49 protein-coding genes and 1 pseudogene are annotated in these 56,840 nt (G+C 69.7%); 26 read left to right on the forward strand and 24 right to left on the reverse strand.

The genetic code is table 11. The annotated features are described in order from the left end of the window. Positions 1-34 precede the first annotated feature (34 nt). The gene (locus ACIBZJ_RS30615) at positions 35-1,792 is read left to right on the forward strand and encodes a PAS domain-containing protein (RefSeq protein WP_395935708.1); all 1,758 of its coding nucleotides are present in this window, start codon (positions 35-37) and stop codon (positions 1,790-1,792) included. Here the strand turns inward: ACIBZJ_RS30615 and ACIBZJ_RS30620 are convergent. Together ACIBZJ_RS30620 and ACIBZJ_RS30625 are read right to left on the reverse strand one after the other, a co-directional pair. Continuing rightward, positions 1,789-2,751: an acetylxylan esterase gene (locus tag ACIBZJ_RS30620; RefSeq protein ID WP_395935710.1), complete on the reverse strand. Its 963-nt coding sequence runs from the start codon at positions 2,749-2,751 to the stop codon at positions 1,789-1,791. The two genes, ACIBZJ_RS30615 and ACIBZJ_RS30620, sit on opposite strands and share 4 nt — an antisense overlap. Beyond that, on the reverse strand, positions 2,745-3,464 hold the full coding sequence (locus tag ACIBZJ_RS30625) for a TetR/AcrR family transcriptional regulator (protein WP_395935712.1): 720 nt from the start codon (positions 3,462-3,464) through the stop codon (positions 2,745-2,747). The genes ACIBZJ_RS30620 and ACIBZJ_RS30625 overlap by 7 nt, the downstream gene beginning before the upstream one ends. 76 nt (positions 3,465-3,540) lie before the next feature. Between ACIBZJ_RS30625 and ACIBZJ_RS30630 the strand changes: the two genes are divergently transcribed. Then, a complete protein-coding gene (locus ACIBZJ_RS30630) occupies positions 3,541-5,130 on the forward strand; it encodes an APC family permease (protein ID WP_395935714.1) in 1,590 nt (529 codons plus the stop codon). Here the strand turns inward: ACIBZJ_RS30630 and ACIBZJ_RS30635 are convergent. From ACIBZJ_RS30635 to ACIBZJ_RS30660, 6 genes are all read right to left on the reverse strand, one after another. After that, complete coding sequence (locus ACIBZJ_RS30635; RefSeq protein ID WP_395935716.1) at positions 5,070-5,945, reverse strand: hypothetical protein; 876 nt, start codon at positions 5,943-5,945, stop codon at positions 5,070-5,072. The two genes, ACIBZJ_RS30630 and ACIBZJ_RS30635, sit on opposite strands and share 61 nt — an antisense overlap. Continuing rightward, positions 5,942-6,457: a sigma-70 family RNA polymerase sigma factor gene (locus tag ACIBZJ_RS30640; RefSeq protein ID WP_395936268.1), complete on the reverse strand. Its 516-nt coding sequence runs from the start codon at positions 6,455-6,457 to the stop codon at positions 5,942-5,944. The genes ACIBZJ_RS30635 and ACIBZJ_RS30640 overlap by 4 nt, the downstream gene beginning before the upstream one ends. Before the next feature lie 269 nt (positions 6,458-6,726). Next, positions 6,727-8,460 (reverse strand): BTAD domain-containing putative transcriptional regulator, encoded by a 1,734-nt coding sequence (locus ACIBZJ_RS30645; RefSeq protein WP_395935718.1) that lies wholly within the window; start codon positions 8,458-8,460, stop codon positions 6,727-6,729. A 90-nt stretch (positions 8,461-8,550) separates the two neighbouring features. Beyond that, positions 8,551-9,021 (reverse strand): SAM-dependent methyltransferase, encoded by a 471-nt coding sequence (locus ACIBZJ_RS30650; protein ID WP_395935720.1) that lies wholly within the window; start codon positions 9,019-9,021, stop codon positions 8,551-8,553. Positions 9,022-9,113: 92 nt separating this feature from the next. Continuing rightward, positions 9,114-9,743: a 2'-5' RNA ligase family protein gene (locus tag ACIBZJ_RS30655; protein WP_395935722.1), complete on the reverse strand. Its 630-nt coding sequence runs from the start codon at positions 9,741-9,743 to the stop codon at positions 9,114-9,116. A gap of 35 nt (positions 9,744-9,778) precedes the next feature. Next, entirely contained in the window at positions 9,779-11,074 is a 1,296-nt protein-coding gene (locus tag ACIBZJ_RS30660) for a helix-turn-helix domain-containing protein (RefSeq protein WP_395935724.1), read from the reverse strand. A gap of 254 nt (positions 11,075-11,328) precedes the next feature. Between ACIBZJ_RS30660 and ACIBZJ_RS30665 the strand changes: the two genes are divergently transcribed. From ACIBZJ_RS30665 to ACIBZJ_RS30680, 4 genes are all read left to right on the forward strand, one after another. Further along, the gene (locus tag ACIBZJ_RS30665) at positions 11,329-12,180 is read left to right on the forward strand and encodes an SAM-dependent methyltransferase (protein ID WP_395935726.1); all 852 of its coding nucleotides are present in this window, start codon (positions 11,329-11,331) and stop codon (positions 12,178-12,180) included. 288 nt (positions 12,181-12,468) lie between these two features. Then, positions 12,469-12,912, forward strand: a complete 444-nt coding sequence (locus ACIBZJ_RS30670) for a hypothetical protein (RefSeq protein WP_395935728.1) — start codon at positions 12,469-12,471, stop codon at positions 12,910-12,912. Between the two features lie 875 nt (positions 12,913-13,787). Further along, entirely contained in the window at positions 13,788-14,030 is a 243-nt protein-coding gene (locus ACIBZJ_RS30675) for a hypothetical protein (RefSeq protein WP_395935730.1), read from the forward strand. A gap of 58 nt (positions 14,031-14,088) precedes the next feature. Next, positions 14,089-14,622 carry a hypothetical protein gene (locus ACIBZJ_RS30680; protein WP_395935732.1) on the forward strand — a complete coding sequence of 178 codons (534 nt, stop codon included), beginning with the start codon at positions 14,089-14,091 and terminating at the stop codon, positions 14,620-14,622. 195 nt (positions 14,623-14,817) lie between these two features. Here ACIBZJ_RS30680 and ACIBZJ_RS30685 read toward each other — a convergent pair whose 3' ends face one another. Beyond that, the gene (locus ACIBZJ_RS30685; protein ID WP_395935734.1) at positions 14,818-15,633 is read right to left on the reverse strand and encodes a GntR family transcriptional regulator; all 816 of its coding nucleotides are present in this window, start codon (positions 15,631-15,633) and stop codon (positions 14,818-14,820) included. A 204-nt stretch (positions 15,634-15,837) separates the two neighbouring features. On the opposite strand from ACIBZJ_RS30685, the gene ACIBZJ_RS30690 reads away from it, so the two are divergent. Next, positions 15,838-15,993 (forward strand): hypothetical protein, encoded by a 156-nt coding sequence (locus tag ACIBZJ_RS30690; RefSeq protein WP_395935736.1) that lies wholly within the window; start codon positions 15,838-15,840, stop codon positions 15,991-15,993. Between the two features lie 734 nt (positions 15,994-16,727). Further along, positions 16,728-18,659: an FtsK/SpoIIIE domain-containing protein gene (locus ACIBZJ_RS30695; RefSeq protein WP_395935738.1), complete on the forward strand. Its 1,932-nt coding sequence runs from the start codon at positions 16,728-16,730 to the stop codon at positions 18,657-18,659. A gap of 452 nt (positions 18,660-19,111) precedes the next feature. Here ACIBZJ_RS30695 and ACIBZJ_RS30700 read toward each other — a convergent pair whose 3' ends face one another. Further along, entirely contained in the window at positions 19,112-20,596 is a 1,485-nt protein-coding gene (locus ACIBZJ_RS30700) for a recombinase family protein (protein ID WP_395935740.1), read from the reverse strand. Positions 20,597-20,622: 26 nt separating this feature from the next. Next, positions 20,623-20,937 (reverse strand): annotated as a pseudogene (locus tag ACIBZJ_RS30705) (SAM-dependent methyltransferase); the annotation flags it as partial. Between the two features lie 335 nt (positions 20,938-21,272). On the opposite strand from ACIBZJ_RS30705, the gene ACIBZJ_RS30710 reads away from it, so the two are divergent. After that, positions 21,273-22,436: a chitinase gene (locus ACIBZJ_RS30710; protein ID WP_395935742.1), complete on the forward strand. Its 1,164-nt coding sequence runs from the start codon at positions 21,273-21,275 to the stop codon at positions 22,434-22,436. Positions 22,437-22,466: 30 nt separating this feature from the next. On the opposite strand, the gene ACIBZJ_RS30715 is transcribed toward ACIBZJ_RS30710, so the two are convergent. Then, positions 22,467-22,910 carry a hypothetical protein gene (locus ACIBZJ_RS30715; RefSeq protein WP_395935744.1) on the reverse strand — a complete coding sequence of 148 codons (444 nt, stop codon included), beginning with the start codon at positions 22,908-22,910 and terminating at the stop codon, positions 22,467-22,469. Between the two features lie 357 nt (positions 22,911-23,267). Here ACIBZJ_RS30715 and ACIBZJ_RS30720 point away from each other — a divergent pair, with 357 nt between their 5' ends. After that, positions 23,268-23,714: a lamin tail domain-containing protein gene (locus tag ACIBZJ_RS30720; RefSeq protein WP_395935746.1), complete on the forward strand. Its 447-nt coding sequence runs from the start codon at positions 23,268-23,270 to the stop codon at positions 23,712-23,714. Between the two features lie 56 nt (positions 23,715-23,770). On the opposite strand, the gene ACIBZJ_RS30725 is transcribed toward ACIBZJ_RS30720, so the two are convergent. Both ACIBZJ_RS30725 and ACIBZJ_RS30730 read right to left on the reverse strand, forming a co-directional pair. Further along, positions 23,771-24,211, reverse strand: coding sequence for a hypothetical protein (locus ACIBZJ_RS30725; RefSeq protein ID WP_395935748.1), 441 nt, complete (start codon positions 24,209-24,211; stop codon positions 23,771-23,773). 3 nt (positions 24,212-24,214) lie between these two features. After that, the gene (locus tag ACIBZJ_RS30730) at positions 24,215-25,162 is read right to left on the reverse strand and encodes a LysR family transcriptional regulator (protein WP_395935750.1); all 948 of its coding nucleotides are present in this window, start codon (positions 25,160-25,162) and stop codon (positions 24,215-24,217) included. Positions 25,163-25,233: 71 nt separating this feature from the next. Between ACIBZJ_RS30730 and ACIBZJ_RS30735 the strand changes: the two genes are divergently transcribed. Continuing rightward, positions 25,234-26,298, forward strand: coding sequence for a TDT family transporter (locus ACIBZJ_RS30735; RefSeq protein ID WP_395935752.1), 1,065 nt, complete (start codon positions 25,234-25,236; stop codon positions 26,296-26,298). Here the strand turns inward: ACIBZJ_RS30735 and ACIBZJ_RS30740 are convergent. After that, positions 26,212-26,640 (reverse strand): YccF domain-containing protein, encoded by a 429-nt coding sequence (locus ACIBZJ_RS30740; protein WP_395935754.1) that lies wholly within the window; start codon positions 26,638-26,640, stop codon positions 26,212-26,214. The two genes, ACIBZJ_RS30735 and ACIBZJ_RS30740, sit on opposite strands and share 87 nt — an antisense overlap. Positions 26,641-26,753: 113 nt before the next feature. On the opposite strand from ACIBZJ_RS30740, the gene ACIBZJ_RS30745 reads away from it, so the two are divergent. The 8 genes from ACIBZJ_RS30745 (at position 26,754) to ACIBZJ_RS30780 (ending at position 36,293) form a co-directional block, all read left to right on the forward strand. Next, positions 26,754-27,527, forward strand: a complete 774-nt coding sequence (locus ACIBZJ_RS30745) for a glycosyltransferase family 2 protein (protein ID WP_395935756.1) — start codon at positions 26,754-26,756, stop codon at positions 27,525-27,527. Further along, positions 27,527-28,459, forward strand: coding sequence for a glycosyltransferase family 2 protein (locus ACIBZJ_RS30750; protein WP_395935758.1), 933 nt, complete (start codon positions 27,527-27,529; stop codon positions 28,457-28,459). Before ACIBZJ_RS30745 ends, ACIBZJ_RS30750 begins: the two co-directional genes overlap by 1 nt. After that, the gene (locus ACIBZJ_RS30755; RefSeq protein ID WP_395935760.1) at positions 28,456-29,187 is read left to right on the forward strand and encodes a polysaccharide deacetylase family protein; all 732 of its coding nucleotides are present in this window, start codon (positions 28,456-28,458) and stop codon (positions 29,185-29,187) included. Before ACIBZJ_RS30750 ends, ACIBZJ_RS30755 begins: the two co-directional genes overlap by 4 nt. Positions 29,188-29,197: 10 nt before the next feature. Beyond that, on the forward strand, positions 29,198-30,529 hold the full coding sequence (locus ACIBZJ_RS30760) for a glycosyltransferase family 2 protein (RefSeq protein ID WP_395935762.1): 1,332 nt from the start codon (positions 29,198-29,200) through the stop codon (positions 30,527-30,529). Between the two features lie 164 nt (positions 30,530-30,693). Beyond that, complete coding sequence (locus ACIBZJ_RS30765) at positions 30,694-31,878, forward strand: hypothetical protein (protein WP_395935764.1); 1,185 nt, start codon at positions 30,694-30,696, stop codon at positions 31,876-31,878. Between the two features lie 34 nt (positions 31,879-31,912). Next, the gene (locus ACIBZJ_RS30770) at positions 31,913-33,004 is read left to right on the forward strand and encodes a hypothetical protein (RefSeq protein ID WP_395935766.1); all 1,092 of its coding nucleotides are present in this window, start codon (positions 31,913-31,915) and stop codon (positions 33,002-33,004) included. Between the two features lie 106 nt (positions 33,005-33,110). Continuing rightward, positions 33,111-34,127, forward strand: coding sequence for a UDP-N-acetylmuramate dehydrogenase (locus ACIBZJ_RS30775; RefSeq protein ID WP_395936270.1), 1,017 nt, complete (start codon positions 33,111-33,113; stop codon positions 34,125-34,127). Positions 34,128-34,139: 12 nt separating this feature from the next. After that, positions 34,140-36,293 carry a hypothetical protein gene (locus ACIBZJ_RS30780; RefSeq protein WP_395935768.1) on the forward strand — a complete coding sequence of 718 codons (2,154 nt, stop codon included), beginning with the start codon at positions 34,140-34,142 and terminating at the stop codon, positions 36,291-36,293. Between the two features lie 38 nt (positions 36,294-36,331). Here ACIBZJ_RS30780 and ACIBZJ_RS30785 read toward each other — a convergent pair whose 3' ends face one another. After that, positions 36,332-37,360, reverse strand: coding sequence for an alpha/beta hydrolase-fold protein (locus ACIBZJ_RS30785; protein WP_395935770.1), 1,029 nt, complete (start codon positions 37,358-37,360; stop codon positions 36,332-36,334). 112 nt (positions 37,361-37,472) lie between these two features. Here ACIBZJ_RS30785 and ACIBZJ_RS30790 point away from each other — a divergent pair, with 112 nt between their 5' ends. Further along, a complete protein-coding gene (locus ACIBZJ_RS30790; protein WP_395935772.1) occupies positions 37,473-38,111 on the forward strand; it encodes a DedA family protein in 639 nt (212 codons plus the stop codon). On the opposite strand, the gene ACIBZJ_RS30795 is transcribed toward ACIBZJ_RS30790, so the two are convergent. From ACIBZJ_RS30795 to ACIBZJ_RS30815, 5 genes are all read right to left on the reverse strand, one after another. Continuing rightward, on the reverse strand, positions 38,089-39,921 hold the full coding sequence (locus ACIBZJ_RS30795; RefSeq protein ID WP_395935774.1) for a S8 family peptidase: 1,833 nt from the start codon (positions 39,919-39,921) through the stop codon (positions 38,089-38,091). The genes ACIBZJ_RS30790 and ACIBZJ_RS30795 overlap by 23 nt on opposite strands. Before the next feature lie 52 nt (positions 39,922-39,973). Further along, a complete protein-coding gene (locus ACIBZJ_RS30800) occupies positions 39,974-44,767 on the reverse strand; it encodes a DNA repair ATPase (protein WP_395935776.1) in 4,794 nt (1,597 codons plus the stop codon). Further along, a complete protein-coding gene (locus tag ACIBZJ_RS30805) occupies positions 44,764-46,884 on the reverse strand; it encodes a flotillin family protein (RefSeq protein ID WP_395935778.1) in 2,121 nt (706 codons plus the stop codon). The genes ACIBZJ_RS30800 and ACIBZJ_RS30805 overlap by 4 nt, the downstream gene beginning before the upstream one ends. A gap of 54 nt (positions 46,885-46,938) precedes the next feature. Next, entirely contained in the window at positions 46,939-47,559 is a 621-nt protein-coding gene (locus ACIBZJ_RS30810) for a hypothetical protein (RefSeq protein WP_395935780.1), read from the reverse strand. Positions 47,560-47,755: 196 nt separating this feature from the next. After that, entirely contained in the window at positions 47,756-48,328 is a 573-nt protein-coding gene (locus ACIBZJ_RS30815) for an NYN domain-containing protein (RefSeq protein ID WP_395935782.1), read from the reverse strand. Positions 48,329-48,438: 110 nt separating this feature from the next. Here ACIBZJ_RS30815 and ACIBZJ_RS30820 point away from each other — a divergent pair, with 110 nt between their 5' ends. Both ACIBZJ_RS30820 and ACIBZJ_RS30825 read left to right on the forward strand, forming a co-directional pair. Beyond that, entirely contained in the window at positions 48,439-49,509 is a 1,071-nt protein-coding gene (locus ACIBZJ_RS30820) for a hypothetical protein (RefSeq protein WP_395935784.1), read from the forward strand. A 24-nt stretch (positions 49,510-49,533) separates the two neighbouring features. Next, positions 49,534-50,091, forward strand: a complete 558-nt coding sequence (locus ACIBZJ_RS30825) for a hypothetical protein (RefSeq protein ID WP_395935786.1) — start codon at positions 49,534-49,536, stop codon at positions 50,089-50,091. Between the two features lie 27 nt (positions 50,092-50,118). Here the strand turns inward: ACIBZJ_RS30825 and ACIBZJ_RS30830 are convergent, their stop codons facing one another. Then, entirely contained in the window at positions 50,119-50,877 is a 759-nt protein-coding gene (locus ACIBZJ_RS30830) for a cache domain-containing protein (protein ID WP_395935788.1), read from the reverse strand. Between the two features lie 25 nt (positions 50,878-50,902). Further along, a complete protein-coding gene (locus tag ACIBZJ_RS30835) occupies positions 50,903-51,658 on the reverse strand; it encodes a FadR/GntR family transcriptional regulator (RefSeq protein ID WP_395935790.1) in 756 nt (251 codons plus the stop codon). A gap of 128 nt (positions 51,659-51,786) precedes the next feature. Here ACIBZJ_RS30835 and ACIBZJ_RS30840 point away from each other — a divergent pair, with 128 nt between their 5' ends. From ACIBZJ_RS30840 to ACIBZJ_RS30855, 4 genes are all read left to right on the forward strand, one after another. Beyond that, positions 51,787-52,821 carry an ABC transporter ATP-binding protein gene (locus tag ACIBZJ_RS30840; protein ID WP_395935792.1) on the forward strand — a complete coding sequence of 345 codons (1,035 nt, stop codon included), beginning with the start codon at positions 51,787-51,789 and terminating at the stop codon, positions 52,819-52,821. 13 nt (positions 52,822-52,834) lie between these two features. Further along, a complete protein-coding gene (locus ACIBZJ_RS30845; protein ID WP_395935794.1) occupies positions 52,835-54,037 on the forward strand; it encodes an ABC transporter substrate-binding protein in 1,203 nt (400 codons plus the stop codon). 208 nt (positions 54,038-54,245) lie between these two features. Next, a complete protein-coding gene (locus ACIBZJ_RS30850) occupies positions 54,246-55,106 on the forward strand; it encodes an ABC transporter permease (protein ID WP_395935796.1) in 861 nt (286 codons plus the stop codon). Continuing rightward, positions 55,103-55,909, forward strand: coding sequence for an ABC transporter permease (locus ACIBZJ_RS30855; RefSeq protein WP_395935798.1), 807 nt, complete (start codon positions 55,103-55,105; stop codon positions 55,907-55,909). The genes ACIBZJ_RS30850 and ACIBZJ_RS30855 overlap by 4 nt, the downstream gene beginning before the upstream one ends. Here ACIBZJ_RS30855 and ACIBZJ_RS30860 read toward each other — a convergent pair. After that, entirely contained in the window at positions 55,906-56,742 is an 837-nt protein-coding gene (locus ACIBZJ_RS30860) for a hypothetical protein (protein WP_395935800.1), read from the reverse strand. The two genes, ACIBZJ_RS30855 and ACIBZJ_RS30860, sit on opposite strands and share 4 nt — an antisense overlap. Between the last annotated feature and the right edge of the window lie 98 nt (positions 56,743-56,840).

Here is a 56,840-nt window from a genome sequence, read left to right on the forward strand (position 1 = left end):
GCCGCTGAGGCGGCCGCTCGAACGGCATCTCTGAATGAGCGAAGACGGCGACCTCTACGACGCACGGCGGATCGCCGCCGTCGGCCGCGCGACCGCAGTCCTCAATGGCGTCCCCCTTTCGATGGACGCGATCGCCGGCGCGGCCGCGGGCATCGCGAACGCGCCGATCGGCGTGGTGTCCCTGGTGGATGGTGAGTGGGACCGGCTGGTCGGTCTGCACGGCATCGGCGGCGTCTTCGCGCTCACCCGCCGGATCGCGGTCGCCGATTCGCTGTGCCGCTCGGTCGTCTCGTCCGGACGTCCGGTGTGGATCTCGGATGCGGCCGACGACCAGCGTGCCGCCGGTGCGGCCGTGGTGTCCTATCTGGGCATCGGTGCGTTCGCCGGTGTCCCGCTGCTCGGCGCCGACGGCGCCGTCGTCGGAAGCGTGTGCGCGCTCGACACGGTCCCGCGGGAGTGGACCGCGGCCCAGCGCGCCGCGCTGGAAGGCGTCGCGGCCACGACCGGCCTCCTGCCCGGGGTGGCCGGGGTCGCGTCCGAGCTCACCGTCAACCTGCTCGACCTCGTTCCCTTGCTGGACGCACTGGCCGAAGCGTTCGTCGTGGTCGACGGAGACGGTGCGATCCTGGCGTGGAACGCGGCCGCCACCGCGACGTTCGGCTGGACGCGGCAGCAGACGCTGGGCTATTCGCTGCACTCCCTGCTCTTCCCCGACCGTGACGCGGTCACGATCCGGGCCGTACTGGCGACGCTGGCCACGCTGCCGCCGGCGGAGCGTGGGAAGGCCAGGCGACATACGGTCTGGGCGACGACGCGGGACGGACTGCGGCTCCCGGTGGACGCGTCGATCCGCGCGGTTCCGAGCGCGGAGGGCTCCCGGCTCTGCGTGTCCATGCTGGATGCCTCCGGCCGGTTCGACGCCGAGGCGGACGCCGACCGCCGCGACGGGCTGCTCCAGGCCGTGCTGAACAGTCTGGACACGGCGGTCTACGCCTGTGACCAGACCGGCCGCCCGCTGTTCGGCAACCCGGCGCTGCTCCGCCTGCTGGGAACCCGGGACCGGCCGTTCGCCGAGACGATCACGCTGCTCCGCGCCCACGTGCGGACCTGGAGCGGCGACGAGATGGCGCCGGCCGAACGCCCGAGCGCGCGGGCGCTGGCCGGCGAGACCGTCCGGGACGCCGGACTCGCGCTGGTGCTCCCGGGCCGCCCGACCCGGTATTTCCGGGCGAACGCGGAACGGATCATGTCCGGCGACGAGGCCACCGGGGTGGTGGTCGCCCTGCGGGACGTCACCGGGACCAAGCAGGAGCAGCATCTCCGCCGCGACGAGCTCGCGGTCGCGCGACTGTTGCTGCACGACGGGTACTCGGAGACGACCGCGCAGCGAATCGTCGACACGCTGGCCGCCGCCCCGCTGCGGTCCCGCGTCCGGCTCTGGGTCGTCGAGCCCCCGGCGGACGGCGAGAGGTGGTCGACCCACCTGCGGCTGGTGGCCGACTCCGCGTCCGCGGCGGCCCCGGCGGAGCGGCTGCCCTACGGCGAGGGGCTGGCCGGCGCGGCCTGGGCGTCCGGCGATCCGGTCACCACCGACCCGGTCCAGGTGGGTGGAGGCACTCCGGTCACCGGGCTCGCGACCGTGCTGCGGGGCGCGAACACCGGGCTCGGCGTGCTGGAGCTCGTGCCGGACGAGGAGCCGGCCGACGTCGACGCGCTCGCGGCCCACCTCGAGCGCATCGCCGTCGACGTCGGCTTCTACCTGTACCGCTCGACGATCCCGGCCCGCACCTAGGCGAGGCGGTCGCGGAGGAACGCCAGCGCGCGGGCGTCGTCGAACGGGCCGCCGCCCTCGTGGGCGTTGTAGTCCCAGGTCACGACCTCGTGCGGACCGGCGTACGCGTTGGCCGCCCCGTACACCGACGACGGCGGGCAGACCGGGTCCATCAGCGCGACCGAGATCAGCGCCGGTGCGGTGGCGCCGGCGGCGTGGTTGACCCCGTCGAAGTACGAGAGCGTGTGGTGCACCCGGTCCCGGCTGTCGCGGTGGATGGCCAGGTAGTCGGCGATCTCCCGGTACGGGTACGCGTCGGTGATCCGGGTCGACCGCGGGAAGTCGCACAGGAACGGGACGTACGCGACGACCGCGGCGAGGTCGTCGCGCAGACCGGCGACGGCCAGCGCGAGCCCGCCGCCCTGGCTTCCGCCGAGAACCGCGATCCGGGCCGGGTCGACCTGGGGCAGGGCCCTGGCGGCGTCGACCGCACGGACGGCGTCCGTGGTCAGGCGTCGGTAGTAGTACGTCGAGGGGTCTTCGATGCCGCGGGTCATCATGCCGGGGATCTGCGGTCCGGCCGGGCCGGAGTCGGCGGTGCCGCCGAGGCTCCACTTGGAGCCCTGGCCGCGGGTGTCCATCGCGAGGTGCGCGAAGCCGGCCGAGGCCCAGAGCAGGTTCTCGAGCTCGTGGCCCCGGCCGCCGCCGTAGCCGATGTACTGCACGACGGTGGGCAGCGGGCCGGTGGCTCCGGCCGGGACGCGGAGCCAGGCGCGGATCTCCTCGCCGCCGAAGCCGCGGAACGTGACGTCGTGGGTGGTGAGCGTGGTCAGGCCGGTCGGCACCTCGGCCGCGCGCACGTCGATGTCGTGGCGGGCCGCATCGGCGAGCGTCCCGTCCCAGAACGCGGCGAAGTCGTCGGGCCGGACCTGCTCGCTGCGGTAGGCGAGCAGTTGGTCGAGCGGTAGATCGGTCAGCACACGTTCTCCCGGGGATATCTGGTGTCGATGCCGTCGAGCATGATGTCGATCATCAGGGAGAACAGCTCCGTCGACGTCTTCGGGGCGGTCTGGTCGGCGAGCGCGGCGACCGTCGGGTAGTCGTCCCTGGGCTGGTTCCGGTACACCTCCGGACGCAGTGGTTCCGGGCGGTCGGACTCGCCGGTCGACGGCTGGGCAGCGAACACCGCCTGCCCGAGAACCGTGCTGACCAGGACGGTGTAGATCGGCTGCGTGTCGGCGGGGGAGAACCCGAAGTCGAGGATGCGGCGGAGGCTGGCCTCGCGTCCGCGGAGTGCGTTCGGGCCCAGCAACGGCGTCCGCAGGACGACCGGCAGCAGGTGCGGATGCCGCAGCAATGCGTCACGCAGATTGTGCGCCACCGTGCTGAAGTCCTCCCGCCAGGTGGGTTTGAGCTCGGCGAACTCGACGTCACCGAGCACCTGGTCGACGACCTCGACCAGCAGTTCCTCCCGGTTGGCGACGTGCCGGTAGAGCGAAGCGGCTCCGGTGCCGAGCCCGTCGGCGAGCCGCCGCATCGTGAGCGTGCTCAGCCCCTCGTCGTCGACGATGGCCAGCGCGGTCTTCGTGATCTGGTCCATCGTCAGGCCGCCGGGCCGGTTCCGCCGCCGGCTCGCCGCGGCCCGACGGTTTTGCCACCACCGTGCGCTGCCCGGCCGGGATGTCGTCTCCACGGCCCCATCTTGACGCATCGGGGACCCGGCCCTTACGTTACGCGAACGTTGTTCGCATAAGACGTCGAGGTTAAGCATGGCCAGACACCTGTCCGAGACCGACGCCGGCCCGCTGGCCGGATGGCAACTGGCGATCGTGGCGACGATGAGCCACGCACCGCTGATCGTGGCCTGGGTGGCGATCCCGGGTGCGTTCCAGTTCGGACATCTGGTGGCGATGCCGCTGGTGTACGTGCTCGGCGGCCTGACGCTGCTGTGCGCGGCGCTGACGTTCACCAGCATGGCCCGCCGCGTCCGGCACCCGGGTGGGCTGTACGCCTTGGTCTCCCACGGGCTCGGGCCCGCGGCCGGGCTGGGCGTCGCGGCCGTGGTGCTGATCTCGTACCTGGGCTCGCTCGTCTCGTTGTACGCGGTCTTCGCGCTGACGTTCTCCGCGCTGATGTCCGACGCGCTGGGGATGCACGTGCCGGTGGAGGCGGCGGCGATCGTCGGCGCGGCCGTCATCTCGCTGCTCGGTCTGGTGCCGTTGCGCCGGGTGATCTGGCTGCTGGGCGGCCTGCTCACCGCGCAACTCGTGGTCTTGATCTGGTTCGACGTCCGGGCGCTGCAGCTCCCGATGGAACACGAGGACTTCATCGCGCCGCTGCACCCCGGGTGGCTGTTCAGCGGGTCGTTCGGCATCGCGCTGTGCTTCGCGGTGACCGCGTTCATCGGGCTCGACACCAGCTTGAACTTCGTCCGGGACGTGCGTCACCCCCGGCGGGCGGTGCCGTTCGCGGCCTACCTGGCCGGGGCGCTGATGACGCTGGCGTCCGCGTTCAGCGCGTGGGCGGTCGGTGCGGCGACCAGCGGTCAGGCCCGGGCCGCGGTGGCCCCGGACGACGTCGCCGCGAGCGCCGGCACGACCGGTCAGTCGCTGTTCACGCTGATCGGCCGGATCGTCGGGCCGGAGGGCGCTCCCGGCGTCGGGCGGCTGATCATGTGGACGCTGCTGCTGGCGACCGTCGGCACCGCCGTCGTGCTGCACAAGGCGGTCAACCGGCAGCTAGCCGGTCTGGCCGGCGACGGCGTCCTGCCGCCGTCGTTCGGGCTCGGCGCGGGCGGGCCGGTGCGGCTGATCGTTCCGGGGGTGGCCGCGCTCGGCACGCTGGCCGTCGTCGCCACCGGTGACCGCATCTACGCGCTCTGGCTCGGCCTGGCCAGCGGGCTCGGCATCACCGGGGCGCTCACGCTGACGTCGATCGGCGCGGTGTTCTGGTTCCTGCGCACCGGTGAGAACGAGTCCGGCGTCGGTGGGTGGGAGATCCGCGTGGTCGCGGGTGCTCTCGCCACGGTCGTGACCGGGTTCGTGTTCGGGTTCGGCCTGCTGAACCTGACGTCGGTGTTCCCGCCCGCCGGTGGGCGTCCGTCGTGGCTGCTGGGCGCGTTGATCGGGCTGGCGTTCGTGTTCGGGGTGGTGGCGGCACTGATCCTGCGGGCCGTGCGTCCCGGCGTGTACGCGTCGATCGGCCGGGCCGCCGGTGCTTCTGCGGACCCCGGGCCCGGGGTTGTACCCGGCGGGCCCGGGGCGCGGATGAGCGTGGCGGCTCAGGATCGAACGGGAAATCAGGCGAACGTGCCGTGGACCGAGACGTCGTCCTTCCCGGCCGACGCGGTGGCCGAGTAAGCGTCGTCGTCGGCGTCGCGGGTGCCGGAGTGGGCGTACTGGCCGGCGAAGACGTAGCTGCCGGGCGCGAGCGTGGCCCCGTCGTCCAGCGTGAAACGGTAGTAGAGCCAGCCGGACTGCTCGCGGACGCTCTTGGTGACCTTGTCGTTCGGGACGCTGGTCCAGAGGCCGGCCGTCTTCACGCCTTTCGTCACCGCGACCTTGATCGTGACGTCGAGAGAGCTGATCGTCTGTTGGTTCTTGACCGTGACGTTGCTCTGTCCCCAGTTGTCGTTCGAGTTCGGGTCGATCGAGCCGTCCGACCAGAGGTAGTCGCGGACCGGGCTGCTGCCGCCGGGCACGGTCTGCACCGGTGACGGCGCGTCGCTGGTCCGCTGCGACTTGGACGCGCGAGGGCTCGCGGATTTCGGGGGCGGGCTGGACTGCGGGGACGAGCCGGTCGCGGCCGGTGCGGACGGTGTCTGCGCCGACGGTGACGTCGTCAGCGGCGCCACCGGCCCGGGCGGGGCCTCGGCGACCTGGCGCTCGGCCGTGCCTCCGACCAGGTCGACCGCGAACCAGGTGCCGCCCATGCTGAGCGCGACGACGCCCACCAGGGCGGCCGCCGCCCAGGCGGCACGCGGGCCGGAGCGGGCGGGGCCCAGACCGGCCGCGCGGGCGAACGGCCGTCCGCCCGAACGGACCGGTGCCGACGCCCGGCGGCGCGCCAGCCGTTCGAGCATCGCGGCGCGGTCGGGCTCGTGGGCGTCGGCGGCGGCCCGGAGCCGCAGGCGCAGCTCGTCGTACGTGTAGTCGGAGTCGTAGTCGGGCATCATCGGCCGGCCTCCGGAAGCTCGGGGTATCGCCTCGGGCCGCTCGGGGCGAGCACGGGGCGGAGGTCGGGCTCGGCTGCGTGGGCCTCGGAGTCGGTGATCAGCGCGGCCAGTTGCGCGGCGCCGCGGGAGGTCTGGCTCTTCACGGTGCCGACCGAGATCCCGAGGACGTCGGCGACTTCGCGCTCGGACAGATCGAACGCGTATCTCAGGACGACGCACGCCCGGCGCCGGTACGGCAGCCGCCGGAGCGCGGCCCGGACGTCCAGCGCGAACGGGACGTCGGCCTCGGTGATCTGACTCTCCCGGCGGAACAGGCTCGTCAAGCGCGCACCGCGTTGCTCGAGGCCGTTCTTGCGGTTCCAGTTCCGGGCCACGTTGACCAGGACGCCGCGGGCGTAGGCGAGCGGGTCGTCGGCCGCGTTGACCCGGTCCCAGTAGCGCCAGATCTCGGCGAGAGCGTCGGCGGCGAGGTCGTCCGCGATGCTCTGATCGCCGGTGATCAGCGACGCCATTCGGGCCAGCTCCACGTGATGGGTCTCGAAAAATAGGTGGAAGGCATGCTCGCGGGGCCGAAGAACGGGCACGCCTTCCACCTCCTCTCGACGCTGCCGGGTGCGTAGTCAGCGTCAAGCTTTTTAGGGGTTGCTTGCGAAGCAATTCCGAATATTAGCCAGCTAAAAGTGCACGTCAACCGGCAAGTACGCGGATGGCGGGAAATTGAAAAAAGGTTGCTGGCCATTCTTTAAATGCGGCTAAAGTTCGCGCGGGTCCGCTTAGGACGTCAGGAGGCCCGGATGACGACCAGGCGGCTGAGCGCCTCGGTGTTGGCGCGCAGGTCGGGATGGCGGCTGACCAGGTCGTACACCGAGGCGTAGGGACCGCTCAGCTCCCGATCGCGGATGATCCGGTTGATCTGCTCGTACGTGATCCGGGGGACGCGGGCGAGCACGTACTCGGGCGCCGCGTTCACGTCGATCAGGCCGCCGTCGGCGAACCAGCGGGGCAGATCGGGGCGTCCGATCCGCAGTTCCAACGCCATTCGCGGGTGATGGGTGAGGATCTGGAGTGCGCGTTCGCGGTCGAGGTGGCCGGTGATCTCGGCGGCTTCTCCGAGGGATTGGCCGATCTCGCGCGGGGGCTCGGTGAGCGCGAGGGCAGCGGTGTGGGCGGCGCCGAAGAACGGCGGGAACACGAGTCCGGGGAGCGCGAGCGTGTCCCAGATCGTCCACGGGAGTTCGGGGTCGTCGTCGGCGACGATCTCCTTGAGGTCGACGAGGACGAAGAGCGTCAGCACGAGGTAGACCAGCGCGGCGACGAGGTTCAGCGTGCTGCGGCGCCGGATCGCGAGGTAGGCGATCACGGCCCAGGTGGCGAGGCCGAACGTGCAGAGCGGGATCGCGGCGAGCAGGGCCGCGATCAGCCAGGTCTGCGCGGTGCGGTGCGGGCGCGGGGCCGGCGTGTGCGCCGGGGGCACCCCGAGAAACAGCGAGGGCCCGCCCAGCGGAGGCATCCCGAGCGGCCCCGCTGCCCCGAGCGGCCCCGCTGCCCCGAGCGGCCCCGCTGCCCCGAGCGGCCCCGCTGCCCCGAGCGGCCCCGCTGCCCCGAGCGGCCCCGCCTCCCCGAGCGGCGGGGCGGGTCCCGGCGGGCTCGGCGGGGCCTCGGTGACGAGCGGCGGTACCAGGGCGGGGCGGGGCCGGGAGGCCGCCGGCGCCTCCGGCGGGCCGGTCAACGGCGGGTCGAGCGCGGGGTCGGACGTGAGGATCTGCTGGTGCAGAGCTCGGAGCCGAGGTCCGGGGTCGACGCCGTACTCGTCGCGCAAGTGCTCCTGGGCGGAGCGGTACGCCGCGAGCGCCTCGACCTGCCGCCCCGATCGGTACAGCGCCAGGATCAGCGCGGCCGACAGCCCCTCCCGCCCCGGGAACTCACCGACGAGTGTCGGCAACTCCAGTGCCAGCGCGGCATGCCGCCCCCGCTCGAGCTCGATCTCGGCCAGCGTCTCCCACGCCGCCGCGAACGCGTCCGCCAACCGTTGACGGGCGGCGTCGAACCAGCGGCCGGAGAAGCCGGCCAGCGGCTCACCCCGCCAGAGGACGACCGCCTGGCGCAGCTGGGCCGCGGCTTCGTCGAGCGACCCGCCCCGGCGCGAGTCGTCCGCGCTCCGGACCAGCCGCTCGAACGTCCGCATGTCGAGCTCGGCGACGTCGAGCCGGTACCCCGCGTCGTCGAGGGCGAGCACCCGGGACGGCGACCGCGGCGACCGGTCGGGCTCCAGCACCCGCCGCAGCCCGGCCACGTACTTCTGGACGACGTTCGCGCCGTTCTCCGGCGGCTCGTCTTCCCACACCGCGTCCACGATCTGACGCGCCGGTACGGCCCGGTTCGCGTTGAGCAGCAACACGGCCAGCACGGCGCGCTGCTTGCCCGGCCCCAGGTCGACCTCGTCGGCACCCCGCCAGGTCCGGAGCGGACCGAGGAGGGCGGAACGAAGCGCCGGACCGGCGTCCCCGTCGTCCACCGGCCGTACCTCCTCCAACCGCATCGCGCTCGCGACCTTAGCAACTCTGTGAAAGCTCCCAGGTCGTACAGCGCCACAGTGGACGAAGGCTTATTCGAACCCCATCGCTCCGTACGACGACACCTGTGCCGGTTCCGGCCGCTCGGTCTCCTCGGGCCGCCACTCGCTGACCGGCACCACGCCCGGCTCGACCAGCGTCATCCCGTCGTAGAACCGCTCCACGTCGGCGGTGGTGCGCCACTCCATCTCGTGGCCGAGCATGGCCCTGGCGTCGGCGGCGTCCTGCGGCGGGGCGAAGTCGAGCGTGGCGTTGGTCACGGTCAGGTGGCTGCCGGCCGGAAGCGCGTCGACCAGCCTGGCGACGTTCTCGTACGGGTGGTCCGCGTCCTTCATGAAGTGCAGGATCGCGATCAGCATCAGCCCGACCGGTTGCGACAGGTCCAGCACCCGCTGCAGGTCGGGGTCGCGGAGGATCGCTTCCGGCTCGTGGAAGTCGGCGTCCAGGTACGCGGTGGCGCCCTCCGGGCTGCTGGAGAGCAGGGCGCGCGCGTGCACGAGCACGATCGGGTCAGTGCAACCCGGGTTGTGCACACGCCACCAGTGGCTGCAACCGGGGACGCACCCGGGCGATCCTCAGTCCGCAGCGACGGAGTTCAGCTCAACGGTACGTCCGCGTAGACGTCCCACTCGTACATCTTATTGTCACGATTCAAGACGATGAGTTGGCAAGATCGAATTGAAGTGTCGGCACTTGCAGGAGGAAAAGAGTCCAATGCGTCCAAAATTGGCTTGGCCGAGCCCGCCGCATTCGTGTATGCCAGGCTTACGTGAGGCGTAAAAGGAGACTCGGCCTCGGGGACATTGTGCTCGCCCCATACTGCCGCGATTGACCGCCGAATCGCGAGGCGCAGGCGACGCACTTCGTCCGCCGGACTAACGCTCATCATCACAGCCTCAGGGTCCACATGGGCCGGGCCGATATGAAGTGCCAGCGGACCAATCTCTTTACAATAGGAGCGGGCTGCCTGCACGATCCGGTCTACGTCGTCCTTCTCGACCTCGTCGATGAAGCCGATACCTTGCATTGTGAGATGCAACCACTCTGCCGGAACGGGATCGACGCCGTCTAGGCGACTAATCAAAGGCTCATACCGGGCGGCAAGGTCTACGACATCAGACTGGTCAGCAAAGGTGATGTGCCAGGTATAGAACCGGCGTCCGATTTGCCAACCTGGACGCCAGTACCAGTGATCGCGAACCTCGTGGGCACTGTCGGGATGCATCTACGCTCCTTGTTTCTTTGCTACAACCGCAGATTCTAGTATTCGCCTATAGTCGACACTAGTTCCCCGGCGGCCTTACTCCTAATCAGCTCGGGTCGCGTAGACAGTTCAGCGCGTACCTGCCGCAGCCGAGAAGCAACGGTTTCGAGGCGTTTTCCGCCTGGCAAGGAAAGCACGGGTGTGAGCACTTCTACCGCCCCGTCGACCTCACCAGATTGAATATGCGCTCGCGCGGCCCAGATCCTGACCTGAGCGACGGTTCCATAACCGAGTCGTCCGGTTACGACACTCGACGACTCCAGTACTTCTGATGCCATCTCCACTGCCTCTGCACTCCGCCCTATTCGCAGCAGAACCGCTCCTGCGTAGTTCTGAAAACGGGTAGAGTCGCAGCTCAGAAGGCCCCCAACACTATCGGTCGTCTTAACATCCTCATGCGCAGCGGTAGCGCTCCCGAGGGCATGAGCGGCGTATTCGTGTGCGCCTGCCTCGGCCCAAGCGTCCGCTTCTTGGCAGGCTAGGAGAACCGGCGCGGTGCCTAGGTTGTGAGCGTACTTGCGCCCGCGCTTGGCTAGAGCTGCCGCTTCCACATAGTCGCCAGCCCAGAACGAGGTCTTGCTTTGCACAGAAAGGGACCATGCCCTTAGCTCGTCGCTATCTGCCATATTCGCGCACAGCCAAGCGGTTTTGCCATGAGTTTCGGCAGTTCTAGGGTAACCGAGGTCTCCTGATATCCACGCCAGAAGGATATTGACTCGGCCCGCAGCTAGATACAACTCGCGCGTCTGAGCGGGCCATTGGTGACCCTGTAGTAGCTCGAAAATCCGTCCTGCCAGATTGGTGGCACGCTGCACAACCTCGACTGGCGATTCGGACAGATAATCAGTTGCGAGGTAACTGACCGTCTGATGTATTTCTTCTATTCCTTCTGGTCCGACATTGCTCGACTCCGCCCACGCGCCAAAGGTCGCAGCACGGTCGGCGGTGGCGTCAAATATCTCGCGCTCGCTGACGAGGAAAGCCGTCCTTGATGTTCGTCGTACCGGCGCAAGCCCCATCAAGATTCGGCCTTCGTCGGGCATTCCGAGGCCCACTGCCAACCGCTCTAGCAGATCGATTGATATGACTGCACGCTTGCCGTTCACTAGATTGCTGACGCTGCCTTGTTCTAGACCTGTTCGGGCCCCGATGCGCGTTTGGCTAAGCCCGGAATAGTTCATAAAAAGTTTGACCAGTCGACCCACATCGCGGGCGGACAACGAGTCCTGAACCTCGCGTCGCACCCAAAAGCTATCAGGCACGGATATTACGGCGTCCGTCGGCGCGATCATTGGGGACGGTCTCCCTTGTCATCGGTCGAGCGAAGCAAGGCTGCAAACACGAGCATACGCAAAAGTGCCAACCCGCGCGGGCCAGCGCAACAGCCGGCTGCGGCGCTTTCGTACGCGCTGGTGGAGCGACCTATGCAACCGAACTATAGAGCCGGTGCATGGTCACAACCCCCCTCGTTCAGCCACCCTTCGTTCATGGCACGGACGACCAGGCGCAGCGAGTCCGCGCGGATGCGAGGGGAGGCGAGGCAGACGTGGAGAACGAGGCAGGCCAAGAGTTGGATCGTGCCGCAGAACTGACCAACACGTGCAGCGCCGCTCTCATGCCGCCCGATCAGGCGAACGCTGCGCGTATTTACGACTGGCTACTCGGCGGATCCAGCAACTTCGCGGCTGATCGGATGGCCGGGCAACAGCTACTACGAGCGATACCCCACGCAACCAAGAATGCTATCGCGAATCGGCTTTTCCTCAACCGCGTGGTGCGGTATCTAGCCTCGCGTGAAATCCGGCAGTTTATTGATTTGGGCTCGGGTTTACCGACCGTCGGAAATGTTCATCAAATCGCGGAATCGATATCCCCGTCATCGGTCGTCGTGTATGTAGATAACGATCCGGTCGTCGTTGAGCATAGCCGGTCGCTGCTTTGCGGCAATCGCAACGTTTCCATTGTGCAAGCCGATCTTCGAAAACCGGATCAGGTACTGCAAGCGACGGAACTTCGGCGAGTGATTGACTTTGACAGGCCGGTAGCGATTCTTGCTGCTTCAGTTCTACATTTCATTGATCACACAGATCTTTTGTTGTCCGTCATGTCTCAGTACGTTTCGAGTCTTGTACCCGGAAGCTGTGTAGCTATTTCTCATCTGACGGGCGAATTTGCGTCTGCGGATGAAAATTTCCTGGCACAGTCGATCTACGCGCGCACGGCAACAACTGTGACGCCCAGAAGTCGCACGGAGATATCGGCACTATTCGGCGGACTGCAATTGTTGCCTCCTGGGGTGGTGCGCGTCTCGGAGTGGAATCCGGACCTGTTCGATCCTAGTGAGGACTACGCCCGGGATATTTACGGCGGCGTAGCAATGGTAGTCGACGAATTGTAGATAGCCGATATTCCAATCGTTGATCTGAAGGGTCGCAGCGGACATGAATACGTCTTCGCATGTAGAGATTCCATCGCCAACAGAAATTCGTACCGTTGAACTCGCCTTGGCCCAGGACATTCTTCAAATTCATGTCCAGCGCACGCGGCAGTTGGAGGCCACCACAGAGCATCAGATGCTCACGAGTGTTCGTGAGTGCCGTTATTGCACCGTGAGATGGCCGTGCAAGACGGCGAAATGGGCTCAGTGGAAGCGAAGTGCCGGTGTATCGGATGAGGAGGGCGTGTGATGGGACTACCGAAGGCTGGTTCGCATATTCCGCGCACCCCGGTTCTCGGTTATGTCCGGGCAGGCGATCCGGATGTGGTCGAATTGCTGTGGACCGCGTTGGATGATTACGGTCGGCGCGCTGGTTTAGTGGTCGTTGACGTTCTTGTCGAATCGCCGGATGTGAGGGATATGGCGGCTCCTGCATTCGCGCGGTGCATCGAATCAGTCCGCGATAGAGGAGTGCGGGGTGTCTTGTTTCCGACGTGGGCGCATCTTGCCCCGGATGAGGATCTCGGCAGCGAATTGCTGACGGTGGCACGGGATGCGAATGCATTGCTGTATGTGGCGGACCAGTCGAGTATTCCGTCGTGGGCTTTCGGGGCGGCATCACAGGCGCATCAGGTTGCCGCCGATCAACGCGCCGCTCAGTCGGAACGGTTTCGATTGAATGGTGTCCGATGAGCGCGGGGGTCACCGATATTGCGACGGAGACGGAGACGGAGACCGCATTGGCGGTTCTGGACGTGCCGGGCCGTTCGGTTTCGGCGCGGTTAGAGTCTGCACAATTCTTGATCGATGAGCATTTCGGCCGGATCCCGGATATGAAGTGTGTTTCCTGCGGGCAAACTAGTCCGTGCAGACCGCGAAAGCGTGGGTTAGCGGTATTCGATCACCACGGCCGGTTGCCGAGGAATCGGCCCGCTGCCGCCCGCAGTGGCGGTCCTGAGACGGCCGGGATGGGCGGTAGCTCGCGCGGCGTGATACGGGGGGCCGGGAATCACCCCGCTCCCGGCCCCTTCGGGGAACGCGCGCCGTTAGAGCCTGCCCATTCCGGTCACGACGATTCGGCCGATAAAGGGGGTTGAGGGGGTGCAGCACGGATGAGGCGTTCGTCTGGCCGGTCTTGATGCCCGTCGATCCCGAGGAGGTCGTGTCCCCGGAGCCACTAGCGGAGGAGCGGCGCGCGGCGTGGCGCTCGGTGGCGGGGGTGCATCGTCCGGCGGAGTGGGACGAGGAAAAGTGCGAGTGGTGCGGGAAGCCGTTCCCGTGTCCGGACTCGCCGGACTCCCTCCGCGCCTCCGCGACGGAGGGCTGAAAGAAAGAGGCAGGCCGGACCACCCAGACTTTGGAAGGGACCGGGTGGTCCGGCGGGGTGTGAACCCCGGTGTCAGATGATACCGGGGTGCGTAGGGGCTGCTTTGGCCTTTGTGGTCAGAGGTGCGCTTTCCCCGGGAACAAGTCGGTGTTCCTGAGCGGGAGAGTGAAACGTGGTAGACGCTGAGACAGCATGTGACGAGGGACCACCCGAAGAGCCGTGCGCGGTGCTGGAGGAGGGGGTGCCGTATGTGCAGGGCTGGATGGAAGCGGCCGGGGCCGTGGCCGCGTTGCGGGACGAGCTGACGGCGTGTGGCTTGGATGAGAGGTTCGGTGGCCTGCGGGCGGAGGTGACCGTGGCCGGGGTCGGTGTGGTGGAGTTAGGCCGGATCACTCCGGCGACCGCACGCGCACTCGCCCGGCTGCTGGCCGTCGCCCGGCAGGCCGAGTCACGAGGCACCGGAGGCGGCCGTGCCGCCGCCTAACCGCGCCCCGGCGCCCGGTCCGCGCTCTGCGCGTGACCGGCGCCGACGGCGGTTGACGGTGCTGCTGATCGCGGTCGTTATCCCGGTCTACAGCGCGCCGTATCTGTACTTCGGTCTCGGGGCCCGGCGGTGGCTTGGGCAGGTCGGCCGTGACCCGTCAACGGTGACGTTCGACTGGGGCTCCAAGCTCGCGTCGACCGCGATCGGCTCACCGGACCAGGGGCTAGCGGATGCCCGGGCGGAGGAGTGCGCCGACTCGCAGCCCTCCGCCCGCACCCTGTACGACCAGATGCACAGGGCCGCCGAGGACTCGGACGCGCAAGGCGGCTGGCACCTGAGCGTCATCCCTGGGGATGCCACGGTGCACCGTTCCGGGCCGGTCACCGCGACGGCCGATGTCCCGGCCACGGTCCGCGCGACGGTCTACAACGTCACGGTCACCGACCGGGCAACCGGTGCGGTGGTCGGTCATGCGGGGCAGGTCGGGGAGAAACACCAATGGACTATCCATCTACGCCGGACGTGGTCGTATCCGGTGTGGCAGGTGTGCGGCATCACCGTGGATAAACCGCTGTTGAACGCGGACCACTAGCGCAACAGGATTCCTCTCGCCTGAGCCAGGCCAGGCGGGCGAGAGGACAGGCGGGGTCTTCCCTTCGCGGGGGAGGCCCCGCCGCCGCATCTCCGGCCCGCTGAGAGTCCCCAGGAATGGCGAACGGACGCACACCCGGCGGGAAGGGGATCGGCCGGGGGTGCGTCCGTTCGGTGGGGCCGGGCGACGTCGAGGCTAGCGGCGTTTGCGGCGGGTGGGCACGGTTACGGGGTAGGCGAACTCGGTCTGATCGGCCGATGCGCGGGTCTCGTCCAGGACGGCCGGTCGGCCGTCCACACTGACCACCCGGGTCACGATGAGAAGCGGCGTGCCGGGCTTGGCGCGCAGCGATTCGGTCTCGTCGCCGTAGGGCATCCGGGCGCGCACGTGGTCGCGGAACGCGATTGTGTGGCCCTGCTCGGCTAGCCACGCGTAGACCTCCTCGGGGGCCGGGAGGTGCGCGCTGGACGCCCACGGGGTCTCTAGTTCGGCGGCGACCGGGAAGGGCATGGCGATCCACACTGACCGGCGGACGCCGTTGCGTCCCCGGGCGTCGGCCCCGGTTTCCTCAAGGGCCTCCCGGGTGAGCATCGGCGTACCGACGTAGGTTCCGGTGAGTAGCTCAGCGTGCGCCGTGGTGGCGTCCGTGCGCAGATACACGGGCTCGCCGAGCGTGGCCCACGTGTCGGCACCGGGAGCGGTGTAGCTGGCGGACAGGGTGCGCTCCTCGGTGTGCTCGGGACGGGCGTGCGGGTCGCGCACGATCGCGCCGAACGGGCGCCGCACACTCACCAGACCCTCGCCCGTGAGCGTCGCGACGGCTTGGCGGATCACCGGCCGGGACACCCCGAACTCCCCGGCCAGAATCTCCTCCGACGGGAGCGGCTGACCAGCCGGGAACTGCCCCGTCACGATGCCTTCCCGCAGGTAGTCCGCGACCTGTTTCCAGCGGGGAACCGGTGCCGTGATCGTCGGACGCGCGGGGGCGGCTGTTTCCTCGGGTTGTGGCATGGGTCACATCTCCTGCGGTCGGTATGCCCTCTGGGCTGCCCTCGTGTGTGGTTCCGACCCGGTTTCCGGACGACGGATCACTAGTCCGCCCCTAGTCCCTGCAGGTCTCTCGGAACCAATTCGCTAGCCGCAACGTAGTACCTTTGCTGTAGGACGTCAACGTACAACGTTGACGTGGAACGTACCGAACAGAGAGGAGACCAAATGACCCGACGACCGATCGTCCGTCCCGAGATCCGAGACCCCGAATTCCCGTACCTGGAACCGCTGTGCCCGTGCGGCGCAGCGGCCGACCGGGTCGGGATGTGCCGCAAGTGCCGGGCGCGCATCCGGTGGCAGCGCCGCACCGGCCACCGATGAGCCACCCACCGACCCACCAACCGATGAGCCACGCGGGCGGGCCGGACGTCCCGGGACGTCTCGCCGGTCGGCAAGACGTCCCGCCGATGTCCGCCCGCGTGGTGATCCCGTCCCTGCCGGGAGGCGGACCCTCAATCCCGTTCCACTCACCTGCTCACGAGAGGGCACGCGCATGACCCGCATGACCGCACCAACCCACACGACCCGAACGACTCGCGCGACCGGCGCTCGCCGGAGCGACCCCCCGAGGATTGGAGGCCCCCGCTGACCTACGACCAGAACACTCCCGCCCCGGCCCCCGATGGAGGCACCCGACGACACACTCACTGCTTCCCCCACATCCCTGACCCCCCTACCCCAGCCGGAACCCCTGCCCCAGCCGGTACCGCCCCGGAAACGGGACGGAACGAGCCCGAGACCGACGCGAAGGCCCGGGAGCGTCTGGACTACGCCGTGGTCCGCATCGAGGAGGAGACCGCGCGTCTAGAGGCTCGCCTGGCCGAGCTGGCGCGTGAGTACGCGAACCTGGTGGCCGCCGCGCGCGCGGCTCTGCTGGCCCAGAACGAGGGCGAGGCAGACCCGCTCTGGTATGTCCGGGACCAGCTTCCCCCGGCCCCGGTCGGACACCCCCTCCACCCCGCACCGGACCCAGACCCGTACCCGGGTACGGACCCAGACCCAGACCCCCGCTCGGCCCCGGATTCCGTAGCGGACTGGGACGGGGGTGAGTACCGATGACCGGCCGCCATCGTGACTACCGCGACCGGCCCGGGTACGGGTACGGACTCGGTCTCGGGTTCGGATTCCCGCCCATCTCCCTAGTCGCTCTCCTCCTCGGATTCCTGCTGTACGCGCTGGTCAAGCTGACCGGGTGGGCGCGCCGTCTGGTGTGGCGCTACCGGTCGGAACTGGCCCCGATCGGCGTAGCCGGCCTTTTTGCCGGCTGCGGCTGGTACCTGCACTACACCCATCCCGGCTGGGCCGTGTGGATCGCGGGCGTGACCTGGACCGTCGCTCTGGTTCTGTCGCTGCTGCCCTCCCGGTGGATGCCGGTACGGCGGTGGCTACCGCGCCGGATCGAGCGCCTCTACACGGCGCTGTGCGTGGCACTGGGCGGGTCGTGGCTCTCAGCCGCGCTCATGGCCGGACCCGGCGCCGGACCCCTGCCCGGCCTCGGGGTGTTGTTCACCCTCGTCACCTCGATTCCGTGGTGGGCGCACCACCGGCGCCGCGCCCGGATCCACGTCGAACGGATGCTCTCGGCGTGGCCCCGGATCGCCGAACGCCTCGGCCTGGACGGCTCAGACGTCCAATCCGCCAACGTGAACGCCAGCGGGCTGCGTCTGCGGCTTCGCCTGGCCCGGGGCCAGACCGCCCGGCAGGCGATGGCCGCGACCGAGGGCATCGCGTCCGGGCTGGGCGCCCGCCCGGGGTCGGTGCGGGTCGAGGCCGACCCGTACCGGGCCGACCGGGTCGTGGTGCGGGTAGTCGAGAACGATCCACTCGCGCACCCGATCCGCTACCCCCTGCCCGGGGCGCTGTCGATCCGCCGCCCGATCCCGCTCGGCGTGACCGAGGACGGCGACCCGCTCAGTGTCCTTCTGCGGGGCCGAAACGTCCTGGTCGGTGGCGTCACCGGGTCGGGTAAATCCGGGGTCCTCAACGTGCTCCTCGGAGGTCTCACAGCGTGCCCCGATGTGGTGCTGTGGGGCATCGACCTCAAGGGCGGCATGGAACTCATGCCGTGGATGCGCTGTCTGCAGTGGCTCGCCGTCGAACCGCATCAGGTCATGAAGATGCTCACCGATGCCCTAGTCGAACTCGACCGGCGTACGGCATGGATGACCGCACGCGGGCAACGGCTCTGGGCACCCAGTCCCGAGCACCCGGCGCTGCTGATCGTGGTCGACGAGTGGGCCGAACTCCCGCCCGCCGCCGCGCCCCTGGTCGACTCGATCGCCCGGCGCGGCCGGTCGGTCTGCGTCAACCTCCTTGCTGCCACCCAACGACCGACCCAAAAAGCGATGCAAGGCGACGCCGTTCGGTCCCAAATGGACGTCCGGATCGGCCTGCGGGTCCGCGAACCCCGCGACACCGATCTCATTCTGGGGCAAGGCCACTACTCCGCCGGATGGCGTCTGGACGCATTGGACGCACCCGGGAAACTATTTCTCTCCGACCCCGAACATCAAACAATGCGCATGGCTCGCGCCTACTGGATACCCGACGACGCCGTAACCGCACTCGTCCGCGAACACATCCGCTACCGGCCACGCGGAATACCCGAACGCGTCGACACCATTCCGGCACCACCGCCGCCCTACCGGGAGCCACAGAATCCCGCGTCCCGCAGTTCTGATCCTCGCGAGACCAGCGCGAGGAACAGCGACACCGGACCGGCCAAGGAGACGAGCCCGAAAGAGGAGACCGACGCGGATAAGGCCCGAGCGTTCATCGACGGGCTATCAGGAAAGCCCAGCGAAGCAATGAATCTCCTCCTGTGGGCGCTAATCAAAGCGGGTCGCGACGGCGCCACCACCAAACAATTGCAAGAGACCACCGAACTCAACCGCGCCACGCTCCACCGATATCTGCGCCGCCTGGAAGAGGCAGGTATGGCCACCCAGCCGCAGTACGGGCACTGGAAGGCCACCGACCCAGGATGACGACCCAGGATGACGACTCGGAGTGACGGCCTGGCTGTGTCACTGTCGCAGTGTCTCAGGGGTTCCTCGCGCGTCTGCGCGTAGGGGGCCGCAGGAACACTTTGGCGCTGAGACAGTGGCACAGTCACCCACCGTCACTACACGGAAGTCACCGGAAAGGAGAAGATGCCACACGCCACACCATTCCGATGACCAATCCGAAGAAGAAGAGGTGAATGCCTTTCGGCCGGAATCCTTCGGGAAACCCGTCGTGATTATCCGGCCCGGTGACCCCGTAAGACTCCCCGATATCCACCGGCACATCCGCGCCGGAAAGATTGTCCTACTGCTACCCGCGACTCAACCCGATCCCCCGCCCGACCCCGTAACCGACTCCTGACACCGGCCGATCCTGACAACGAAGAGGCTCACCCGGACACACCGGGTGAGCCTCTTCGTCCTGCGCGGGGCGTCTACTCCCGGACACGAAAACAGACGCCATTCCCCAGGTCCACAATCCCGTGCGCCCCGTCCCTGTCTGTTCCGGTGGCAGTCGCGTCCGCATCGTCGGCCGCGCCGAATACGACACCCCATTCCCCGTCCTGGCTGGCCAGACTCAAACCCCAGGACGTGCGGACCGCGCGGACCGTGCCGCGCCGCACGGTGTCATCCGCGCCGCCCCACATCTGCGCCACGGTCTGCCCGGTGGGCGCATAGTCGTACCGGTCGGGCACCACCGCGAAACCCTCGATTCGCGCCTTGATCGCCTTGCGTTCCGCTACCAGCGCGTCCAGTGCGTCATCGTCTTCGGTCGCTGACAGCCGGGCCTGTACCTTCCGCAGTTCCGCCTGCATGGCATCCAATTCGTGGGCGTTACCCGCTACCCGCTGGAACGCCAGAATCGGCGAATCATCCGAATCGAAAAACTGGCTGATCGTCTCAATGATCGGCCGCGCGTCGATTCCCGTGAACACGCCACACGCTAAGCGGGTCCTCGCATGCCCGCCGCATCGCAGTTTCGGAGTCCGAGGATTCCCGGCCGGAGTCAAACCCGTATTAACGAACAACTTCCCCGCGCAAGCCGGACAATCGAGAATTCCGGAAATCCAGTTCGAGGGCAACGCGATCGGCCGACCACCCTTATTCCCCCGCGCGTCCGTCGCGTTCGCGGCAAGGATACGGTTGGCCCGCCACCACAGCGCCGAATCAACCACCGCAGAAACCGTGTGTGTCCACGTCTCCGTCTCACCCTGATACGTGTGAGAACACTCCTCCACACCCGTGTGATTCGGCGCGAACACGACCAGCGTCTTTACACTGTTCGGCCACATGTGGTACGACCGGCCGATCGACGCGAGGGACTCACCATTCGCCACCCGCTCATAAATATCGACAACCGCCGCCGGATCCGTGCACACCGCTTGTTTGTTATAACGCTTTCCCTCGGTTCCCCAGAATGCAGGCAGCGGCCCGGTATGCGCGCCGTTCTCCCGCACCACCGACATCCCGCGATACGTCGTGTCCTTCACCACCCGCGACTTCTCCGCATTCGCCTGCTGAAGAACCAGCGTCACCACCCGGCCCGCGAAATCAGTCTTGCCGAACTGCGGCTCGCTCAGCGACAACACGTCCCCGCCCGCCGCCCGGATCGCCAATAGAATCTCCGCTTGCGCGTCCAGATCTTCGCGACGATCCAACCGCGAGGAGTCCGTCACGATCAACATCGACGCGTCCCCGCGCGAGATCCTGCCAATGGCCTCCCGCACCGCCGGTTCCTGCGCCCCGCCGCTGGCCGAATAGCCCTGCAACTCGATCCAGTCCACAATCTGGATCCCACGTTCGGCAGCCGCCGCCTCGATAGACTTCCTCTGCGACAACAGGTCTTGGCTACCCGTACTGACCCGCACCAACGCCAAGCCCAGCGCCGACACCCGACCCTGCTTCGGTAAACCCGTCATCCATGCACACTACCCGAGAACCTCCGGTCGTTGTCGACGTAAACGACGCGCGATTCCGGCGCGATCGACTGGGCGATCTCGTGGGTGTTGTTCGCGGACGGAATGCCGGTGCCGACGTCGAGGAACTGGCGGATGCCGGCCTCTCTGGTCAGATAGGTCACGGCCCGGCGGAGGAATTTGCGGTTCTCCCGGGCGGCCAGCGGAACCGAGGGGAAGCGGCTCGCGATCGCGTCACCGGATTCGCGGTCGGCCGCGAAATTGTCCTTGCCCCCGAGCCAGTAATCGTATCGTCGCGCGGAGTGCACCACTGAGGTGTCGATCTCGACGTTCTCCGAACCCATGGCGCGCGGTGTAACGAGGGTTACATCCCCCGCCGTCCACTCGGGACGCTGGTCGGGGGCCTGATCCGGTTCTGTCAGTTTTTGGGCTATGACAGGGCCGTGCGAATCCTGGATACCAGCCTAATGGCGCCTTAAGGCAATCCGATGTTCCGTTTCCGGGGGACGTTCGCGGTGGCACTGGACCGATAAGGTCACCTCGAATAGACCGCCACACCAGGAGTCATCACCCCGTGCGATCCCCTCTGCCGGGCCGTTCGAAGGCCCAGGTCACCGCGGGCTCGCATAGAGCGAGCAAGGGCAGCCACCGTCACCGCGTCGCCCGATCGAGTAGACGCGTGGCCATTCCCGTCGGACTCGTCCTCGCGTTCGTCCTGACGACCGCGGGCGCGTACGCCGCCGTCGGGTCGCCGTTCGACGGCGGCGGCGAGCACGAACTCGCCGCGGCGTGCCGATCGGACTCCTGCGGCCGGCATGAGCCTTCCACCGAACCGGCGCCGTCGGCCGAGAGCCCGAGGCGGCACCTCCGCCAGTCGCACCCGCCCGCGGGCGTGGGCAAGTCGCCGACGCCGAAGAACACCGTCGGGTCCAACGGCACCGAGTTCGCGCCCTACGTCGACCTGCTGCAGTACCCGGCCGTCGACCTGCTCGCCGTGCGGTCGGCCGGGATCAAGCACCTCAACCTCGCGTTCATCGTCGCGGGTGACGACTGCACACCGTCCTGGGGCGGTTCGACGTCGCTCACCAACGCGTCGATCAAGAGCCGGGTCGCGGCCTACCGCGCGGCCGGTGGATCGGTGCGCATCTCGTTCGGTGGCGAATCGGGCACCGAGCTCGCGTCGGCCTGCTCCTCGGCCGACGAGCTCGCGTCCGCGTACCAGAGCGTGATCGACGCGTTCTCGGTCTCCAAGCTGGACTTCGACGTCGAGGGCGGTGCGCTCTCCGACACCGAGGCGAACGACCGCCGTTCCCGGGCGATCGCGATCTTGCAGCGGACCGCCTCGTCGGCAGGCAAGACGCTGGACGTCTCGGTCACGCTTCCGGTCAACCCGAACGGCCTCACGTCGGGGGGCGTGAGCCTGCTGAACAGTGCGGCGAGCAACGGCGCCACGATCCACGCGGTCAACGTGATGGCGATGGACTTCGGCGAGTCGGCCGCGCCCGACCCGGACGGCAAAATGGGGTACTACGCCATCCAGTCGATGAAGGGCACGCAGTCGCAGGTCAAGAGCGCGTTCGGGCTGTCGTCGTCGGAGGCGTGGTCGCGGGTGGCGGTCACCACGCTGATCGGGGTCAACGAGCCCTCCACCGAGGTCTTCACCGAGTCGGACGCCCGGCAGCTGACCTCGTTCGCGCGGTCGGTGGGGGCGGCCTGGGTGTCGATGTGGCAGATCGCCCGTGACCAGCCGTGCGACGACGGGAACGAGGCGAACGCCACGTCCGACTCCTGCGCGGGCTCCAGCGACACCAAGTACGACTTCGCCAAGGCGTTCCTGGCGTGAGCGCGTAGACCGGTCGCGGACTTCACCGATTCATCCCGACGGCTCGGCACCGGTGGCGGCGACGCCCGCGAGCAGCAGCACCAGCCCGGGTAGCAGCGGTTCCGGCCCCGAGCCTTGCGGCCACACCGGCGCTTCCGGATGGCCGATCAGCCGCGCGACCCGCAGCGCCCGGCGTCCGTGTTCGGCGCCCAGGGCATCGCGCACCCACCGCACGGCGGCGACCGGGTCGGGCGGGGCCGGGCTCTGCCGGAACTCGAGCGCCATGCCGAGTGCGACGGCCTCACCGACGAGCACCGAGTCTCCGGGGCAGAGGTCGAACACCGACGAGCGTTCGCGCTCGAGCAGGCGGGAATCGACGTCGTACGCCGGGCGTGCGGATCGGCCGGAGAGAATCGCGCCGAGGGCCGTCAGGAGCACCTGCTGGGCCGCGGGCTCGAAGTCGAGCGGCGCCCCCTCGAATTCGTCGTATTCCATCGGATTTTCCTTGTTGTCGGCAATAAGGACCCCCGAATCGGGCGTAATCGGAATTGCCACCGCCCGGCTCGGCTGACGCCGATGGGTGCGGTGCGCGCGGGCTCTGCGCTTGGCTTGCTGCCGCTTTCGGCGGCCCGGCTGATTCGGCATTTCTCGCGACCCTCCACTCCGTACGAACGGCCATCGGGTTCGCGGTTGACGCTAGAAAGCCGTCCGGCCGAATTCGCGTCGTCCACAGGAACAGAAGATTCCGAAATCACTCTGTGGATTTGTGCGGTCGCAATCGGCGTTTGTACAGTCGGCGCCCCTGGCCGAGGATTCGGCCGCGCTGCACTTCGACGATGAGGGGCACTCAGAATGCTGCGCTTACTTCTGGCATCGGTCACGGCGGCGGTGGCCGCCGTGGTTCTGCTACCGGCCGCACCGGCGTCCGCGGCTCCGGTGGTGTCGTTCACCCGGGCCTTCTACGACTCGCCGGGCTCGGACACCCGCACCAACGCCAGCCTGAACGCCGAGTACGTGACGTTGAAGAACACGTCGAAGGCGGCCGTGAACCTCTCGCGCTGGACCGTGCGCGACAAGGCCAACCACGTCTACACGTTCACCGGCACCGTGACGCTGAAGCCGGGCGCGACGCTCTGGCTGCACACCGGGCACGGGAAGAACACCGCGAGCCACCGGTACTGGAACTCCGGCAACTACATCTGGAACAACACCGGTGATGCCGCGTACCTGCGCAACGCGGCCGGCAAGCAGATCGACGCGTGCAGTTGGGGGAGGGGCAGCGGTTCCGTCCCCTGCTGAGGACACTGAAACGAAAGAGGTGGCCGCCCCGGGGACTCCCCGCCCGGGGCGGTTGTCTACGCGAAGGCAGCGAGGCGCTGCGCGGCCCAGCCGTCGATCGCGCGGTCGGTCACCGAGCGGTGGTACAGCCCGAGGCTGGTGACGCCGGTGACCGCTACGGTCAGCGCCGTGAGGAGGCTGAAACCACCCAGCCCGGAGAGCTGCTGCAGCGTTCCGACGAGTGGGTCGGTGGCCAGGCGGCTCATCGCGTACAGCTCCGCGGCCGCCACCCCGGCGCCCAGCGCTGCCGTCACCGACCAGTGCATGCGCTCGGCCCGGGAACGGACCCACCGCACCCAGCGCCAGGCCGAGTACCCGGAGAGCGCGCCCGAGAGGCCGAGAAACGTGACCGCGACGCCGCCGAGACCGGCGCCGACCGGTAAGAACGTGGTGACCAGGGCAAGCGTGAGAACGATCGCGACGGCGGCGACGGCTGTCGAGAGACCGAGTTCCCACACGAGTTACATCCTTGTCGTTCCACCCGGCCGAGGCAACCGGGCGATCGCATAGAGATCCCGGGCGGGACCGGAGAGTTGCCGTCCGGTCGGCCACACCGCGCGGAGCTGCCGTCGCAACGCGAGCGGCGGTTCCCCCGGCTCCGGACGCACGGCCACCTCGACCAGGGTCCCGTTGCCGAGTTCGCCGGCGATCGCCAGCGAACTGAGCACCGCCGGCCCGCTGCCCGCGGCCACCGCGTGCTTGATCGCGGTCGTGGACGAGAGCTCCAGCAACGGCGGCGCGATCTCGGAGACGCCGGCGGCGAGCAGCGCGCTCTCCAACGCACGCCGGGTGCCCGAGCTCGCCTCCCGCGACACCAGCGACGTCGCGGCGAGCTCTGCGGCGGTGACGCCACGGCGGCGGCTCCACGGGTGTCCCGGAGCGACGATCACCGTGAGCCGGTCGGAGTGGACGCGTTCCGCGTGCAGGCCGGCCGGCACGTCCGGCCCCTCGACGAAACCCAGGTCGGCCTCGCCCGCGAGCACCCGCCGGGCCACGTCGGCCGAGTTCATCGCATCGAGCGTGACGCCGATCGCGGGATGGGCGGCACGGACCGCGACCAGCCAGCCCGGCAGCAGGTACTCGGCCACGGTCTGGCTGGCGGCAACCCGCAGCGTGCCGTCGTGCACCTCCCGCAAAGCGCCGGCGCCGGCCGCCAGCGCCTCGGCCGCCTCGATCGCGGTGCGGGCCCAGTCGGCGACGAGTGCACCCTCGCCGGTGAGCGTCGAACCGCGCGGAGTCCGGTTGAGCAGCGCGATGCCGAGGCGCCGTTCCAGCTGACGCAGGCGGGCCGACGCCGCGGGCTGAGACACGCCGTGCTCGCGCGCGGCCTGGCCGACGCTACCCAGCCGCGCGACCGAGAGCAGCAGGTCGAAGCTGCCGAGGTCGGCGAAGAGCGGGGCGAGAGGCATAAGCGCAGCCTATGAGTTCAGCGACGATCGCCGTCTACCGGGCTGCCCCGGTACGCCGGACGCTGAGAACCATGACCGTGCTCGACCGTCCCGCCGTCCGCCCGCTGGTACCGACTCGCACCGGCGTCACTCCCAACTGGTTCGCCGCGGTCATGGGCACGGGCATCGTCGCGATCTCGGCGGCCGGTCTGCCCGTCGACGTTCCCGGGCTCCGGGGCCTCGCGCGGCTGATCTGGGCGTCCGCCGCCCTTCTGCTCCTCGCGTTCTGTGTGGCGTCCGGATGGCAGTGGAGGAGGTCGGCCACCCACCTGGCGGACCCGGTCATGATGCAGTTTTACGGCGCGCCACCGATGGCGCTGATGACGGTCGGCGGCGGGACCCTGCTGCTCGGGTCCGACTGGATCGGAATCCACGCGGCCGTCGCCGTCGACCTGGCCCTCTGGACGCTCGGCACGGTCGGCGGCCTCGTCACCGCTGTCGCGATCCCGTACCTGATGATCACCCGGCAACAGCAGGCCCCGGCCTTCGGCGGCTGGCTGATGCCGGTGGTCCCGCCGATGGTGTCGGCGGCCAACGGCGCGCTGCTGGCCGAGCATTTGCACAGCGAGGACCTGAAGCGTTTCTGCGTCGCGCTCTTCGGCGCCGGCCTCGTCGCGGCCCTGCTCACGATCGCGCACTTGTGGGGGCGCCTGCTCACCCAGCCGCCCACCCCGGCCCGGCTGGTCCCGACGCTCTGGATCGTGCTCGGCCCGCTCGGCCAGTCGATCACCGCCGCGCACCTGTTGATGAACGACGGCGGCGTCGCCTACGGCCTGCCGGTCTGGGGTTTCGCGATGCTCTGGCTCGCGCTCGTGGCGGCGCTGACGGTCCGGGAGCGCATTCCGTTCGGCCTGCCCTGGTGGAGCTTCACGTTCCCGCTGGGAACTGTCGTGACCGGCACCACCGGGCTGGCCGTCCGCACGGGTTCCCCCACGCTGACGGCCGCCGCGGTGCTGCTGTTCGGGCTGCTCGCCGCGTTGTGGCTCACGGTCGCGGCCCGAACCGTCAACTCAGTGCTGCCGCGCAGGCGTCCGGTGGACCGGCGCCGCCACCAGACGGTCGCTGTCGACGATCTCTCGGCCGAACGGCACCAGTGAGATCGGGATCAGCTTGAGGTTGGCCCAGGCCATCGGGGCCCCGATGATCGTCACGGCCAGCGCGGCTGCGGTGAACAGGTGCCCCAGCGCGAGCCACCAGCCCGCCACGACGAACCAGATGACGTTCAGGAATCCGGCGCCGACGCCGGCACTCGGCTTCCGGATCATCTCGCGGCCGAACGGCCAGAGGACGTACCCCGCGATCCGGAACGAGGCGACGCCGAACGGGATCGTGACGATCAGCAGGCAGCAGATCAGGCCTGCGACGACGTAGCCGATCGCCAGCCAGAAGCCGGCGAAGACCAGCCAGATGATGTTGAGCAGAAGGCGTATGGCGCTCATATCCCAAGTGTTCCTCACGGGAGCAATGTGTCCGCCGCCACAAATGCCCGAAGTATCAGGGACAACCCTGACCCGCTCTCCCTTCGTGACACCACGACGCCGGGAGGGCGAGGATGTTCCAGACGCATCGCACGGTCACGGTCGTCATCCCGACGATGAACGAGGCTCGTAACGTCCCGGTCGTTCTCGCTGCCTTGCCGTACTTCGTCACCGAGGTCGTCCTGGTCGACGCCGGCTCGGTCGACGGCACCGTCGAGGCCGCGTTAGCCGTGCGCCCCGACGCCCGGGTGATCGGTCAGACCCGCCGCGGCAAGGGCAACGCGCTCGCGACCGGCTTCGAGGCTGCCACCGGCGACTACGTGGTCATGATCGACGCCGACGGCTCGATGGATCCGGCCGAGATCGAGCGCTATCTGGCCGAGCTCGACCAGGGCGCCGACTACGTCAAAGGCAGCCGGTTCGTGGCCGGCGGCGGCAGCGACGACATCAGCCCGCTGCGCCGGGCCGGCAACCGGGGCCTGAACGCGCTGACCAACCTCCTGTTCTGGACCCGCTACTCCGACCTCTGCTACGGCTACAACGCGTTCCGCCGGTCCGCGATCCCGGCCTTCGGACTTCCGCCGGCCCACGCGGCCGAACCCCGCTGGGGTGACGGCTTCGAGGTCGAAACCCTGATCAATATCCGGGTCGCCCGCGCCGATCTGGTCATCACCGAGGTGCCCAGCTTCGAGTCCGACCGCCTGCACGGCGAGAGCAACCTCCGCACGTTCCGCGACGGCTGGCGCGTCCTGGTGACGATCCTGCGTGAGCGGTTCGGCCCGGCTCAGGTCTCCACGCCGGCCGCCGATGCTCCGGTCGTGAACCCCCTCTTCGAACCCGCGGTGTGATGAACGCGCCGGTCACGGTCGGCGTCGCCTGCTACTCCGAGGCGCGCTGGAACCTGCTGATCGAGACGATCGCGTCCGTGCGGTCGCAGGACCACCCGCACCGGATCGTGGTCTCGGTCGACCACAACCGCCCGCTCTTCGAGCGCCTGCGCAACCACTACGGCGACGAGATCGAGGTCGTCGAGAACCGATTCCAGCGCGGGGCCTCCGGGTCGCGCAACACGATCGGCCTGGCCGCGACCACGCCGCTGATCGCGTTTCTGGACGACGACACGTACGCCGAGCCGGGCTGGCTGGCCGCGCTGGTCTCCGCGATGTGCGGGCCGGCCGAAGTCGTCGGTGCCGGTGGCCGGATCCTGCCGGTCTGGCACCGGGCCGAGCCCCGCTGGTTCCCGGGCGAGTTCGGCTGGGTGATCGGTGCCACGTTGCCGGAGACCGGCGCGGACCCGCGGCCGGCCCGCAACGTCTGGGCCGCCAGCATGATCGTCCGCCGCGAGGTGTTCGTGGCGGTCGGCGGCTTCAACCCCGACTTCGGCAAGGTCGGCGACGTCTCCGAGCCCGAGGACACCGAGCTCTGCCTCCGGATGGCCCGGACGGCTCCCGGCGCGTACTGGCTGCACGTCCCGGCCGCGGTGATCCGCCACCACGTCCCGGCCGAGCGGTCGAGCGTCGGGTTCTTCCTGCGCCGTTGCTGGCTGGAGGGCCGCGGCAAGGCGGGCCTCGCCGCGCTCGGCCGGAACTCGTCCGACCGCGCGGCCGCGCTCTCCGAGGAGAGCAGCTACCTGCGCCGGGTGCTGCCCCGCGGCCTGCGCGCCTACCTGCGTCAGGGCGACGCTCGGGGGCTGGCCAGAGCGGGCATGGTGGTGGCCGGGGTGGCTTCCACCGGGCTCGGATTCGCGCTGCAACTGGCCCGGGTGGGGCTGGCCCGGTGAGCCCGCTCCCGATCCTCATGTACCACGGGATCACGTCGGGACCCGACCCGCTGGCGGTGCCGGTAGACGACTTCCGGGACCAGGTCGGCGCGCTGACCGCCGACGGCTGGGAGCTGCTCGGGCTCACCGAGGCGCTGTCCGCGAAGGCCGCCGATCCGGATCGCCCGGTCGTCGCGCTGACGTTCGACGACGGGTACACCGACTTCCTCACCGCGGCCTCGGTGCTGGCCGAGTTCGGGGCCCGGGCCACGCTCTACGTCCCGACCGGCACGGTCGGCACGGTCGGATACCTCGGCTGGGACCAGGTCGCCGGGCTGGCCGCGGCCGGCCTCGAGATCGGCAGCCACTCGCGCTCGCACCGGCCGATGGACGTGCTGGCCCCCGACGTGCTGGCGACCGAGCTGGCCGGCAGCCGGGCCGAGCTGGTCGGCCGCCTCGGCGTGCCGGTGCGCTCGTTCTGCTACCCGCACGGCTACACGTCACGGCGGGTGCGCCGGGCGGTCGCGGACGCCGGCTACGCCAACGCCTGTGTGATCGGGCGTCGCCTGGCCCGCCCCGGCGACGACCGCTTCGCGCTGCCCCGCCTGCAGCCCACGCCGGGTGCCGACGTCCGATCGCTGGTCGCCACCGGCGAGCCGGGCCTGACCCCGGTAGCCAAGCGAGCCCTGCGACCGGCCTGGCGGGGCGCACGACTCGTCGCCGCCCGCCTGGGCCACCAGCTCACCTGAGAGGCAGCAGATGTCCCGCATCCCCGGCGTCGTGCTGGACGTCGAGTTGTCCGCGCCGCTGCCCGCCGTGCACACCTTCGACACGCTCGGGCACCGGCGGGATTCGGTCTGGGTGATCGCCCGGCTGTTCACGGAGCCGGTCGCGATGGTGACGCTCGACCTTCCGGACGACGACCTGGCTCCGGAGGCGCTGCTCGCCGGGATCGTCGCCGGCGCCCGGGACGCGATCGGGGCCCGGCTCGCGCTGGTCGGGCTCACGATTGCCGACCTGACCCCCGACGGCCTCGCGCTCACCGCCCTCATCCGGACGCCGCCGTTCCTGGCCGGCCGGGCCCGCGCACTGGAACTCGCGCCGCCGGTCACCGTCGTGATCTGCACCCGCGAGCACCCGGACGCCCTGCGCGACTGCCTGGTCAGCCTCACCGACCAGGACGTCGACCGCTTCGACGTGCTGGTCGTCGACAACGCGCCGACCAGTGCCCGGACCCGGCACACCGTCGACGAGTTCGCGCCCCGGCTGGCGATCCGGTACGTCGTCGAGCCGCGGCCCGGCCTCTCGCGCGCGCGGAACGCCGCGATCGCCGCGCTGTCGCACGAGCCCGGTGAGCGGATCGTCGCCTGGACCGACGACGACGTCCGGGCCGACCCGCACTGGATCTCCGAGATCGTCCGCGCGTTCGTCGAGAACCCGGCCGCCGCGGCGGTGTCCGGCGCGGTCGTCCCGGCCGAGCTCCGCACCGACGCCCAAGTCTGGTTCGAGCAGTTCGGCGGCCACAGCAAGGGCCGCGGGTTCGTCGCCGACGAGTTCGGGCCGCTGAGCCGGCAGAGTCCGCTGTACCCGCTGCCGGCGTTCGGCGTCGGCGCGAACATGGCGTTCCGGCTCGCCGCGCTGCGCAAGCTCGGCGGCTTCGACGAGGCGCTCGGCGCCGGTAGCCCAGCCCAGGGTGGAGAAGACACGCTGGTGTTCAGCCGTCTGCTGCACGGCGGCGCGACGACGCTGTACCGGCCGTCGGCGCTGGTCCGGCACGTGCACCGGGCCGATCTCGACGGACTGCGCACGCAGCTGGCCGGTTACGGCGCCGGCTTGACCGCGTTCTACGCCGCGCTGGTGCGGGCCGAGCCGCGCGTCCTGGCCGAGCTGATCCGGCTCGTTCCCCGGGCGATCAAGGACCTCACGAGCGCCGGCAGCATCCGGGTCGGCACGGTGAAGAGCGACTTCCCACGGGAGCTGTTCGCGGCCAACCGCCGGGGCTTGCTGGCCGGGCCTTGGCGCTACTTCCGTGGGCGTCGGTCCCGGCCGGAAGTGAAGGCGCCGGCCCGTGCCCCGGTCAGCCTCCGATGACGCTCACCCCCGCCGCTGTCGCCCGCGCCGCGGGCGCGCCCGCTACGGCTGTGCCGGCTACGGCTGCGCCGGCTCGATCGGCGGGCGGGCGTCATGCCGCGAAGCGCGTACGTCCCGCGTCCGGATGGAAGTCGTCGGCGGTGCTGCGGCAGGCGTCCGCATTGATGTCTTCGACGGTGCTGGCGTCGGCGCTGAACATGATGTTCTGGGTGGCCGCCGCCCGGCTGTACCCGACCGAGGCGGTCGGGCACGGCAACGCGACGGTCTCGGCCATCGCCCTGGTGAGCGGGATCGCCCAGCTCAACCTGCTCTCGGTCTTCGTGCGGTTCCTCCCCCGGGCCGGACACCGGACCACTCGGTTCCTGGCCTCCGGCTACGCCGGAATCCTGACCGCGTCGGTGGTCTTCGGCGCCGGCTACCTGCTGCTGGGCCTCGGGTCCGGATTCGGCCTGGGACGCTGGGACGCGCTCGGATTCGTCCTGGCGGTCGCGGTCTACGCGCTCTTCTACGTGCAGGACGGGATCCTGACGACGTTCCAGCGCGCCGGTGGGGTCGTGGTGAAGCACGTCGCGACGTCGGGCGCGAAGCTCGTGCTGCTGCTCGGGCTGGTCGCGACCGGCTCGCGGCTGGGCATCGCGGCGGCCTGGTGCCTCCCGGCGGCGGTCGCGGTGGTGGTCGTGACGTTCGTGATCTTCGCGCGGCTCGCCCCTCGCGCGGCCGGTGAGTCTCGGCTGCCGGGGCCCCGGGTGCTGGGCAATTTCGTGGCTGCCGAGTACGTCAACAACCTGGTCGGGAACGTCGTGACGCTGGTTCCGCCGGTGCTCGTGCTGCACCTGTCCGGGTCGGTGGCGAACGCGTACTTCGCGGTGCCGTGGCTGATCGTCGTGACGCTGCAGACGCTGGTCTGGAACATCGTGATGTCGTTCCTGTCGCAGGCCGGGCACGACCCGTCGGGGGTCGCACACCACCTGCGCCGGACCGTGGGGCTGGTGGCGGCGGTGGCGGGAGCGGGCACTGGCGGGCTGGTCCTGCTGGGGCCGTTCCTGCTGCTCGTGCAGGGCGGCGCGTTCGCCGACGGCGGCGGGACGCTGCTGCGGGTGGCCGCGGTCAGCTTCCCGTTCACGGCGGTGGTGATCGTCTACTCCGGGCTGGCCATGCTGGAGGGTCGGCTCTGGCCGGTGGTGCTGGTGCAGGCCTGTTCCGCGGTGTTGTTCCTGGTCGCCGCGGTCGTCCTGCTGCCGGAACTGGGCCTGCCCGGCGTGGGCTGGGCGTACGCCGGTGCCCAGGCGCTGGCGGCGCTCGCGCTGCTGCCGAGCCTTCGTGCGAGGTTGCGGAGGCTATCCTCGTGAGGTGAGCACGCTTCTGGCAGCCCGACCATACGAAGTGGCATCCGAACGGGCCGCGGAGGTGTTCTCGATCGCGGAGGCGTGGCTGCTCAGCGACGCGATGACGGAGTTGATCGAGTTGTTCGGCGGCTCAGCGCCGGCCGAGGACTCGTGGCTGCATCTCGACGAGGAGTTGCCCGCCTGGGTGGCGGCGCCCTCAGTGCCAGGCCTTTCGTCCGGGCAGCTCGAGCTGGTCCGCCGGACGCTGGCGATCGAGCGGAGCGTTGCCGACGACTTCAACTTCCGGGGTGATCCCGGCGGCGTGTACAGGGAGCGTTCGCAGGCCCGCGCCGCGGATTTCAGCCCCGAGGTGCGGGAACGGGTGCTGGCGCTCGCCACCAGGCTGGGCCTGGTCGGCACCGGCCGGCCGCGGAACCGGGAGTACGACCGGACCCTGGTGCTCGGCGGCGGGTACAGGTCACCGCTGTTGCGAGCCCGGTTCGCGGCGCAACTCGCGCACGACGGTGTCGAACTGGGGGAGCTGAGCTTCCTCGGGAGCCCTCGGTTCATGACGGCGGATCCGCCGGAGCAGCCGGCCGCGGACACCTACGCGCCCGGTGCCACCGACGAGTTCGACCTGATGGTGGGCGCCGCGCAATCCGAGTTCGGCCTGCACCCCGACGCGGTCGTTTTCCTCTGCGGCTGCGTGTCCGACGCCGAGCGGTGTCCCCGCGGGCGTAGCACCGAAGACACCCCACCCGCGTTCACGCACGAGCGTCGCGTCGACCTGCTCGACGCCTCCGGAGCCGTACGGGCGCGCGCGTTCTCGGCCCGCACCGGCCGTCCGCCGCACCGCCCGCAGACGTCCGACACGTTCGACCTCTGGGCCCGCTGGGCCGACCCGCGAGCCGGCGACCGGCTGCTGATCGTGACGACGAAGGTGTTCGTCCCGTTCCAGGCGTTCGACGGGCTGAGACTCCTGTACCTGCCGTACGGGGTGGATCTGGACGTGGTGGGGTTCGGTACGGAGTGGGGCGACCGCCCCCAGACAGCGGAGTACCTCCTCCAAGAGACGCTCTCCGGCATCCGATCGGCCCGTCGCCTATTGGTCGAAGCGGCGGAGACGATAACCGGCATCGGCTCGCACTGACGAGTGAGCGGATGCAACTCCTGTTTCAATTCCACTCGCTGAGAGCAATTGTGTAAGGCGCCACCACGAGCGCGCGCAACGCCGCGAGGTAAGGTGACACGGTCTCATACCACCCCGAGGTTGGATCGCTTTGTCCGTAACGTTTTCCGACCTCACTACCATGCGTGTGGGCGGCCCGGTCGGAGAGTTGCACGTCCCCACATCCACCGACGAGTTCGTCGGAACCGTCCGTGATGCCGGCCGCGAGGCGCTGATCATCGGCGGCGGCTCGAACCTCATCGTCGGCGACGAGGGCTGGCCCGGTCCGGTCATCAAGATCGCTTCGGGCGAAATCACGGTCAACGGCGGCCTGGTCACCGCAGCGGCGGGCGTGGAGTGGGACCGCCTGGTCGAGCTCACGATCAACGAAGGCCTGGCCGGCCTGGAGTGTCTGTCCGGCATCCCGGGCCTGGTCGGCGGCACCCCGATCCAGAACGTCGGCGCGTACGGGGCGCTCACGTCCGAGGTCCTCGAGAGCGTCACCGTGTTCGACCGGGAAACCGGCGCCCTGGAGAACTGGCCCACCGAGCGCCTCGGTTTCGGCAGCCACCGCCAGTCCGTTTTCAAACACAGCGACCGCTGGGCCGTTGTTGACGTCACGTACCGGCTGCGGCCGGGCAAACAATCCGATCCGATCCGCTATGCGGGTCTGGCGTCCGCGTTGGATCTGGAAATCGGGGGCACCGCAGACACCTCTGACGTCCGCGAATCGGTGATCGCGATTCGCCGTCAGCGCGGAATGGTGCTTGATGCCGCCGATCACGACACCTGGAGTGTCGGCTCGTTCTTCATCAATCCGGTTCTGACGCAGGTGCCCGACGAGGCCAAGGAATGCCCGCAATTCCCTGACGTCAAGGGCACCAAGCTGGCGGCCGGATGGCTCGTGCACAACGCCGGCTTCGCACCGGGTTATCGGCGCGGGAACGTGGGGCTCTCCACTCGGCACGCGCTCGCGGTGACGAACCGGGGCGGCGCCACCACGTCGGAGGTCATGGAGTTCGCCGCGCACATCCGTGAGGGTGTCGAGCGCGCGTTCAAGGTTCGACTCGGCCCGGAGTGCGACCTGGTGAACTGTTTGTTCTAAGTATCCGGCAAAATGGGACGTATGGTCCTGCTGCCGTCCAGGTCGACCGAGCGGACCGAGGGCGACGCCCGGCCCGCCGACCCGCGGCTGGCCCTCGTCGCCCTGCTCCTGGCGGTCGCCGGGGCCGCGGCCATGCTGATCCCGGCCGGCCCGGCGCGGCTGATGCTGCTGCTGGCGTTCACCACCGCCGGCCCGGGCGCGGCCATCGTCAGCCACCTCCGGATCGGCGACCGCGTCCTCGCGGCCGCGTTGACCGTCACGTTCAGCGCGTCGCTGTCCTCGCTGGTCGCGACCGTGATGGTCTGGACCGGGCGCTGGCACCCGACGTCGGCCACGGCCGGGCTGATCGCCCTCGTCGCCGTCGTCGCGCTCGTCGGCCTCCGTCGTGCGGACGGCATCGAGGTCCGGCTGCCGGTCTCCGTCCCCGCCGCCCCGGCTTCCGGCCGGGGGCACCCGGCGCTGACCCCGGCCCTGCTCACGGTGGCCGTCACGCTCTGGCTGGTCACCGTTCTGCGGGCGGACGCCGGGCAGATCGGGCCGTACGGATTGACCAGGGGGCTCGGCGTCCCGTTCGTATTCGCGCTGCTGCTGGTGGGCGTGGCGTGCGGGGTCGAGCTGTTCGGACGGGCGCGGGTGCTGGTGCTCCTGGCCGGTGTCGGGGCGTTGGCGCTGATCATGTGGGGCACCGCCCCGCTGCTGCTCCCCGTGCCCGAGTACGCCTGGACGTACAAGCACCTCGGCGTGGTCGAGTTCATCCAGCAGCGCGGCACGGTGCTCGACTCCGACGACATCTACCAGCAGTGGCCGGGGTTCTTCGCCGCCGCCGCGCAGTTGTCGACGGTGGCCGGGGTGCCCGCGATCCGGTTCGCGTCGTGGTCGACGCTCTACTTCGGCCTGCTGGACGCGGTGCTGGTCGCCGCCGTCGTCCGCGGGCTGACCCGGAACCCGCGGACCGCGTTCCTCGCCGTGCTGCTGTTCGAGTGCTGCCTCTGGGTCGACCAGAACTACTTCTCGCCGCAGGCTTTCGCCTACGCGCTGAGCCTCGGGTTCTTCGCGCTGGTGATGCACGGATGCCGGGGATTGCCCGCGCTGCGTGCGGCCGGTCGGGTGAACCGGATGCGGGCGTGGCTGGTACGGGACGCGCCGGCGGTGCGCGACCGGCCGCGGTGGCCACTGCTGGTCGTCGTCGTGGTGGTGTTCGCCGCGATCACCGCCGCCCACCAGCTGACGCCGTACCTGCTGCTGTTCGGCGTCGGGGTGCTGACCGTCCTCGGGCTGATCCGGCCGCACTGGCTGTTCGTGTTGCTGGCGGTGGTGGCCGGTGGATACCTCCTGCCTCGCCTGGGCGGCGTGAGCAGTCAGTACCACCTGTTCGACGGCTTCGACCTGTTCAAGAACGCGTCCGGCAACGCCGAGGGCTGGGGCAGCTCCGCGCAACGGTTCTCGGCGCTGGTGGCCCGGGTGCTGGCGCTCGTGGTGTGGGCGTCGGCGCTGGCCGTGGGGGTGCTGTTCCGCCGCCGGCTCGGCCGGGTGCTCATCCCGCTGGTGCTCGGGTTCACGCCGTTCCTGGTGCTGTTGCTGCAGAACTACGGCGGAGAGGCGATCTACCGGGTGTTCTTGTTCTCCCTGCCGTGGTGCGTGATGTTGATGGCGTCGTGGTGGGCCCGGACCTCCCGCGGTCTCGTTTCCGGCTTGGCCTTCACCGTGCTGGCGCTGGCCGGCCTGCAGGGACTGCAGGGGCAGTTCGCACTGCACGTCGTCCCGCCCGCGGACGTCCGCGCGGCCAGGTACCTGGAGGCGAACGCCCCGGCCGGCTCGACGATGGCACTGGTCGCCCCGGCGTTCCCGGCCCGGCTGACCGCGAACTACGACCAGCTCAACCCGGGCCGCAGCGTCGACCCGTCGATCACCGACGAGCCGACGTTCCACCACCTCGTCCTGGACGCGGGCGAGTTGCCCGCGATCGAGGAGTGGGCGGCGTCGTTCGGCGGCACCGAGACGTTCCTGGTGGTCACCGGTCAGATGGCGAAGACCGCGGAATACTTCGGCTATCTCCCGTCCGGTTCGGTCGCGGCGCTGCGCTCGGCCTTGGACGACTCGGCCCGGTGGTCCACCTACTACCGCCGGGCCGACGTCACGATCTACCGCCTCGAGCCCCCCGACTAGCCGCGGGGCCGTCCACCGCGCGAGGGCAAGGGCGTGCTCTATCGCTCCAGGCGGTGGGCGAGCCAGGTCAGGGCTTGCGGGTACCGGTAGTCGATGCCCGCGTGGCCGGAGTTGAAGAGCTCGAAGTGCACCCGATCGTCGGGAACACCGATCCGGGTCAGGCCCGCGCGGAACGCGGTCGCGCCGACGTCCAGGTACCACTCGTCCCTCGTCCCGGCGTCGATCCAGATCGCCCGCTGCGACCGCAGCGCGTCCGCGTACCGGTCGACCATCCGCACCGGATCCCAGTCGAGCCAGCGCTGCCACCGCTCGGGCACCAGCTCGCCGGTCACCGGGTCGAACGGCAGCCGCACGGTCCCGTCCGGATCGGCCGAGAAGCAGGCCGCGCACCCGAGCAGGATCAGCAGCGTGCCGTCGCCCTCGGCGCTGAACGCCGGACGTGACCGGAAGTCCTCCCACCAGCGGAAGATGTCTCCGTCGTAGGCCCGCAGGTACCGCACAGCCTTCGCGAACTCGGGCACGTACGCGTACTCGTAGAGCGCGTCGCCCGCGTGCGTCGCCAGCGCCCCGAACACGTCGGGCCGCAGCATCGGGGTGATCATCGCCCCGAACCCGCCCGACGACTTCCCACTGATCGCCCGCGACGCCGGCTGCGCCAGCGTCCGGTACCGCGCGTCGACCCACGGCACGACTTCGTCCACCAGGTACGAGTGGTACGGCCCGGTCCCGGGCGAGTCGACGAACTGCGAGCCGCCGTACGCGGTCCACGCGTCCACGTAGACCACGATGCAGCCGGGTGCCTCGCCCGACGCGAACACCGCGTCGGCGGTCTCCGGGAACGGCTGCTTGTACGCCGAGCGGTTGGCCCACATCGACAGATGACCGGTGTAGCCCTGGATCACGTACACCGCCGGCCACCGCGTCCCGGGCCGCGCGGAGTACTCCGGCGGCGTGTAGACCCAGATCGGCCGCTCGTGTGGATCACCCAGGGGATTACCCCGGAGCAGCGTTGACCCGATCGTCTCCCGATGCAGCTGACCGGCCATTTCGGCGTCCCAGGGAAGCATGTCCCCAGCCAACCACGCACGCCGATAAGTCCGGGTAGATCCCTGACGAAAGGCAGTGTTTTCGCTGCCAGGCTCCTTCTAGCGTCGGCCCCCCGAACCGAGGAGCGCACCTGTGCTGAGCGACGTCCTGGACTGGCTCCAGTCCCTGCCCCCGGCCGCTGTCCTGTTGGCGGCCGGTCTGCTCGTGCTCGGCGAGTGCACTCTCGGTCTCGGACTGATCGTCCCGGGCGAATCCGGCCTGCTCGTCGCCTCGACCACGGTTTCCGACGCCCCGCGCTTCCTCGCGCTCTGGGGAATCGTGACCGCTGCCGCGATCCTCGGCGACTCGATCGGCTACGCGATCGGCCGCCGCTACGGCCCCCGGCTGCGGGAGACGAAGCTGGTCCGCCGCTACGGCGCCGGTCTCTGGGACCGCTCCGCCGACCGGTTGCGACGCCACGGTGCCTGGGCGGTGTTCTTCGTGCGGTTCCTCCCCGCGATCCGAGCCCTGACCCCGGCCGCGGCCGGCAGCGCCGGACTCGAACTGCGCCGCTTCCTGCCCGCCGTCGTGCTCGGTGCGGCCGGCTGGTCGGCCCTCCACATCGGCCTCGGCGTCGCGCTCGGCTCGGCCGCGCGCCACGTCGAGAAGTACCTCAGCACCGGCGGTCTGATCGTCGTCGGCCTGCTCGCCGCCGTTCTGGTCATCCTGCTCGTCCGGACGCTCCGCCGCGGTCGGAGCGCCGCGGACCTCACGCGGGAGGGAGCTCGCTGACGGCCTTGACCAGGCCCGGGACCGAGATGCGTCCGAACCCGTACCGGGGATCCCACGCCCCGCCGGCCGGCGGATCGCTGCGCGCGGCCGAGATCACCAGCTCGCGGATCTCGTCGATCGTCAGCGAGCGCTTCTCGCGGGCGGCTTCGGCCAGCAGATTCGCGACCGCACCGGTCACCGCCGGGCCGGCCATGCTCGTCCCGGACTTCCTGGTGACGCCGCTGACCGACTGCGAGTGCGCGGCGACGACCTTGTGGCCGGGCGCGGAGACCTCGGGCTTCTGCCGCCCGTCCCGGGTCGGACCCGCGCTGGAGAACTCCGACAGCGGCGTTGCCGGGTCGTGGGCATCGTAGGAACCGACCACGATCGACTTGTGCCCGCACGAGATCGACCCGATCGTGTGCGAGGAGTCGAGCGGCTGGTCGAACCGGGACTGACCCCGGTCGTCCCGCTCGAGCCAGGCGTGGAACGGCACCTCGGCACCGGTCAGGCTGGTCAGCCGTAAGACCCAGCGCCCGGTGAAACCCTGGGCCAGGAACACGCCGATCGTGTTGTCGCCGTTGTTCGGTTCGTGCTGCCGGTTCGCCGCGAACACCACCCGTTCGCCGTCGATCGCCGCGGTGCCGCTCTGCCCCGGGTCCAACCGGCCCAGGAGCCGGGGCCGCGGGCCGGGCGTGAGCACCTCCAGCCGCAGCGCCGCCGACCCGGGGTACCAGAGCTCGAATTCGTTCTCGGTCGGGTCGCCGGACGCGATGTTCCAGCCCACGTCGAGATGGCCGGTGGCCGGTACCGTCCCGGCGGCGTGGATGCCGTCCTCGAACGAGTTCGAGGCCGCGAGGCAGACGGCCCGGTTCGGCGCCTGGGTCAGCAGCCGGTCGATGCCCTGCTCCACCGGGGACGTACCGTCGTGCGGACCGCCGTTCGTCCCCAGGCTGATGTTGACGACGCAGGGCGTCTCTCCGGCTCGCCCGAAGATGAACTCGAGCGCCTCGAGCAGCTGCACGGAGTCGCCGAACGCGCTGCCGACGACGTCGGCACCCTGTACCGCGAAGTCGGTGCCGGCCAGGTCGACGAAGATCAGATCCGCCTCGGGCGCCACACCGGGCGTCCCGGTGCCGCGGCCGTTCCCGGCGGCGATGTCCATGACGTGAGTGCCGTGCGAGGAGTCCGCGGGTTCGTACCCCAGGGCCTGGTAGGGGTCGTCGGTCGCCAGTGCGGCATCGATCTCGGCCTGCTCGTGCACGGTGCCGTACGAGTGGCCGTCGTCCACGGTGAAGCGCTGGAAGTTCTGGTCCCAGAGCGCGAGCAGCCGGGTCGTGCCGCCCGCCGTCCGGAAGTTCCGGTGGACGAAGTCGCCGCCGGAGTCGACGATGCCGACGATCACACCTTCTCCGCCGGTCCACTGTCCCTCCGACAGCGCCTCCGGCCGCGCGCCGATCTCCTCGGTGGTCGCGCCGAGCTGCGGGCTGAGCCGCTGAGCCGCTTTCAGCGAGACGACGAAGTCCTGCCGGCGAGCGTGGTCGAGCTGGGCGATCGGTATCCGCGCGGTGAGGATGACCGTGCCGTCCTCGGCCCGGTCACCGATCTGCACTCCGGGCCGGACGCCCGGTATCGCCTCGAACGCCGCCTTGTCGGACACCTTGGCGATCACGGCCACTTCGTTGGTGTTCGTGGAAACCGTCGCCGGCTTGGTCCCGCCTTCCTGACGAAGGGCGACCAGCCGCTGGAGTCGGGGGTCCATCGGGACCGGCCCGGCGCCGCCGGGCCCGTCGAGGGGGGTGAACGTGGGGGGTTCGTTCTCAGGAGACATGCCTGAGAACGATCCGCCTGCCGTTCACCCCCGGCATCCGTGCTACCACTGCTCAGGGGCGCAGCCGGGTGATCGCGGTCTCGACGTCGCGGACCCGGTCGGCGAGCAGGCCGACCGCGCCGACCGCTCGGCCCAGCGGGTCATCGGTGCCGCCGAGGGCCCGTTCGCGCAGGTAGCCCTCCTTGACCGTGGCCCACCGCCGGGCCTGCGCCTCCGTGAGGTTCCCGCGCAGCTCGCCGAGCTTCAGCAGGTTCGCCTCGGCGTCCGCGGCGAGCGTCTGCGCCTCGCCCGCGTAGTGGTCGTCGATGACCGCCTCGAGTTCGGCGTCGTTCATCACAGGCAGTACGCGCTGGGCCATCTTGTTCATGTTCCGGTACGAGCCCTGCAGCCGGTACGGCGGCTCGACCCGGGACGCGTCCGCCTGCGCCGCCGACGCGATGTACGCGGTGTTGTTCGTCAGCACCACGCGCTGGACCCGCAGCAGGTGCCGGAGCACCGCCAGGATCTGCTCGAGGTCCACCGACGAGTACGCCTTCGTCAGCTGGTCGGGCCGCACCGTCGCGTCACCGCGGGCCAGCCGGACGAGGAGCTCCACGTCGGACGGCTCGCCGGTCGAGAGCGGTGCGAGCACCGGGTTCGAGGTCAGCGAATTCTCCAGGAAGCTCAGCCCGAACAGCTCCTCGCGCCCGGTCAGCACGTCGCCGAGGTTCCAGACGTCGGCCCGGTTCGCGAGCATGTCCGGCACCTGGAAGCGCTGCCCGGATTCGGTGTACGGGTTGCCGGCCATGCAGACCGCGAACCGCTTCCCGCGCAGGTCGTAGGTCTTCGGCTCGCCGTTCCAGACGCCCTCGATCCGGCGGGTCGCGTCACAGAGCGAGATGAACTTCTGCAGCAGCTCCGCAGACGTGTGCTGGATGTCGTCCAGGTACAGCAGCGTGTTGTTGCCCAGCTCCAGCGCGAACGAGATCTTCTCGACCTCGCGCCGGGCCGCCGCGTTCGGCGCCTCGGCCGGGTCCAGCGACGTCACGTCGTGGCCCAGCGCCGGGCCGTTGACCTTGACGAAGACCAGCCCGAGCCGGGACGCGACGTACTCCATCAGCGTCGTCTTGCCGTAGCCGGGCGGGGAGAGCAGCAGCAACAGGCCCATCTGGTCGGTCCGCGAGTCGGGGCCGACCGTGCCGAGCTGCTTGGCCAGGTTGTCGCCGATCAGCGGCAGGTAGACCTGGTCGACGAGCTGGTTGCGGACGAACGTGCTCAGCACGCCCGGCGTCAGCTCGTTCAGCCGCAGGCGCGAACGCTCGTCGGTGATCATCGCGTTGCGCTGTTTCTGGTACGCCCGGAACGCCGGCACCCGGACGTCCCGGAAACGGCGGACGCGCGTCAGCAGGTCGTCGAGCCGGACCGGGAGCGTCCGGTTCCGGATCCGCGGGTGCGCCGACAGCAGGCCGCTGACCTCGGCCTCGACCGAAGCGGTCGACTCCCGGCGGGGAAGCGCGTCGCCGATCAGGAGCAGCGCGACGGCCTCGTCGAGGTCGGCGCTCCCCGGTGCGAACGCACGCAACCAGGCGCCGGCCAGCTGACGCTTCGCCGGCCGGTCGTCGCCCAGCGCGGCGAGGTCGCCGAGCAGCGTGTCGGCGCCGGGCGCGCGTCCGAAGTCGGCGACGAGCGCGGCGGCCTTCGGACCGGTGACGAAGCCGACCGGCTCGGTGGCCAACTCGGCGATCAGGTACTCGGCGGCCAGCGTCGGTGGCTCGGCGTCGGGCCCGTCGTCGGCCGTCATCGCGGCGGCCAGCTCCGCCACCAGCGCGTTCAACCCTTCGGTGGCGCCGAACAACTCGCGCGCCCTGGTCAGCGAGCGCGCGCGGACCTGCCACTGCGCCCGCTCCCCGAACGCCCAGAAGTACTGCGCGGCCGCCCGCGCGCTCGGCGGGTAGCGCAGCAGGCCGGCGCCCTCGTAGAGCTCGACCAGCGTGGTCAGGATCAGCGCCGCGTCCTGGTCGTGGACGCCCCGCTCGTACCCCTCCTCGTACCGTTCGGCCGCCGCCGCGGCCACCCGGTCCGGCTCCCGTACGCCGTCGAGCAGCAGCGATCCGGCCAGGTACTCGACCCGGCTGAGGGTCCCGTCCTCGGACGGCAGGGGCTGGTCCCAGAACTCCGACGTCGACGCGAACGCCGGGTCGGTGACCGGCGCCCGGTAGTCGGTGCCGGTGATCGCGAACATCGGCCGGCCCTCGGACGGCACCAGCGTCAGTTCGGCCGGCTGGGTGTTCACCGCGAACCGGTGCCGCCCGAGCCGGATCGTGTCGCCGTCGTACAGGTCGGTCCGGTCGCGCAACGACCGGCCGGCTTCCTGGCGTGCGGTCGAGAGCCGCCGCTCGAACTCCTCGGCGCGGATCGGGTCGCCCAGCGCCTGCAGCTCGCCGATCAGCCCGCGTAGCGTCCCGACCATCGGATCGGTCGCGAAGTACGTGTTGACGTCCTCCAGCGACCCGAGCGTCAGCACCCGGCGTCCGATGCTGCCGAGGATCCGGTCGGCGGATTGCGCCAGCCGGTTCGCCCGCCGCTGCCGGTCGTCGAGCAGCGCCTGCTTGCGGGCCGAGAACGCCTCGTAGACGTCCTCGCGCTTCTCCGCCAGCGAGCCCAGGAACTCGTCGAACTGCCCGAAACGCGATTCCAGCGACTCGACCTGCGCCATCAGCTTCGCGAGCTGCTCGTCGCACGTTTCCGGGGTGTCGGCGATCGCCAGCGCACCGGTCACGGCCTGCCCGAACAGCGCGAACTCGGCCGCGAACTGGGCCCGGCCCTCCACCGCCAGCAGTTCGCGCCGCCGTGCCTCCAGCGTCGCCCGGGCCCGGTTGATCGCGCCCAGCACGGTACCGATCCGGGTCAGCAGGTCGGTCCGCACCGTCGCGTCGTCGATCTGGAGGGACGTGAGCACCTCGGTGACCACGGCCAGCCCGTCGGACTGCTGGTCCAGACGCTCGGCCAGCGGCGTCGCCTCGGCCACGGATGCGATCGCCTCGGCGTCCGCAGTGAGCAGTCGGGCTTGTTGCTCGTAGCTGTCGAAGGCGCCGTCGCCGCGGAGGAAGTCGACCGCCCGGCGACCGGCGCTCGCGAGCTCGTCGGTCAGTTCCGCGGCGAGCGCGTCGACCGCGGCCAGGTCGACGTAGCGGACCTCGCGCAGGCCGACCACACGGCCCTGCGCGCGCCGCAGCGCGGCGAGCTGGGTGGCCCACTCCTCGGCGGTGGCCGGGCTGCCGGTCCGGACGTCCCGGATCAGGGTCCCGACCTCGCCCTGCGCCGACGCGAGCGCGTCGACGGCCTGGGCGGTCAGCGTCTGGACCTTCTCGAACTCCTCGCGGACCTGCTCCGCGGTCCGCCGGAGCTGCGTCAGCGGCGCATCGAGACCGTTCTCACCCAGCCAGTGGTAGTGGTCGAAGACCCGGCGGCACGCGCCGATCAGCGCTTCGAACACCGCGGCGGTCGGCGTCGTCTCCTCGGCCATCCGCGCGACCGACAGCAGGTCGGAGACGCCCCGCACCAGGTCGGCGTTCCCGATCCGCTCCAGTGGACCGGTGCCGACCGGCTGCGCCGCCGCGTACGCGTCGGACACGTACGGCGTCTGCCACACCTGCAACTGGTGGACGCGAGTCGGCTCGGGCGCGCTGAGCCGCAGCACGACCATCGTGCCGTCGTCGTAGAACGCGTACCCGTGGCAGGGGATCGGGTTCGCGATCTCCTTGCGGATGACGTTGTACGGCAGCAGCAGGTACCGGCCGTCCTCGCGGTCGTGAAAGACGTAGAGCACGTCCTCGCCGTTGGTCGAGCGGATCTCCCGCTCGAACTGCAGCCCGTCGGTGTCGGCGTCGAACACCCGGTGGACGCCGGTGTCGAGGTAGTACCCGCCGGGCACGATGATGCCCTGGTCGTCCGGGAGCCGGCGGCAGGCCTGGCCGATCCCGTCCAGGCGCAGGACGTCCCGGGTCAGCGTGTTGAAGACCAGGTAGCGCCAGGCATCCTCTTTGTACGGACGGATCTTGACGAGGAGCAGTGACCCGATCTTGGCGTAGCTCACGTCGGCGTCGGCGAGGCTCTGCAGCGGCTCGTCGACCGGCTCGGTATAGATGCCCTCGCCGGACTCGGTGTTGTTCTCGACCTTGATCGTGAGGTCGCCGCCGATCGTCTCGACGAACACCGCGCCCTGGATCGAGATGTGCGGGTGCCGGCCGAGGACGTGATCGTTGCGGGTCGTCTCGACCCAGGTGAAGTCGTGCTTCGCCGGGAGGACGTGGTCGTGCTCGCCCTTGTTGTCTTCGTAGCTCGCTGCGCCGTCGAGGCCGAGGCGCCAGCGCAGCACGCGGTTGTCGCCAGCGCGGTCACTGGTGCGGAACACCGCGAGCAGCTGCGGGTCGAGCCGCCGCAACTGCAGCAGGCGGCTCTCCCGGTAGTAGCGGTACAGCTCGGTGACGTCCTTGACGAACTGCGGGTCGCTGATCAGCGTGTCGTCGGGGAGCTCGGCGAACTCGATCCGGTCGTCCTGCCGGACGAGACGGTGGACCGAGAAGACGTCGCCGACCTCGGTCTCGGGCTTCATGCCCAGGTAGGCGTTGTAACCGAACAGCAGGCGGTCACCGACGGCCGCGATGTCGCGCGGTACGCAGTTGTGCGTCGTGCGGATCTGGGCGGTGCCGGTGAGCCGGAGCTCGGTGCCGCCGAACACCTCGAGCCGCCGGGCGTTGAGCGCTTCGGCCTGCGTGGCCAGCTCACCCGCTTGCGCGGTGAGCCGGCTGCGCAGTACCTCGTAAGTCCCGACGTCGAGTGCGGGACCGGTCAGTACCTCGGTCACGCCTTCGTCGCGCCGTTCAGGGCGGTCAGGTGGGTGAGCGGGGTGTCGGCGATGCCGAGCTGACGGGCCGAGCCGAGCAGCTCACCGAGCTTCGCCGCATCCGGGCCGCCGCCCTTGATCATCTTCATCAGCAGTGCCGAGATCGTCAGGTTGCGGATGTCGGCGCTGTCGACCGATCCGAGGATGCGGGACAGGTCGTCGGTGAAACTGGACGAGCCGTCCAGCCACGGCTGGGCGAGCTTGCCGGCCACGTCGGAGTGCTCGACGAACTTGTCGATGCCCTTGCCGAACGAGATCGAGCTCATCAGCCGGTCGAAGAAGACGGTGTCGCCGCCGACGATGTCGATGTCGGCGTTCTCCAGCCCGGTCGCGATGACCGTGGCCTGCGCCTCGGCGATCTGACGCTGGACGTCGATGTTCGCCAGCTGGACCTCCTTCTGCGCCTCCAGCCGCAGCCGGTACTCCTCGTGCTGGCGGGTGGCGTCGTCGAGCGCGGCCATCGCGGCGGCCTTGTCGGTGAGGCCCTCGGCCTCGCCCTTCAGCCGCTCGCGCAGGCTCTCGGCCTCGGCCAGGCCCTTCTCCTTCACCGCGACGGCGTCGGCCAGGCCGCGCTCCTTCGCGATGGCCGCCTCGGCCAGGCCCTTCTCCTTGGCGACGAGCGCCGCGGCCAGGCCCTTCTCGCGATCGGCGACCGCCTGGGCGATGCCGCCCTTCTCGATCGCGTCCGCCTCGGCTTCGCGGACCTGCACAGCGGCCAGGCCAGGTGCGGCGGCCTCGGCCTTCGCGGCCTCGGCCAGGCGGATCTTGGCGGTCGCGTCCAGCTCGGCGGCCTGCTGCCGGGACTCGGCCAGCGTGAGCGCCTCGCGGGCCTTGTGCGCGGCGGCCTGCTCGGCCGCCTCGGCGGCCTTGATGTCCTTGACCAGGCTCTCCTGGGCCTCGGCCTCGGCCTGGATGATCAGCGTCTGACGCAGCCGCTCGGCTTCCTCGACCGCGCGCAGCTTCTTGATCGACTCTTCCTGCTCGGCCACGGTCCGCTCGACCGCGATGCGCTCGCGGACGATGTCGGCGATCGCCCGCTTCTCGGTCTCGACCTCTTTGTCCTTCGAGATCGTGGAGAGCTGGGTCTCGCGCTCCCGCGCGATCACTTCGAGCAGGCGGTCCTTCTCGATCCGCTCGGTCTCGATCGCCAGCACCCGCTCGCGGTTCTTCTCCGCGACCGCGATCTCCCGGTCCTTGTTCTGGTTCTGGACGCCGAGTGCCTCGTCGGTCTGCAGGTGCGCTTTCTGGGCCTTGAGCCGCTCTTCGGCCTGGACGCGCGAGATCTCGGCCTCTTCGCGGGCGCGGTTGGTCTCGACGTCACGGCGTTGCTTGATCTCGGCGTCGGCCTGCCGGCGCTGGAGCTCGAGAATTGCTTCCTTGGCATCGACGTTCTGCCGGGTGATCTCTTTTTCCTCGGTGCGCTGGAATTCGTTCGTGCGCACGTGCTCGATCGCGGTGAGTTCGGTGATCTTCCGAATACCCTGCGCGTCCAGAATGTTGGCCGGATCGAGCTGGGTGAGCGGCGTCTGCTCGAGGTAGTCGATCGCGGCGTCTTCGAGGCTGTACCCGTTGAGGTCGGTGCCGATGACCGCGATGATCTGGTCGCGGAACTCGTTGCGCTTCGTGTAGAGATCGACGAAGTCGAGTTGCTTACCCACCGTCTTCAACGCTTCGGAGAATTTGGCGCTGAAGAGTTCCTGCAGCGTTTCCTGGTTGCTGGCCCGTGCGGTGCCGATCGCCTGGGCGACCTTGATGACGTCCTCGACCGTCTTGTTCACCCGGACGAAGAACGTGATCCGGATGTCGGCGCGGATGTTGTCGCGGCAGATCAGGCCCTCGCGGCCGGTCCGGGCGATCTCGATCGTCTTCACCGAGATGTCCATGACCTCGGCCCGGTGCAGCACCGGGACGACGGTCGCGCCGGTGAAGGTCACGTCGACCTTCCGGACCTTCGAGACGATCAGGGCCTTACCCTGCTCGACCTTTTTGAAGAGCCGGCTGACCATCACGGTCAACCCGATGACGACGATTAAGGCGACGGCGATCAAGACACCGATGCCGAGGGCAACAGCGGCCATACTTCGAACCTCAAATCAGTGGGAAGATTTGGTCGGCGTACCGAGCCGGCTAGCTCAGGGCCGTGCGTGAGGACCGGTCGAGTAGTCCTCGAATGGCGTGACGAAAAAGGACTCGGACTGCGCGTCGTAGTCGTAGATCAGCGCGGTTTGCCCGGCGCTGAAGTCGTATTCTCCAGTTTGACGCACCTGCACAAGGGCTGAGGACCCGTCCTCGGCCGTGACTTCGGCCTGGCCGAACTTGCCGTCGACCCGGCCGGTCCGGATCACGCACACCTCTCCGAGGAAATCGGAGCGGGACGGCAGTTTCTCGTCCGGAAAGAATCGGCGCAGCGGAAGCGCCAGCGCCTTGGTGGCTAACCAGGCGGCGACGATCGCTCCGACGAGGAGCCCGACATCGGTGAGGAACCCGTCGTTGCCGAGCAGCGCGCTGCCGGTGAAGGTCGTGAACCAGGCCACGGCGATCAGAATCGAGAGCGAGACGCTGGCCGGGACACCGCCGAGACCGATCGCGCCGAGCAGGCCGCCGCCATCCGCACCTCCACCTCCGTCGGAGTCGAGCGCGTCGACGCCGAGCCCCCCGGCGATCACGAGCACCCAGTACCCGACGACCACCACCAGAGCGAACGTGAAGAGCACCGCCGGGAATCCGAAGGCTGCGCCGATCAGACTGCCCACCGACTGGTCTTCCTCTCCACCGCTCTTCTGCTTCCTGAGCAGGGTGGCATTCCGTTACAAGGATGGGTAGGGCGACGTCTCATGTGCGACTTAACTCGCGTCCCAAGAGTCACGAGCCGCCCAAACCGGTCACCGAGCCGGGGAGGGGAAGTGTCCGGTGGCCCTGACGCCCGGCGGCCGGGCGTCGGGCGCTGGGTCAGAGGTACGGCAGCGGGTCGAAGCGGTCGATGTTGATGATGCGGACGCGCGGCAGGCGCGCGTTGAAGCACCGGACGTCGTCTTCGAGGTCGTAGATCTCGAGCCCCTCGGCGGTGAGCTCGGTGAAGCGCGAGTTGACGAACTCGCGGAACCCGAGCAGACCGACCCGGCGATTGCCGTCGAGCAGCCGCTCGATCTGCTCGAAGAAGTCGCCGTCGTGGCTGGCCAGGAGCACGTCACCGGGCCGGTCGACGAGCGCGTCGAGCGTGCGCTGGATACCGATGTCGACGACCTTCTCGCCGGTGCTGCCGGAGAGCGGGATCGGCTGGTAGTCCAGCGCCAGCAGCGCCTGGATGAACGGCAGCGGGAGCTGGCCCGAGCTGGCGTTGAGGAAGAACAGGGCCTTGACCGGGCGGTCCCAGGTCTCGCTCGCGAAGTCGCGGACCCGCTCCCAGCGGGGGCGCTCCTGCGGGCTGGGCCGCCGTCCGCCGAAGATGTTGCTGCCCAGCGTGGCGTCGATGTTCTCGCCGTCGACCAGAAGATAAGTGGTCTGCGCAGAGGCCGGGTCCATGCGGACACGGTAGTCGTACTGGCCAGAGGGTGTATCGGCGGGCCTGATGTGCTCATTTCGATCGGGCGGAAGCCGATAGGGCGTCGAGTTCTCCACGGAGGTGGCGGCCGGTGACCGACCCGTTCGGTGTTCCGCGCGGGCCGGACGACGACGACGCGCCGACCGCGCGGCTCGTCGTGGACGCGTATCCCGAGGACGACGAGCCGACGGCCCGCCTCGTCGTGAACGGGTACTCGTACGCCGAGGACGACGTGCCGACGGCGCATTTGCTCTTCGACGCCTACACGGTGCCCCGCAGGCCGGCTCACGACCCGTTCGGAACCGGAGCCGTCATCGAGGGTGAAGTCCTCTGGCGCGCGGACGTCGTCCCCGCCTGGCGGCCCCCGGAGCCCGAGGTGGCGGCCGCGGTGTTCGCCGGCGCCGCCGATGGCCGTGCCGCCGCCCGGGCCGCAGCCGTTCCCGAAGCGCCAGAGCCCGCGCCTGAGCCCGATCCCCCGCCCGAGCCCGCGCCCGAGCCCGCGCCCGGATCCGATCCCGGGAACGATCCCGAGGACGAGGACGAGGACGAGGACGAGGACGAGGACGAGGACCAGGACGAGGACGAGGACCAGGACGACCAGGTTTCCCACGACGAGTTCGACGACGAGTTCGAGCCCGACGACGAGTATTTCGACTACTTCGAACCGGAGGAGCTCGGACCGCACACGGTGGGCGGCGCGGCGGAGGCGATCGTGCGGGAGCTGGCCCCGGCCGAGCTGAACCGGTTCCCGGTCGTCCGGGAACGGTTCTTCACCGACGAACTGCTCCGCCGACGAGTCATCCACTGGGCGCTGTCCGGGCCCAAGCGTCAGGATCCGCTCGCGCGCGAACTCGGCGGGGACGACGCCGACCTGGTCACCGCGCTCTCGCTGGCGATGCTCACCTGCGCCGCGACCGGCGTGCTCGGGCAGGTCGGTACCCGTCACCACAACGGCGTCGCCCGTTGGCACCGCAACCGGCAGGCCGCCCGCGGACGGCTGACCGAGGGTGCCGCCACGACGCTCCCGCACCTGAGCAGCATCGGCACCGCCACGGTCGGCCAGATCGTCGAGGAGGCGGCCGAGGACGCCGGCTTCACCCCCGACCTGGCCCGCCGCCTCAGCATCCTGATCCTGTCCGCGCTCACCCGCCCCGCTCACTGAGCCCGGATCCGGCAGGATGACGTCGTGGACGTGACGTACCGGCGCACCGACGACGGCTGGGAACCGATCCTCTCCTCGGGCGAGGTGCTCGGTCCGGCACCGGATCTCGCCGCGGCCCGCGCCACCGCCCGCCACCGCTCCGACGTCGGTGCCGAGACCGTCCAGGTGCCGCTGGAAGGGCACGGCGTGGTCTGGGACGGACTCCGGTTCGAACTGTTACCACCGCTGTACGGCGCCGATGCGCCCACCGCTGAGCAGACCGGACGGCTGGACGCCTGCGCGCGCTACTACCGCGAGCGTGTACCGGCCGGTGTCCGGGTGGAGTGCGCGGGCCACCGCGTCCGCATCGATCCGTCGCCGTTCGGTCTTGCCGCTGACCTGTTCGCGGTCCTCGACGGCACCGAGACGTCGGCCACCGACGAGGACGCCCGCCGTCAGCTCCGTGAGGTGCTGGCCATCGCGGTTCCGGAGGGGTTCGTCCGGGTCTCGCACGAGTACGCCGGTCTGGAGCAGCACGGGGAGGCCGGACACGTACACCTCGTGCTGACGGAGCGGTGGCCGGCCGACGCGCCCTGCCTCTAGCAAACCGTCCGTTGTGGAGCTAGCGCTTCACGGAACGAGAAGCAGACCGATCGGGAAGTCGCCGCACGGGATCAGTCGCGGGTCGTCGGACGCCCACAGTGCGGCGACGTCCAGGTCGCGGACGAGAGACCCGCCCGTGCGCCGGGGGGAGTTCGACGCGATCACCCGCCCGTGGGCGTTGATCAGCGTCGCCGCCCCCGGCACCGCGCGCAGCGACGGCAGCACGGTCACCTCGAACCGGGAGACGTCCACATCGCTGCCCACGACCCCGAGGAACCGGCCGCCGTCGCGCACGGACTCGGTGAACGTCAGCGTGTACTCGTCGGTGCAGAGGTAGTCGACGTACGGCCCGGTGACGTTACGCAGGCCGGTGCGCTGCGGATCCCGGTACCAGGGCAGCGTCGTGTAGTCGTGGAAATGCTCGCCGTCCGGGTCGACGTCGACGATCAGGCGGCTCGGCTCACCGCTCGGTTCGCGGATCCACCATTCGAGCCACCACGGTGCGTCGGCGAGCGCATGGGGCGCCGCGACGAACCCGGCTCCCTTGGCCGGCCCGCCGGGCGTCCGCACCGGAGTGGTGAGCGTGGGGTACAGCTCGGCGAGATCGTCGCGGACGACCTCGGTGCCGGACCGCCGGGCCCGCTCGAAGAGCGTTTCCGCGCCCTGCCGCAGCGCGGCGACCTCGGCGAAGACCTCTTCGACGACCTCCTGGACCTTGGTCACCACGCCGGTGAGGGCGGGCCCCAACGGCGGCGACGTCAGGCGGGCGGGATGCGTGCGTTCCACTCCGGGATCATCCCGCAACCCGGGCCTAGTGATCCGCCGCCTGGCGTACCAATTCGAGGTGACGTTCGGTCAGGTCGGCGACGGCGTCGACGACCCGGTCCTCGGCCGCGGCCCTCGCCGCGGTGCCGTCGCCGGAAGCCACCGCCGCGGTGACCGCCCGGCAGCGGGCCACCGCCGCGGCCTGCGCGTCGGAATGCTCCAGTACCAGCCAGAACAGCGGGCCCGCCTCGGTTTGCAGCGCGATCTCGGCGCGGGTCAGCCTGGCCGATTGCGCGGCCGCGGCGACCTCGATCCAGAAGTGCCCGTCAGCCCTTCGCCGGTCACCCGGGGTAGCGGCCGCATCGAGGATCCCGACCGCCGCCGACAGCCGTTCGACGTCGTCGGTGTCGGCGCGTCCGGCTGCGAGCTGTGCGGCGGCGCCGCGGATCGCCGCGTAGTGGTCGCCCAGGTCGCGCAGCGTTCCGGGGCTGAGCGCGCGGAGCCGGTCGTGCAGCGCGTCGGAGCTGTCGTCGGCGGGCGACCGGACGAAGCTGCCACCGCCGCGGCCTCGACGCGTCTCGATCAGGCCGCGCTGACGCAAGGTCGTGAGCGCCTCGCGGACGGTGACGGTGGAGACGCCGAAACCGTTGGCCAGGTCGGTCTCGCTCGGTAGCTGCTCGTCGTGGGTGAGCAGCCCGAGCACGATCGCGTCGGCGAGCCGGTGGGTGACCAGCTCGGTGCGGCTCAGGCTCTCCAGCGGCGCGAACACCGCGGACCGCGGGCCTCGGTGGAGCCGACGCATCTCCGACCCTCCTTTGTGCACTCTGTTACTCAACGATAAATTCCGGTGGGCCGATGTTGTGCTGTGAACTATGACGTCATAGGTTTCGGCTCGTTCACAAGAACGTCGCCCTTTCCCCAGGAGTTCCGTTGCGTCCCGATCAGGAGTCGGCCCCCGCCATCGAACTGCGCGGGCTGCGCAAGACGTTCGGCGAGGTCGAGGCCGTCGCCGGCGTCGATCTCGAGGTCCCCGACGGCGAGTTCTTCTCGCTGCTCGGGCCGAGCGGGTCGGGCAAGACGACGCTGCTGCGGATGATCGCCGGGTTCGAGCTGCCGACGAGCGGCCAGGTGCTGCTTTCCGGCGCGGACGTCACCCGGCGTCCGCCGTACGACCGGGACGTCAACACGGTGTTCCAGGACTACGCGCTGTTCCCGCACCTGTCCGTGCTGGGGAACGTCGAATACGGCTTGAAGGTCAAGGGCGTCGGCAAGAAGGAGCGCCGTGAGCGTGCCGGGCAGGCGCTGGAGTCGGTGCGGCTGACCGGCTTCGGCGACCGGCGCCCCGGGCAGCTCTCGGGCGGGCAGCGACAGCGGGTCGCGCTGGCCCGCGCACTGGTGAACCGGCCGAAAGTGCTGCTGCTCGACGAGCCGCTCGGCGCGCTCGACCGCGCGCTACGGCTGGAGATGCAGGTTGAGCTCAAGCAGTTGCAGCGGGACGTCGGCATCACGTTCGTGCTGGTCACGCACGATCAGGACGAGGCGCTGACGATGAGCGACCGGGTCGCGGTCGTCCGGGCCGGAAAGATCGAGCAGATCGCCGGGCCGGCCGAGCTGTACGAGCGGCCGAGCACGGACTTCGTCGCCGGCTTCGTCGGAGTGACGAACCTGCTGTCCGGTGAGGTCGCGTCGACGATCCTCGGGTCGGCCGACACGGTCAGCATCCGGCCGGAGAAGATCCGGATCGGGCGGGTGTCCGATCCGGCGGAGTCCGGTGAGGCGACCGCCGACGGGACCGTCCTCGAAACGATCTACCTCGGCGCTTCCACCCGGTACGTGGTGGACCTCGACGCCGGCGGCCAACTGGTGGCGCAACGGCAGAACGAAGGCGATCCGAGCGGCATCGATCGCGGCGACCGGGTCCGGTTGCGCTGGCACCGCACGCACGCTCTCTCCTCCACCTCCTGAGAAAGCAGGCCCCGTGAAAATACGCAAATCGTTTGCCGGTGCGGCGGTCGCGGCGCTGGTCCTCGCGGCCGCTGCGTGCGGAACCAGTGACGGCAGCGGGTCCTCGCAGACCGACTCGGGTTTCACTCCGCCGAAGCTGTCGGCATTGGACAAGCTCGGGACGCCCGAGGGTGCGTTGAACGTGCTGGCGTGGGCGGGGTACGCCGAGGACGGTTCGAACGATCCGAAGGTCGATTGGGTGAGTCCGTTCGAGAAGTCGACCGGGTGTCAGGTCGACGTGAAGGTGTTCGGTACGTCGGACGAGGCCGTGTCGCTCATGAAGACCGGCCAGTACGACGTGGTGTCGGCGTCGGGAGATGCGTCGCTGCGGTTGATCGCGGGTGGTGACGTGGAGCCGGTGAACACGGCTCTGGTGCCGAATTACAAGGACGTCTTCGGGTTCTTGAAGGACCAGAAGTGGAACAGCGTCGACGGGGTCTCGTACGGGATCCCGCACGGTTGGGGTGCGAATTTGCTGATGTATCGCACTGATGTGGTGAAGCCGGCGCCGACGTCCTGGAGCGCGGTGTTCGAGGCTGACGCGGCGACGAAGGGCAAGGTCACGTCGTACGACTCGCCGATCTACATCGCGGACGCGGCGCTGTATCTGATGAAGCACCAGCCGGATCTGGGGATCAAGAATCCGTACGCGTTGGACGACAAGCAGTTCGGGGCGGCTGTCGATCTGTTGAAGAAGCAGAAGGCGAACGTCAACGAGTACTGGAGCGACTACCTGAAGGAGGTGTCGGCGTTCAAGTCGGGTGACTCGGTGATCGGGACGACTTGGCAGGTCATCGCGAACGTGGCGAAGTCGGAGAAGGCTCCGGTGGAGGCGATCCTGCCGTCGGAGGGTTCGACCGGTTGGTCCGACACCTGGATGGTGGGGGCGAAGTCCAAGCACAAGACGTGCGCGTACAAGTGGCTCGACCACATCATCAGCCCGAAGGTGAACGCTCAGGTCGCGGAGTATTTCGGCGAGTCGCCGGGCAACGCGAAGGCGTGTGACTTCACCGCGGACAAGAACCACTGCGCGACGTACCACGCCGGTGACGAGGCTTACGCGAAGCAGATTTGGTACTGGTCGACGCCGATCACCCAGTGCCTCGACGGCCGTACCGACGTGAAGTGCAAGGACTATTCGGACTGGACCGCCGCCTGGACCGAAATCAAAGGCTGAGTGGGCGGCCCGCTGAGGGCGACGCTGACAGCCGCGCGCAACGAGAGCTGTACGCGGCGTCGTCGCGCGCGGATCTCAGCGTCGCCCTCAGCGGGCTCCAGGTCAGAACGACAAGCCAGAACGACAAGCCAGAACGACAAGCCAGAACGACAAGCCAGAACGACAGGCCAGAACGACAGGCCAGAACGACAAGCGGAGCGGGGAGTGGATGACTACGTCAGTGGTGCGGCGGGCTTCGACGGCGCTTTACCGGCGGCCCCGGGCCCGGCTCGTGCTGCTGCTCACCGTGCCGTTGTTGTGGCTCGGGCTGGCCTACCTCGGCTCGCTGGCGGCTCTGTTCGTGGCGGCATTCTGGTCGGTGAACGACTTCACCGGGCAGATCGTCCGCACCTGGACGCTGGACAACTTCACCCAGCTCTTCACCGGCGAGGTCTACCGCACGATTTCGCTGCGCACGGTCGGCGTCGCGGTCGGCGTCACGGTGATCGACGCGCTGGTCGCGCTGCCGGTCGCGTTCTACATGGCCAAGGTCGCCTCGCCCCGCGCACAGCGGTGGCTGGTCGTCGCGATCCTCACCCCGCTCTGGGCGAGCTACCTGGTCAAGGTCTACGCTTGGCGGCTGATGTTCTCCGGTGACGGAATCCTGTCGTGGCTCGGCGGTACCCCCGGCTACGGTCTCACCGCCACCACCGTGACGCTCGCGTACCTCTGGCTGCCGTACATGATCCTGCCGGTCTACGCAGGCCTCGAGCGCCTGCCCGACTCGCTGCTCGACGCCGCCGGCGACCTCGGCGCACGCCCGTTCCGGATCTTCCGCACGGTTGTTCTCCCGACGATCTTCCCGGCCGTCGTCGCCGGGTCGATCTTCACGTTCTCGCTGTCGCTCGGCGACTACATCGCGGTGCGCATCGTCGGCGGGACGAAGCAACTGCTCGGCAACGTCGTCTACGACAACATCGGCGCCGCGAACAACCTGCCGTTCGCAGCGGCGGTCGCGACCGTGCCGGTCGTGATCATGCTCGTCTACCTGGCCGCGGTGCGGCGCACCGGCGCGCTGGAGAACCTATGACCCTGTCGCGCACCTCCCGCATCGTGCTGCGCACGATCACGATCCTCGCGCTGGGGATCGTCTACGTTCCGCTGCTCGTCGTCGTCGTCAACTCGTTCAACGCCGATCGGACGTTCGGCTGGCCGCCGTCGGGACTTACGCTCGAGTGGTGGCGGCGCACCGCACAGAACACCGGCGCACTCGACGCGCTCTGGACCAGCGTCCAGGTCGGCCTGGTCGCGACGCTCGTCGCCCTGGTGCTGGGGACGCTGGCGAGCTTCGGGCTGCAGCGGCACCGGTTCTTCGGCCGGGACTCGATCTCGCTGCTGATCGTGCTGCCGATCGCGCTGCCCGGCATCGTCACCGGCATCGCGTTGAACAACGCGTTCCGGACCGTCCTGGGGCTCCAGCTCGGTTTCGTCACGGTGGTCGTCGCGCACGCGACGTTCTGCGTCGTGATCGTGTTCAACAACGTGATCGCCCGGCTGCGCCGGCTCGGGGGCAACCTCGAGGAAGCGTCGATGGATCTCGGCGCGGACCTGTTCACCACGTTCCGGCTGGTGACGTTCCCGATGCTGCGCTCCGCGCTGCTGGCGGGCGGCCTGCTCGCGTTCGCGCTCTCGTTCGACGAGATCATCGTGACGACGTTCACCGCGGGCGCCGGCACGACGACGCTGCCGATCTGGATCCTGAACAACCTGTTCCGGCCGAACCAGGCGCCGGTCGTGAACGTGGTGGCCGCGGTGCTGATCGTGCTGTCGGTGGTGCCGATCTACCTGGCCCAGCGGTTGTCCGGCGAGAGCGCGGGCGGCGGCCGGTTCTAGGGGAGCCGGAGCAGGGTCGCGCCGGGCGTCCAGGGCAGGTCGGCCAGCGGCGCGAACCGGAGTAACCCGGTGAGCTGCTGGGCCCGGATGCGCCGGGATCGCAGCAGCCTCGGCCCGTCGAGCCGACCGGCCGCGAGGCCGAGCAGGTCGGCCTCGTCGCCCTCGATCACGGTGCCGCCGGGAAGCTGCGACCCGAGATCGCGGACGGTCCAGCCGTCTTCGGACGCGGCGAAGCCCCACCCGCCCGACGGCGTCCGGAACGCGGCGCTGCCGGTGAGCCCGGCGTCGACCGCGAGCGCACCGAGCACCTCGCAGAGCGCGGCGAGGCCGGCCTGCTGAAGCGGCTCGGGCGGTGGGGGCGAGCCGCACGGCACCAGGTCGAGCGCCGTGACCGCGAGCAGATACGCCTCGCCGACCAGCACCGACAGCAGCGGTATCCGGCCGAACGCGGAGACGGCCGGCGCCAGGTCGAGCGCCTCGTCGAAGTTCTTGAAGTAGATCGAGACCGCGTCCCGCCGTCGGCGCAGCGCGGAGAGAACCTCCGCCCGGGACGCGTTCCGGTGCGTCGCCACGACCGCGTCCCGCACCAGGTGGACGTCCGGCGGCGTGCCCCGCGCGCCCCCGCGGGCCGAGGTCACCAGGTCGTGGACGGCCCGGTGCTCCGTCCACAGTCCGAGTTGGACGCACAGATCGTGGGCGCGCTGGCCGGGTGCTCCGCTGTCACAATTCAGGTCAGCGGCGTCCGCGCAGTGCAGGAACGCGTCCCAGGCGGCCAGGACCCGGGGCTCGACCGAGGCCCGGCCGCCACCGGCGAGGCCGTGCGCACTCTCCATGCCTTCACATGGTGCCCATCTTGCGGGATTCCCGAAAGGCCCCTTCCCGTCCGCGCCCCCGAATCGCCGTCCCGGGCCGCCGTTCCGACGCCCCCGAC

Source organism: Cryptosporangium sp. NPDC051539, from assembly GCF_044454545.1.
GTDB lineage: Bacteria > Actinomycetota > Actinomycetes > Mycobacteriales > Cryptosporangiaceae > Cryptosporangium.

What these genes read in the sequence shown, in the direction of transcription:
- ACIBZJ_RS30615 (WP_395935708.1), top strand. Translation starts at nt 35, where the DNA reads ATGAGCGAAGACGGCGACCTCTACGACGCACGGCGGATCGCCGCCGTC.
- ACIBZJ_RS30635 (WP_395935716.1), bottom strand. Translation starts at nt 5,945, where the DNA reads ATGATGCCCGACTACGACTCCGACTACACGTACGACGAGCTGCGCCTG.
- ACIBZJ_RS30860 (WP_395935800.1), bottom strand. Translation starts at nt 56,742, where the DNA reads ATGGAGAGTGCGCACGGCCTCGCCGGTGGCGGCCGGGCCTCGGTCGAG.
- ACIBZJ_RS30670 (WP_395935728.1), top strand. Translation starts at nt 12,469, where the DNA reads ATGGGACTACCGAAGGCTGGTTCGCATATTCCGCGCACCCCGGTTCTC.
- ACIBZJ_RS30715 (WP_395935744.1), bottom strand. Translation starts at nt 22,910, where the DNA reads ATGGAATACGACGAATTCGAGGGGGCGCCGCTCGACTTCGAGCCCGCG.
- ACIBZJ_RS30740 (WP_395935754.1), bottom strand. Translation starts at nt 26,640, where the DNA reads ATGAGCGCCATACGCCTTCTGCTCAACATCATCTGGCTGGTCTTCGCC.
- ACIBZJ_RS30700 (WP_395935740.1), bottom strand. Translation starts at nt 20,596, where the DNA reads ATGACGGGTTTACCGAAGCAGGGTCGGGTGTCGGCGCTGGGCTTGGCG.
- ACIBZJ_RS30765 (WP_395935764.1), top strand. Translation starts at nt 30,694, where the DNA reads ATGTCTTCGACGGTGCTGGCGTCGGCGCTGAACATGATGTTCTGGGTG.
- ACIBZJ_RS30720 (WP_395935746.1), top strand. Translation starts at nt 23,268, where the DNA reads ATGCTGCGCTTACTTCTGGCATCGGTCACGGCGGCGGTGGCCGCCGTG.
- ACIBZJ_RS30630 (WP_395935714.1), top strand. Translation starts at nt 3,541, where the DNA reads ATGGCCAGACACCTGTCCGAGACCGACGCCGGCCCGCTGGCCGGATGG.
- ACIBZJ_RS30795 (WP_395935774.1), bottom strand. Translation starts at nt 39,921, where the DNA reads ATGTCTCCTGAGAACGAACCCCCCACGTTCACCCCCCTCGACGGGCCC.
- ACIBZJ_RS30815 (WP_395935782.1), bottom strand. Translation starts at nt 48,328, where the DNA reads ATGGACCCGGCCTCTGCGCAGACCACTTATCTTCTGGTCGACGGCGAG.
- ACIBZJ_RS30655 (WP_395935722.1), bottom strand. Translation starts at nt 9,743, where the DNA reads ATGCATCCCGACAGTGCCCACGAGGTTCGCGATCACTGGTACTGGCGT.
- ACIBZJ_RS30695 (WP_395935738.1), top strand. Translation starts at nt 16,728, where the DNA reads ATGACCGGCCGCCATCGTGACTACCGCGACCGGCCCGGGTACGGGTAC.
- ACIBZJ_RS30640 (WP_395936268.1), bottom strand. Translation starts at nt 6,457, where the DNA reads ATGGCGTCGCTGATCACCGGCGATCAGAGCATCGCGGACGACCTCGCC.
- ACIBZJ_RS30660 (WP_395935724.1), bottom strand. Translation starts at nt 11,074, where the DNA reads ATGATCGCGCCGACGGACGCCGTAATATCCGTGCCTGATAGCTTTTGG.
- ACIBZJ_RS30730 (WP_395935750.1), bottom strand. Translation starts at nt 25,162, where the DNA reads ATGCCTCTCGCCCCGCTCTTCGCCGACCTCGGCAGCTTCGACCTGCTG.
- ACIBZJ_RS30750 (WP_395935758.1), top strand. Translation starts at nt 27,527, where the DNA reads ATGAACGCGCCGGTCACGGTCGGCGTCGCCTGCTACTCCGAGGCGCGC.
- ACIBZJ_RS30785 (WP_395935770.1), bottom strand. Translation starts at nt 37,360, where the DNA reads ATGCTTCCCTGGGACGCCGAAATGGCCGGTCAGCTGCATCGGGAGACG.
- ACIBZJ_RS30735 (WP_395935752.1), top strand. Translation starts at nt 25,234, where the DNA reads ATGACCGTGCTCGACCGTCCCGCCGTCCGCCCGCTGGTACCGACTCGC.
- ACIBZJ_RS30850 (WP_395935796.1), top strand. Translation starts at nt 54,246, where the DNA reads ATGACTACGTCAGTGGTGCGGCGGGCTTCGACGGCGCTTTACCGGCGG.
- ACIBZJ_RS30685 (WP_395935734.1), bottom strand. Translation starts at nt 15,633, where the DNA reads ATGCCACAACCCGAGGAAACAGCCGCCCCCGCGCGTCCGACGATCACG.
- ACIBZJ_RS30780 (WP_395935768.1), top strand. Translation starts at nt 34,140, where the DNA reads ATGGGACGTATGGTCCTGCTGCCGTCCAGGTCGACCGAGCGGACCGAG.
- ACIBZJ_RS30835 (WP_395935790.1), bottom strand. Translation starts at nt 51,658, where the DNA reads ATGCGTCGGCTCCACCGAGGCCCGCGGTCCGCGGTGTTCGCGCCGCTG.
- ACIBZJ_RS30690 (WP_395935736.1), top strand. Translation starts at nt 15,838, where the DNA reads ATGACCCGACGACCGATCGTCCGTCCCGAGATCCGAGACCCCGAATTC.
- ACIBZJ_RS30745 (WP_395935756.1), top strand. Translation starts at nt 26,754, where the DNA reads ATGTTCCAGACGCATCGCACGGTCACGGTCGTCATCCCGACGATGAAC.
- ACIBZJ_RS30760 (WP_395935762.1), top strand. Translation starts at nt 29,198, where the DNA reads ATGTCCCGCATCCCCGGCGTCGTGCTGGACGTCGAGTTGTCCGCGCCG.
- ACIBZJ_RS30805 (WP_395935778.1), bottom strand. Translation starts at nt 46,884, where the DNA reads ATGGCCGCTGTTGCCCTCGGCATCGGTGTCTTGATCGCCGTCGCCTTA.
- ACIBZJ_RS30855 (WP_395935798.1), top strand. Translation starts at nt 55,103, where the DNA reads ATGACCCTGTCGCGCACCTCCCGCATCGTGCTGCGCACGATCACGATC.